52 protein-coding genes (2 of these 52 running past the window's edge) are annotated in these 55,865 nt (G+C 68.7%); 22 read left to right on the top strand and 30 right to left on the bottom strand.

Annotated features, from left to right (window positions below; translation table 11 throughout):
* From FHW78_RS09665 to FHW78_RS09630, 8 genes are all read right to left on the bottom strand, one after another.
* Positions 1 to 1,078, bottom strand: the 5' portion of a protein-coding gene (locus FHW78_RS09665; protein ID WP_183639665.1) for a TolC family protein. The gene continues 194 nt to the left of window position 1, outside the view; 1,078 of the gene's 1,272 nt are visible here — the first part of the coding sequence; the start codon lies at positions 1,076 to 1,078; its stop codon lies off the left edge, out of view.
* Positions 1,079 to 1,133: 55 nt separating this feature from the next.
* Positions 1,134 to 1,526, bottom strand: a complete 393-nt coding sequence (locus FHW78_RS09660) for a DUF2946 family protein (RefSeq protein WP_183639664.1) — start codon at positions 1,524 to 1,526, stop codon at positions 1,134 to 1,136.
* 145 nt (positions 1,527 to 1,671) lie between these two features.
* Entirely contained in the window at positions 1,672 to 2,013 is a 342-nt protein-coding gene (locus FHW78_RS09655; protein ID WP_141455054.1) for a lipid-A-disaccharide synthase N-terminal domain-containing protein, read from the bottom strand.
* 1 nt (position 2,014) lies between these two features.
* Positions 2,015 to 2,740 carry a glycosyltransferase family 2 protein gene (locus FHW78_RS09650; RefSeq protein ID WP_183639663.1) on the bottom strand — a complete coding sequence of 242 codons (726 nt, stop codon included), beginning with the start codon at positions 2,738 to 2,740 and terminating at the stop codon, positions 2,015 to 2,017.
* An 82-nt stretch (positions 2,741 to 2,822) separates the two neighbouring features.
* Positions 2,823 to 3,722, bottom strand: coding sequence for a ParB/RepB/Spo0J family partition protein (locus FHW78_RS09645; protein WP_141455056.1), 900 nt, complete (start codon positions 3,720 to 3,722; stop codon positions 2,823 to 2,825).
* Entirely contained in the window at positions 3,722 to 4,519 is a 798-nt protein-coding gene (locus FHW78_RS09640; protein ID WP_183639662.1) for an AAA family ATPase, read from the bottom strand. The genes FHW78_RS09645 and FHW78_RS09640 overlap by 1 nt, the downstream gene beginning before the upstream one ends.
* A gap of 167 nt (positions 4,520 to 4,686) precedes the next feature.
* Entirely contained in the window at positions 4,687 to 5,334 is a 648-nt protein-coding gene (gene rsmG / locus FHW78_RS09635; protein WP_183639661.1) for a 16S rRNA (guanine(527)-N(7))-methyltransferase RsmG, read from the bottom strand.
* Positions 5,335 to 5,362: 28 nt separating this feature from the next.
* Positions 5,363 to 5,878, bottom strand: a complete 516-nt coding sequence (locus FHW78_RS09630) for a 4'-phosphopantetheinyl transferase superfamily protein (RefSeq protein ID WP_255443278.1) — start codon at positions 5,876 to 5,878, stop codon at positions 5,363 to 5,365.
* 269 nt (positions 5,879 to 6,147) lie between these two features.
* Between FHW78_RS09630 and FHW78_RS09625 the strand changes: the two genes are divergently transcribed.
* Positions 6,148 to 6,405: a GlsB/YeaQ/YmgE family stress response membrane protein gene (locus tag FHW78_RS09625; protein WP_183639660.1), complete on the top strand. Its 258-nt coding sequence runs from the start codon at positions 6,148 to 6,150 to the stop codon at positions 6,403 to 6,405.
* Positions 6,406 to 6,528: 123 nt separating this feature from the next.
* On the opposite strand, the gene xth is transcribed toward FHW78_RS09625, so the two are convergent.
* The 4 genes from xth to FHW78_RS09605 form a co-directional block, all read right to left on the bottom strand.
* Positions 6,529 to 7,299, bottom strand: coding sequence for an exodeoxyribonuclease III (gene xth, locus FHW78_RS09620; protein WP_183639659.1), 771 nt, complete (start codon positions 7,297 to 7,299; stop codon positions 6,529 to 6,531).
* Positions 7,300 to 7,408: 109 nt separating this feature from the next.
* The gene (locus tag FHW78_RS09615; RefSeq protein ID WP_183639658.1) at positions 7,409 to 8,965 is read right to left on the bottom strand and encodes an MFS transporter; all 1,557 of its coding nucleotides are present in this window, start codon (positions 8,963 to 8,965) and stop codon (positions 7,409 to 7,411) included.
* Between the two features lie 213 nt (positions 8,966 to 9,178).
* Entirely contained in the window at positions 9,179 to 10,162 is a 984-nt protein-coding gene (pip, locus tag FHW78_RS09610; RefSeq protein ID WP_183639657.1) for a prolyl aminopeptidase, read from the bottom strand.
* Positions 10,163 to 10,165: 3 nt separating this feature from the next.
* Entirely contained in the window at positions 10,166 to 11,038 is an 873-nt protein-coding gene (locus FHW78_RS09605; protein ID WP_183639656.1) for an EamA family transporter, read from the bottom strand.
* 116 nt (positions 11,039 to 11,154) lie between these two features.
* Between FHW78_RS09605 and FHW78_RS09600 the strand changes: the two genes are divergently transcribed.
* Positions 11,155 to 11,628, top strand: coding sequence for an Lrp/AsnC family transcriptional regulator (locus FHW78_RS09600; protein WP_183639655.1), 474 nt, complete (start codon positions 11,155 to 11,157; stop codon positions 11,626 to 11,628).
* A 268-nt stretch (positions 11,629 to 11,896) separates the two neighbouring features.
* Here FHW78_RS09600 and FHW78_RS09595 read toward each other — a convergent pair whose 3' ends face one another.
* A complete protein-coding gene (locus FHW78_RS09595) occupies positions 11,897 to 13,306 on the bottom strand; it encodes a coniferyl aldehyde dehydrogenase (protein WP_183639654.1) in 1,410 nt (469 codons plus the stop codon).
* A gap of 50 nt (positions 13,307 to 13,356) precedes the next feature.
* On the opposite strand from FHW78_RS09595, the gene FHW78_RS09590 reads away from it, so the two are divergent.
* Entirely contained in the window at positions 13,357 to 13,899 is a 543-nt protein-coding gene (locus FHW78_RS09590) for a gamma carbonic anhydrase family protein (RefSeq protein WP_183639653.1), read from the top strand.
* A 230-nt stretch (positions 13,900 to 14,129) separates the two neighbouring features.
* The gene (locus tag FHW78_RS09585) at positions 14,130 to 14,972 is read left to right on the top strand and encodes a DUF2167 domain-containing protein (RefSeq protein WP_225562394.1); all 843 of its coding nucleotides are present in this window, start codon (positions 14,130 to 14,132) and stop codon (positions 14,970 to 14,972) included.
* A 16-nt stretch (positions 14,973 to 14,988) separates the two neighbouring features.
* Here FHW78_RS09585 and FHW78_RS09580 read toward each other — a convergent pair whose 3' ends face one another.
* Positions 14,989 to 15,255, bottom strand: coding sequence for a YkgJ family cysteine cluster protein (locus tag FHW78_RS09580; protein WP_183641432.1), 267 nt, complete (start codon positions 15,253 to 15,255; stop codon positions 14,989 to 14,991).
* Positions 15,256 to 15,417: 162 nt separating this feature from the next.
* On the opposite strand from FHW78_RS09580, the gene FHW78_RS09575 reads away from it, so the two are divergent.
* The 6 genes from FHW78_RS09575 to FHW78_RS09550 are packed head-to-tail and all read left to right on the top strand — an operon-like array spanning position 15,418 to position 22,122.
* A complete protein-coding gene (locus FHW78_RS09575; protein ID WP_183639651.1) occupies positions 15,418 to 16,101 on the top strand; it encodes an RDD family protein in 684 nt (227 codons plus the stop codon).
* Positions 16,098 to 17,093 carry a stage II sporulation protein M gene (locus FHW78_RS09570; RefSeq protein WP_183639650.1) on the top strand — a complete coding sequence of 332 codons (996 nt, stop codon included), beginning with the start codon at positions 16,098 to 16,100 and terminating at the stop codon, positions 17,091 to 17,093. The genes FHW78_RS09575 and FHW78_RS09570 overlap by 4 nt, the downstream gene beginning before the upstream one ends.
* On the top strand, positions 17,083 to 18,663 hold the full coding sequence (locus FHW78_RS09565; RefSeq protein ID WP_183639649.1) for a DUF4129 domain-containing protein: 1,581 nt from the start codon (positions 17,083 to 17,085) through the stop codon (positions 18,661 to 18,663). The genes FHW78_RS09570 and FHW78_RS09565 overlap by 11 nt, the downstream gene beginning before the upstream one ends.
* A complete protein-coding gene (locus tag FHW78_RS09560) occupies positions 18,660 to 19,838 on the top strand; it encodes a DUF4350 domain-containing protein (protein ID WP_183639648.1) in 1,179 nt (392 codons plus the stop codon). Before FHW78_RS09565 ends, FHW78_RS09560 begins: the two co-directional genes overlap by 4 nt.
* 29 nt (positions 19,839 to 19,867) lie before the next feature.
* Positions 19,868 to 20,827, top strand: coding sequence for a MoxR family ATPase (locus tag FHW78_RS09555; RefSeq protein WP_225562395.1), 960 nt, complete (start codon positions 19,868 to 19,870; stop codon positions 20,825 to 20,827).
* Complete coding sequence (locus FHW78_RS09550; protein WP_183639646.1) at positions 20,824 to 22,122, top strand: DUF58 domain-containing protein; 1,299 nt, start codon at positions 20,824 to 20,826, stop codon at positions 22,120 to 22,122. The genes FHW78_RS09555 and FHW78_RS09550 overlap by 4 nt, the downstream gene beginning before the upstream one ends.
* A gap of 167 nt (positions 22,123 to 22,289) precedes the next feature.
* Here FHW78_RS09550 and FHW78_RS09545 read toward each other — a convergent pair whose 3' ends face one another.
* Positions 22,290 to 22,637, bottom strand: a complete 348-nt coding sequence (locus FHW78_RS09545; protein ID WP_183639645.1) for a hypothetical protein — start codon at positions 22,635 to 22,637, stop codon at positions 22,290 to 22,292.
* A 21-nt stretch (positions 22,638 to 22,658) separates the two neighbouring features.
* Positions 22,659 to 23,507, bottom strand: a complete 849-nt coding sequence (gene aroE, locus FHW78_RS09540) for a shikimate dehydrogenase (RefSeq protein ID WP_183639644.1) — start codon at positions 23,505 to 23,507, stop codon at positions 22,659 to 22,661.
* Between the two features lie 48 nt (positions 23,508 to 23,555).
* Here aroE and FHW78_RS09535 point away from each other — a divergent pair, with 48 nt between their 5' ends.
* Positions 23,556 to 24,452 (top strand): PD40 domain-containing protein, encoded by an 897-nt coding sequence (locus tag FHW78_RS09535; RefSeq protein WP_183639643.1) that lies wholly within the window; start codon positions 23,556 to 23,558, stop codon positions 24,450 to 24,452.
* A gap of 310 nt (positions 24,453 to 24,762) precedes the next feature.
* Here FHW78_RS09535 and hemB read toward each other — a convergent pair whose 3' ends face one another.
* From hemB to FHW78_RS09510, 5 genes are all read right to left on the bottom strand, one after another.
* Positions 24,763 to 25,752, bottom strand: a complete 990-nt coding sequence (hemB, locus tag FHW78_RS09530) for a porphobilinogen synthase (protein WP_183639642.1) — start codon at positions 25,750 to 25,752, stop codon at positions 24,763 to 24,765.
* Positions 25,753 to 25,885: 133 nt separating this feature from the next.
* On the bottom strand, positions 25,886 to 27,502 hold the full coding sequence (locus FHW78_RS09525) for a PA domain-containing protein (RefSeq protein WP_183639641.1): 1,617 nt from the start codon (positions 27,500 to 27,502) through the stop codon (positions 25,886 to 25,888).
* Positions 27,495 to 27,950 (bottom strand): hypothetical protein, encoded by a 456-nt coding sequence (locus FHW78_RS09520; protein ID WP_183639640.1) that lies wholly within the window; start codon positions 27,948 to 27,950, stop codon positions 27,495 to 27,497. The genes FHW78_RS09525 and FHW78_RS09520 overlap by 8 nt, the downstream gene beginning before the upstream one ends.
* A 178-nt stretch (positions 27,951 to 28,128) precedes the next feature.
* Complete coding sequence (locus FHW78_RS09515) at positions 28,129 to 28,377, bottom strand: hypothetical protein (RefSeq protein ID WP_183639639.1); 249 nt, start codon at positions 28,375 to 28,377, stop codon at positions 28,129 to 28,131.
* A 64-nt stretch (positions 28,378 to 28,441) separates the two neighbouring features.
* Positions 28,442 to 29,464 carry a pteridine-dependent deoxygenase gene (locus FHW78_RS09510; RefSeq protein WP_318288003.1) on the bottom strand — a complete coding sequence of 341 codons (1,023 nt, stop codon included), beginning with the start codon at positions 29,462 to 29,464 and terminating at the stop codon, positions 28,442 to 28,444.
* A gap of 131 nt (positions 29,465 to 29,595) precedes the next feature.
* Between FHW78_RS09510 and FHW78_RS09505 the strand changes: the two genes are divergently transcribed.
* The 4 genes from FHW78_RS09505 (at position 29,596) to FHW78_RS09490 (ending at position 33,087) form a co-directional block, all read left to right on the top strand.
* Positions 29,596 to 30,057 carry a hypothetical protein gene (locus tag FHW78_RS09505; protein WP_183639638.1) on the top strand — a complete coding sequence of 154 codons (462 nt, stop codon included), beginning with the start codon at positions 29,596 to 29,598 and terminating at the stop codon, positions 30,055 to 30,057.
* Positions 30,058 to 30,064: 7 nt separating this feature from the next.
* Complete coding sequence (locus tag FHW78_RS09500) at positions 30,065 to 30,628, top strand: penicillin-insensitive murein endopeptidase (RefSeq protein ID WP_218533414.1); 564 nt, start codon at positions 30,065 to 30,067, stop codon at positions 30,626 to 30,628.
* Positions 30,629 to 30,910: 282 nt separating this feature from the next.
* On the top strand, positions 30,911 to 31,333 hold the full coding sequence (locus FHW78_RS09495; RefSeq protein ID WP_183639637.1) for a hypothetical protein: 423 nt from the start codon (positions 30,911 to 30,913) through the stop codon (positions 31,331 to 31,333).
* Positions 31,334 to 31,386: 53 nt separating this feature from the next.
* Positions 31,387 to 33,087 (top strand): hypothetical protein, encoded by a 1,701-nt coding sequence (locus tag FHW78_RS09490; protein ID WP_183639636.1) that lies wholly within the window; start codon positions 31,387 to 31,389, stop codon positions 33,085 to 33,087.
* A gap of 19 nt (positions 33,088 to 33,106) precedes the next feature.
* Here FHW78_RS09490 and FHW78_RS09485 read toward each other — a convergent pair whose 3' ends face one another.
* The 3 genes from FHW78_RS09485 to FHW78_RS09475 form a co-directional block, all read right to left on the bottom strand.
* Positions 33,107 to 33,550: a cytochrome c oxidase assembly factor Coa1 family protein gene (locus FHW78_RS09485; protein ID WP_183639635.1), complete on the bottom strand. Its 444-nt coding sequence runs from the start codon at positions 33,548 to 33,550 to the stop codon at positions 33,107 to 33,109.
* Positions 33,551 to 33,554: 4 nt separating this feature from the next.
* The gene (locus tag FHW78_RS09480; protein ID WP_255443277.1) at positions 33,555 to 35,732 is read right to left on the bottom strand and encodes a S9 family peptidase; all 2,178 of its coding nucleotides are present in this window, start codon (positions 35,730 to 35,732) and stop codon (positions 33,555 to 33,557) included.
* Between the two features lie 74 nt (positions 35,733 to 35,806).
* Complete coding sequence (locus FHW78_RS09475; protein WP_183639633.1) at positions 35,807 to 36,508, bottom strand: glutathione binding-like protein; 702 nt, start codon at positions 36,506 to 36,508, stop codon at positions 35,807 to 35,809.
* Between the two features lie 110 nt (positions 36,509 to 36,618).
* On the opposite strand from FHW78_RS09475, the gene FHW78_RS09470 reads away from it, so the two are divergent.
* From FHW78_RS09470 to FHW78_RS09460, 3 genes are all read left to right on the top strand, one after another.
* On the top strand, positions 36,619 to 37,266 hold the full coding sequence (locus tag FHW78_RS09470; protein WP_183639632.1) for a TIGR00645 family protein: 648 nt from the start codon (positions 36,619 to 36,621) through the stop codon (positions 37,264 to 37,266).
* A 45-nt stretch (positions 37,267 to 37,311) separates the two neighbouring features.
* Positions 37,312 to 39,489, top strand: a complete 2,178-nt coding sequence (gene uvrD, locus FHW78_RS09465; protein ID WP_183639631.1) for a DNA helicase II — start codon at positions 37,312 to 37,314, stop codon at positions 39,487 to 39,489.
* Between the two features lie 83 nt (positions 39,490 to 39,572).
* A complete protein-coding gene (locus tag FHW78_RS09460; protein WP_183639630.1) occupies positions 39,573 to 40,019 on the top strand; it encodes a universal stress protein in 447 nt (148 codons plus the stop codon).
* 460 nt (positions 40,020 to 40,479) lie between these two features.
* Here the strand turns inward: FHW78_RS09460 and FHW78_RS09455 are convergent, their stop codons facing one another.
* On the bottom strand, positions 40,480 to 40,785 hold the full coding sequence (locus FHW78_RS09455; RefSeq protein ID WP_183639629.1) for a DUF2782 domain-containing protein: 306 nt from the start codon (positions 40,783 to 40,785) through the stop codon (positions 40,480 to 40,482).
* Between the two features lie 96 nt (positions 40,786 to 40,881).
* Here FHW78_RS09455 and polA point away from each other — a divergent pair, with 96 nt between their 5' ends.
* Entirely contained in the window at positions 40,882 to 43,644 is a 2,763-nt protein-coding gene (polA, locus tag FHW78_RS09450; RefSeq protein ID WP_183639628.1) for a DNA polymerase I, read from the top strand.
* A 385-nt stretch (positions 43,645 to 44,029) separates the two neighbouring features.
* Complete coding sequence (locus FHW78_RS09445; RefSeq protein WP_183641300.1) at positions 44,030 to 44,506, top strand: YetF domain-containing protein; 477 nt, start codon at positions 44,030 to 44,032, stop codon at positions 44,504 to 44,506.
* Positions 44,507 to 44,951: 445 nt separating this feature from the next.
* Here FHW78_RS09445 and hemF read toward each other — a convergent pair whose 3' ends face one another.
* The 4 genes from hemF to FHW78_RS09425 all read right to left on the bottom strand — a co-directional run bounded on the left by hemF (position 44,952) and on the right by FHW78_RS09425 (position 50,450).
* Entirely contained in the window at positions 44,952 to 45,863 is a 912-nt protein-coding gene (gene hemF / locus FHW78_RS09440) for an oxygen-dependent coproporphyrinogen oxidase (RefSeq protein WP_183639627.1), read from the bottom strand.
* A gap of 73 nt (positions 45,864 to 45,936) precedes the next feature.
* Positions 45,937 to 47,487: a hypothetical protein gene (locus tag FHW78_RS09435; protein ID WP_183639626.1), complete on the bottom strand. Its 1,551-nt coding sequence runs from the start codon at positions 47,485 to 47,487 to the stop codon at positions 45,937 to 45,939.
* Between the two features lie 57 nt (positions 47,488 to 47,544).
* On the bottom strand, positions 47,545 to 48,087 hold the full coding sequence (locus FHW78_RS09430; protein WP_183639625.1) for a hypothetical protein: 543 nt from the start codon (positions 48,085 to 48,087) through the stop codon (positions 47,545 to 47,547).
* A gap of 5 nt (positions 48,088 to 48,092) precedes the next feature.
* The gene (locus FHW78_RS09425; protein ID WP_183641298.1) at positions 48,093 to 50,450 is read right to left on the bottom strand and encodes a S9 family peptidase; all 2,358 of its coding nucleotides are present in this window, start codon (positions 50,448 to 50,450) and stop codon (positions 48,093 to 48,095) included.
* Between the two features lie 182 nt (positions 50,451 to 50,632).
* Between FHW78_RS09425 and FHW78_RS09420 the strand changes: the two genes are divergently transcribed.
* Positions 50,633 to 50,890, top strand: a complete 258-nt coding sequence (locus FHW78_RS09420) for a YcgL domain-containing protein (protein ID WP_183639624.1) — start codon at positions 50,633 to 50,635, stop codon at positions 50,888 to 50,890.
* Positions 50,883 to 54,179 (top strand): ankyrin repeat domain-containing protein, encoded by a 3,297-nt coding sequence (locus tag FHW78_RS09415; protein WP_183639623.1) that lies wholly within the window; start codon positions 50,883 to 50,885, stop codon positions 54,177 to 54,179. Before FHW78_RS09420 ends, FHW78_RS09415 begins: the two co-directional genes overlap by 8 nt.
* 31 nt (positions 54,180 to 54,210) lie before the next feature.
* On the opposite strand, the gene FHW78_RS09410 is transcribed toward FHW78_RS09415, so the two are convergent.
* Positions 54,211 to 55,865 carry the 3' portion of a monovalent cation:proton antiporter-2 (CPA2) family protein gene (locus FHW78_RS09410; RefSeq protein ID WP_183639622.1) on the bottom strand. It continues 157 nt past the right edge of the window, so 1,655 of the gene's 1,812 nt are visible here — the last part of the coding sequence; the start codon falls outside the window, past its right edge; its stop codon occupies positions 54,211 to 54,213.

Raw genomic sequence — 55,865 nt, 5'->3', positions numbered from 1 at the left:
GTTCGGCCTTGGCCAGCTTCGGCAGCACCGCCTCGTCCAGGCGCTTCACTTCGAACTGCGCGGTGCGGTAGCGGCCATGTGCCTCGGCCAGGGTCGAGTACAGCGCGAGCCCCTCGGCTTCGCGTTCGATCTCCACCAGCGCCAGCTCCGCCTCGGCGGCACGGATGCCGGGTTCGGCGCGGCGCGCGCTGCCCAATGGAATCGCGACGCTGGCCATCAGGCCGGTATCGCCGTTCTCCTGCAACCGGCGCACGCCGAACTGCCAGTCGACATTGGCGCTGCGTTCGCTGCGCGCCAGTTGCACGCGTGCTTCGCGGATGCGGCGCTCGTCGGCGAAGCGGGCCAGCTCGGGCGTGCTGTCCAGCAAGGCGGCCAGTTCGCCGAAGTCGGCGACCGCCGGCAGCGCCAGCGGATTGCCGGCCACGGTGTCGAAGCCGGGATCGCGTTCGCCCCACAGCGCGGCCAGATGCTGGCGCGCGGACATCAACAGGCGATCGGCACGATCGCGCTCCAGTTCCGCGCGGGTGAGCGCGGCCTGCGCGGTCAGCAGCACCGATTCCGGCGAAGCGCCCGCGGCCAGCCGCTGGCGCGCGGCCGCGACCGTGCGCGTGCGTTGCTCGATATCGTCCAACGCCACCACGCGCTGGCGCTGGGCGGCGGTGATGGCCAGGTAGCGGCGCGCGACTTCGGCCAGCAGATCCAGCCGGCGGGTCTCGCGCTGCACCGCCAGCGCGTCGATGCGGCTTTGCGCCAGCGTGCGGCGGGCGTCCCACTTGCCGCCGCGTTCGAGCACGCCGGCCAGGGTCAGGCTGATTTCGGCGCCGCCGAAACCGCTGACGTCACCGGTGCCGAGCGCGTTTTCGACCGACGCGCCGGCGGTGAGGCCCGGACGCAGCGCGGCGACTTCGGCTTCCGCGGCGAGGACGCGCTGCTGGCCGTCGACCAGGCGCAGATCGGGATGGGTACGGGCGACGCGCGCGAACGCGTCGTCCAGGGACAGGACAACAGGCGACTGTGCCCGCGCGGGTGCGACGGACACGGCCACGAAGGCGGCCAAAGCCGCCAGACGCAACCACATGGGAATTCTCCGAAAGGATCGAGGACGAACGAAACCCGGCCGGGCCGGGAGTGCCTCAGATCGCTATCGGCGGGCGCAACAGCTTGTCGCTGCGGTGGGTGGGAACCGGCGCGTCGTGCGGGAACGACACGGAATCCAGCGGCGCGAGCGGCTGCCAGATCGTGGCCGCCATCGGCATCGCAGGCGCGTGGCCACAGCAGTGCGTGGCATGCATCAGGGCATGCAGCAGGCCGCGGGTCTTGCCGGATTCGTCGTCCCCGCGCTCGTGCCCTTCGCCGTCCGGGACCGCGTCCGCATCCACGTGCGAATGCAGGCCGCCGCCGTGGCCGAGTTCGTGGACGCCGCCCACCGAGGCCATCACCGGCTGTGCGATCACGCCCAGCAGCAGCACGCACAGCGCCAGCAGGCGCATGAGGGTGGGGCGGCGGAAGCGGCGGAGCAGGGGCATGGCTGCACAGGCTAACGGCGGGGCATGGCGTTACACAATCGCAGGGGCGACGGGGATTTGGGCCGGCGCCAAGAGCGAATCCCCCTCGGTCCCCCTTCTTCGAAGGGGGAGGAACAGCGCGGTAGGGTACGGCGACGCCTCGCCGTCAGTGGCTGGCCTTGTCGCGGTGCCAGCCGCGGTGCCGGATGTCCAGGTACAGGCTGTACAGCGCGGTGAAGGCCGGGAACAGGTTCTGCAGTACGCCGACCGAGTCCTGCTTGGCCGAAAACAGGAAGTAGCTCAGCGTCATCAGGCTGCCCAGCACGCTCATGTACCAGAACAGGCGCGGGATGACCGGCTTGCCGGCGCGCCGGGAGGCGATGAACTGGACCAGCCAGCGGCCGCCGAACATCAGTGCGCCGGTGTAGCCGATCAGCTTCCAGCCGGTGACATGCAGGCCGGTCCAGTAGAGCGCCTCGATCGGCTGGTTGAGCCAGTGCACTTCCACCTCAGAGCTCCCGGACCGCCGTGCGCTTGCCGCGCTTGATCAGCCAGGCCACGCCGCGCAGGTCGCTGATGCCGACCAGCGCGCGGTTGAGGTTGTTGTACTTGGACACGCCGGCGGTGCGATGGCGGTGATTGACCGGCACACTGATCGTCTTCCAGCCGGCGCGCTGCATCAGCGCGGGCAGGTAGCGGTGCATGTGATCGAAGTAGGGCAGGTCGAGGAAGGCTTCGCGTTCGAACAGCTTGATGCCGCAGCCGGTATCCGGCGTCTCGTCGCGCAGCATGCGCGAGCGGATCGCGTTGGCCCACTTGCTGGCCCAGCGCTTGCTGCCGCTGTCCTGGCGGTTGACCCGCCAGCCGGCGTAGAGCCTGGTCTGCGCCTCGCCGCCATCGCGCGCGGCGATCAATTTGGGAATGTCGGCCGGATCGTTCTGGCCGTCGCCGTCCAGGGTGGCGATCCAGGCGCCGCGCGCGGCCTTGACGCCGGTGCGGATGGCGGTGCTCTGGCCGCTCTGCTGGACATGTTGCAGCACCCGCAGTTCCGGCACGCGCGCCTTCAGGGCCTGCAGCACGGCCAGGGTGTCGTCGCGGGAATGGTCATCGACGTAGACGATCTCGAAATCGATCCGGCCGCGCAGCGCGGCGGTGATCTCGTCGATCAGGGGCGTGACGTTGTCGCGCTCGTTGAAGACCGGGACGACGACGGAGAGGGCGGGGCTGGATGTCATGGGCGCCTATTTTGCCGCCACCGGCTGAATCTGGTCTTGTCGATGTGTCGGCGCGCCTCCGCTGGGGGCGCGCCCCGGGGCCTCAGCCGCGCGGGCCGCGCAGTTTTTCCAGCACGCCGTCGAGGGTGTCTAGATCGGTGTACTGGATGATCAGCTTGCCCTTGCCGCCGCGTCCGTGGGCGATGGTGACGCGGGTGCCGAGGCCTTCGGACAGCTCGGTTTCCAGGGCGGCGATGTCCGGCTGCGGCGCGGCCTTGCCGGGCTTGGCCTTGCGGCCGATCACCGGCACCTTGCCGGCGGCGAACTGCTGGGCGCGGTGTTCGACCTCGCGCACCGACCAGCCCTGGTCGGCGGCATCGGAGGCCAGCTTGCTGGCCAGTTCCGGCGACAGCGTCAGCAGCGCGCGGGCGTGGCCCATTTCCAGCCGGCGCGCTTCCAGCAGCGCGCGGATGGCCGGCGGCAGTTCCAGCAGGCGCAGCAGGTTGGACACCGCCGCGCGCGAACGGCCGACCGCTTCGGCGGCCTCGGCGTGGGTCAGCGAGAATTCGTTGATCAGGCGTTGCAGCGACTGCGCTTCTTCCAGCGGATTCAGATCCTCGCGCTGGATGTTCTCGATCAGCGCCATCGCGATGACGGTGCGATCGTCCAGCTCGCGCACCACCACCGGCACTTCGGCCAGGCCGGCTTCCTGCGAGGCGCGCCAGCGACGCTCGCCGGCGACGATCTCGAAGCGTCCGGGCGCCAGTTCGCGCACCACGATCGGCTGGATCACGCCCTGCGCCTTGATCGACTCGGCCAGCTCGCTGAGCTTGGCCGGATCCATCGCCATGCGCGGCTGGTACTTGCCGGGTTGCAGGTGAGCGACCGGCAGGGTGCGCAGGGCCTCGCCCGGCTGGGCTTCCGGCGGTGGGGTCTCGGCCGCCTTGGGGCCGAGCAGGGCTTCCAGCCCGCGGCCCAGGCCGCGTTTCTTCGACGCGCTCATCAGGCGTACTCCATCCTCTTTTCTTGCTTCTTGCGTTCACTCTGGCGGCGGATGATTTCCCCGGCCAGGCCCAGGTAGGCGACGCCGCCGCGCGAAGTGCGGTCGTAGCCGACGATGCTCTGGCCATGGCTGGGCGCCTCGGCCAGGCGGACGTTGCGCGGCACGATGGTGCGGAACACGCGATCGCCGAAATGCTGGGTCAGTTCCGCCGAGACGGCGTTGGCCAGGTTGTTGCGCACGTCGAACATGGTGCGCAGCACGCCCTCGATCTCAAGGCCGGGATTCAGTCGTGTCTTCAGCGCCTCGATGGTTTCCACCAGCGCGCTCAGGCCTTCCAGCGCGTAGTACTCGCACTGCATCGGCACCAGCACCGAGTCGGCCGCGGTCAGCGCGTTGAGGGTGAGCAGCGACAGCGCCGGCGGGCAGTCGATGATGATGAAGTCGTAGTCGGCGCGGATCGGTTCCAGCGCGGCCTTCAGGCGCAGCTCGCGGCCGTCGATCTCCATCAGCTGGATCTCGGCGGCGGTCAGGTCGATGTTGCCGGGAAGCAGGTCGAAGCCTTCCTGGGTGCTCACGATCGCCGTGCGCGCGTCGACTTCCTGCAGCAACACGTCGCAGGTGGAATTCTCGAGTTCGCGCTTGTCCACGCCGCTGCCCATGGTGGCATTGCCCTGGGCGTCCAGATCCACCAGCAGCACGCGCTGCGGGGCACGCGCCAGCGCGGCGGCCAGATTGACGGCAGTGGTGGTCTTGCCGACGCCGCCTTTCTGGTTGGCGATCGCGATGATGCGGGCCATGCGGGTGGTCGCCTCGGGACACGGGGTGGATGGGGGATTATGCGGGGTCCGGACCGGTCCTGCGAATTCGCCTCGCCGATCCGGCCGCGCGGCGGCGCCCGGGAACGGCGCTCATGCCCTCGAGGCGTCCAACGATATCAATCGGTTATGGGGATCGAGGCGCGGGTTCAGGCGCCTGCCTTGCGCACCACGATCAGATGGCGCTCGCCGACCAGGCCGGGCACGCGCAACGGATGGATGGCCTCGACCTGCCAGTCCGGTGGCAGCGCGGCGATTTCCTCGTCCGGCCGCACGCCCTTCATCGCCAGCAGGGTGCCGCCCGGTTTCAGCAGGTGTCCGCCGACGGCGATGATGCCGGCCAGCGTGTCCATGGCCCGCGCGGTCAGGTGGTCGTAGGCGGCGGGTTCGTCCAGCGCCTCGGCGCGCGATTCGGCCACCCGCGCGTTGCCCAGGCCCAACTGGCGCACCGCCTCGCGCATGAAGCGGGCCTTCTTGCCGTTGCTTTCGACCAGCGTCACCCGCAGTCCGGGGTGGGTGATGGCCAGCGGAATCCCCGGCAGCCCCGGTCCGGTGCCCAGATCGGCCAGGCTGCCTTTGGCGACGTGCGCGTGCATGGCCAGCGAATCCAGCAGGTGGCGGGTCACCATCTCGGCCGGGTCGCGGATCGCGGTCAGGTTGTAGGTGCGGTTCCAGCGGTGCAGCAGGGCCAGATAGTCCAGCAGCGGCGGCGCCAGGGCGGCGGCGTCCAGGCCGAGTTCGGTCAGGCCCTGGCGCAGTTGCGCGTCCAGGCCGGCGGGCAGCGTCGAGGCATTCATCGCGCGCATTATCCCCGAACGGCGGGACTCAGGCCCGCCAAGCGAGCGCGCCGCGGTAGCCGGGCAGCGGTTCCCATTCGTGCAATTGCCATTCGGCCGGGGAGCCCAGCGCGGGATCGCAGTCGATCAGCTGCAGGCCGCCTTCGCGTTCGCCGAACACCAGCTTCTCCAGGCCGAAGGAGACGCCATGGCCGTGTGCCTTCAGCAGCGCTTCCTTGGCGCACCACAGGCGCACGAACGCGCCGGTGCGCGCCGGGTCATCCTGCGCGCGCAGCCAGTCCAGCTCACTGGGGTGGAAGAAGCGCTGCGCGATCTCCATCATCCGCGGCCGTTCGCGATGGCGTTCGACATCCACGCCCAGGTCGCGTGCCGGCCCGAGCGCGACCAGCAGCACCTCGCCGCTGTGGCTCCAGCTGATCGCCTGGTCGTCGAAGGGCGCCGCGAAATGGGGCTTGCCGCGTGCGTCGCGCCGGATCGGCAAGGCGTCGGCCGGCTGTGCCAGTGCTTCGGCCAGCACCTGCCGCGCGGTCGGTTCGCCGCGCATGCGGGGGGGATGCGCGCGCAGCCAGACCTGGAACCGCCCGAACCGCCAGGCGGGCGGCGTGGTCGCGGATGGGAAGATGGAGGGAATCTCGGTCATGGTCGGCCGGTGGTGCGGGGCAGCGTGCATCGCGGCGCGATCCGCGTTATCACCGCGCTGCAAGGATGCCATTCCCCCTATCCGGCTTAACAGTGGTTTCACGGCGGCAATCGCTTAATCGCACCGTCCCCGGTCTTCGGGGCCGGAGTCCACAACGGAAGGAGACAGGCAGAATGAATTTTCTCATCTATCTGATCGTCGGTGGTATCGCGGGCTGGCTGGCCAGCCTGGTGATGAGGCGTGATGGTTCGCAGGGCATCATTCTCAACATCGTGGTCGGCATCATCGGTGGTTTCCTGGGCGGATGGCTGCTGCCGGCGCTCGGGCTGGGCCTGGGAGGAGGCTGGATCGGATTCCTGGTCACCGCCTTCATCGGCGCAGTGGTGTTGCTGCTGATCGTCAACCTGTTCACCCGGGGACGCGCACGCTGACGCCACGATGATCCGGTTTCGCTGCGGCCGCGTGCGCTGATTCGAGACGCACCCAAGGTCCGTGGCATCACAAAGGCCCGGCGCACGCCGGGCCTTTGTTTATTTCCTTCAAACGAGTGCGGATCAGCCGGCCAGTTGCACCCAGGCCGGCGCGTGGTCGCTGGGGCGTTCCCAGGTGCGCGGCTCGCGATCGATGCCGGCGGCGGCGGCCTGCGCGCGCAACGCGTCCGAGACCAGGGTGAGATCGATGCGCAGGCCCAGGTTGCGGCGCAGCCCGCCCATCCGGTAGTCCCACCAGCTGTACACGCCGGCTTCGTCGTTGTGCATGCGGAAGGCGTCGTGCAGGCCGAGCGCGTACAGGCGGCGGAGCGCGTCGCGCTCGGCGACCGAGGTCAGGATGTGGGCATCGCCCCAGACTTTGGGGTCGTAGACGTCGCGATCGTCCGGGGCGATGTTGAAATCGCCCAGCACGACCATCTTCGGGTGCCGCTGCAGCTCCTCGGCGAGCCAGCCGTGCACGGCATCCAGCCAGCGCAGCTTGTAGGCGTACTTGTCGGTGCCCACGTCCTGGCCGTTGACCACGTACAGGTTGACGATGCGCAGATCGCCCACGGTCGCGGCGATCACGCGCTTCTGTTCGTCCTCGAAACCGGGGACGCCGATCTGCACCTCGGTGGCCGGCACCCGCGACAGGATCGCCACGCCGTTGTAGGTCTTCTGTCCGGCGAAGATGCTGCGGTAGCCCAGCCCGGCCAGCACGGTGTCGGGGAAACGGTGATCCTCCAGCTTGGTTTCCTGGATGCCCACCACGTCCGGCGAGAACGCACCCAGCCATTGCTCCAGATGCGGCTGGCGGACATTGAGCGAATTGACGTTCCAGCTGGCGATCTTCATCCCGTGCATCCGTGGTCGTGGGCGCCCGCGGGCGCCAGAGAGATAGAGGCGTCAGTGTAAGTGATGTGTCCGCGACGGCGTGCGCGCGGCAGGCGCCACCTTGGATGCCTCATGCGCCGGAAGCCTCGTTGGCCACGCTCGCCACATGGCCTTCGCCCTCGCCATCGCGCATCAGGTGCGAGGCCATCCACGCCGCCAACAGCATCATCGTTCCGCCGAACACCGCCACCAGCCGCATGGCGTCGGTGAACGCGGCGCGCGCGGTCGTTTCGATGGCGATGGCCAGGCCGGCCGGCAGCGTTTCGGCGGTGGCGATCGCGCCGCCCAGCGTGGACAGGGCATGACCGGCGGCGGCGTGGGCCAGATCCGCCGGCAATGCCGGCTCCAGCCAGAAGCGGTACAGCGCCATGCCGGCGCTGCCGAGCAGCGCGATGCCCAGCGCGCCGCTGAGTTCGGCGCTGGTTTCCGCCAATGCCGACGCCGCGCCGGCGCGTTCCGGCGGCGCGGTGGTGATGATCAGTTCATTGCCCACGGTGAACACCGGCGCCATGCCGATGCTCATCGCCAGCATGCCAGCGATCAGGATCCACAGCCCGTGCGGCGGCACCACCAGCGCGGTGATGCCGAAGCCGACCGCCGCCACCAGCAGGCCGCGCACCATCACCCGCCGCGCGCCCCAGTGGCGCGCCAGCTTCGGCGCCAGCAGCGATCCCACGGTGAAGCACAGCGACCACGGGACGGTGGCGAAACCGGCTTCCAGCGGCGACAGCCCCAGCACCAGTTGCAGGTACTGGGTCATGAAGATGTACACGCCCATCATCGACAGGCCGGCCAGCGCGTAGGCGACGATCGCCGCGCTGAAGGCGGGACGGCGGAACAGGGTGACATCCAGGAACGGATAGTCCAGGTGCCGCTGTCGGCGCACGAACAGCACGCCCAGTACCAGGCCGGCGGCCAGCACCAGCAGACCGCGCGTATCGGCGCCGTACTCGGCGATCCGCTTGAGGCCGTACACCACCGCCAGCACCGCGAACAGCGATTGCGCCATGCTCGCCGGATCCAGCCGGCCGGCGTCGGGATCGCGGTATTCGGGCAGCAGCTTCGGTCCCAGCAGCAACAGCAGCACCATCACCGGCACCGCGGCCAGGAACGCCGCGCCCCACCAGAACCATTCCAGCAACAGGCCGCCGACCAGCGGGCCAATCGCGCCGCCGACCGAGAAGCTGGCGATCCAGACGCCGATCGCGAACTGGCGCTCGTGCTCGTCATGGAACATGTTGCGGATCAGCGACATCGTCGACGGCGCCAGGGTGGCGCCGGCCACGCCCAGCAGCGCGCGCATGGCGATCAGCATCTCCGCGCTGCGCGAGAAGGCGGCGATGATCGAGGCCGCGGCGAACGCGGCCGCACCGATCAGCAACAGTCGGCGCCGGCCGATGCGATCACCCAACGTTCCCATCGTGATCAGGAAGCCGGCCACCAGGAACCCGTAGATGTCGACGATCCACAGCAGTTGCGAAGTGGAAGGGTTGAGTTCGGCGCTGATCGCCGGCAACGCCAGGTTGAGCACGGTCAGGTCCATCGCGTAGACCATGCAGGGCAGGGCGATGGCGGCCAGGCCAATCCATTCGCGGCGGGTGGCCTTGGGGGACGTCGGGGAGATCATGGGCGGTCCTGTGCGGGGTGACCTGACTATGACGCGCGAGCGGTGCGGTTTTCGACAGCGGGAAAATGCATGGGGGCCGCTTTCTCCGCCGTCGCCTGAATGACGGCGGGAGGACGATATCGATGAACGGGCCTTGCCGTCATCCCGGCGGTCTCCAATGGCCGGCAGGTCGGTCAAGCCGGGACCTGTATATGGGTGCTGCACGCGGGTGAATCACGGCGGCGCGGCCCCGCTGGGCCGAAGGGATCGCGAGCCACGCTCGCGCTCCCAATGCCGTGGGAAGGCATGCGCCGCCGTCTCGGCCAGCAAGGCCGCTTGGATGCCGGGTTCGAAAGCGGAATGGCCCGCATCGGGCACGATGGTCAGACGCGCTCCGGGCCAGGCTCGGGCGATGGCCAGCGCGCCATCCACCGGGCACAGCATGTCGTAGCGTCCATGCACGATCGCTCCCGGCAGATCACCCAGTCGTTCCGCTGCCGCCATCAGCGCTTCCGGTTCCGTGAAAGCCCGGTTGATCGTGAAATGCGCTTCGATGCGTGCAAGCGCCAGGGTTTCCGGTCCGGGGAGGATTCCCTCCCCGGAAGGCAACAGGCGTTCGCAGGCCGCTTCCCAGCGGCAGAATGAAACGGCCGCCGGCATGTGCACGGCCGGATCGTCGTCGCACAGGCGTCGATGGTAGGCAGCCAGCAGGTCGCCTCGCTCCTCTTCGGGGACGAACTCTTCGAACCCGGCGAATGCCTCCGGCCAGAACCGGCGTAGCCCGCCATAGTCCCAGGCGATATCGTCCTCGCGATTCAGCCAGATGCCGCGCAGGATGAGGGCGACGCAACGATCGCGATGCTTGCCGGCGTAACTGAGCGCCAGCGTGGAGCCCCAGGATCCGCCGAACAGCAACCACCGATCCATGCCCAGCCGCTGGCGTAGCCGCTCCATGTCGGCGACGAGGCTCCAGGTATCGTTGGCGTCCAGGCTGGCGTTCGGCCTGGACTTGCCGCATCCCCTCTGATCGAACTGGATGATGCGGTAGATATCCGGGTCGAAGAACCGCCGATGATAGGGAGAAGAGCCCGCGCCGGGGCCGCCATGCAGGATCAGCGCCGGCTGGCCGTCCGGGTTGCCGGACTGGCAGTAGTGGATTGCATGTCCGTCTCCGACATCAAGCAGGCCCTCCGCGAAGGGATCCAGAGGTGGAAACATGGTTCAGTCCTTCGGTTGTTTGTGGAGGGCGACACCCAGCATCACCAAGGCGATGCCCAGCATGTCTTGACCGTTAGGGATTTGAGCCAGGACCAGCGCGCCAACCAGCGTAGCCACGGCGGGCAGCAGCGCCAGCATGAGGGCGAAGGTGGAACGCTTGAGCTTCGCCATTGCGAGCTGGTCGCAGACATAGGGGATGACCGAGGAGCAGACACCTACGCCGATCCCGGCCATGACTAGCAGAGGGTCGCTGAAGGCGGCGAGGGCTTGTTTGAAACCAATCGGCAGGACGACGATCAGGGCGATCGCCATGGCGGCGCCCAGCTGCTTGATGCCATTGCCGGCACCCGTCCGGGCCATCCGATGACCCAGCAGGATATAGGCGACGAACAGCGCACCGTTTAGAAAAGCCCAGAACAGGCCGACGGGATCACTCGACCAGGTGACATCGATCAGGGCGAAGACGCCAACGACAGCGAGCGCAAGGGCGGCAAGGTTCCGTTTCGTGCGCAAACCATGGACGGCAATGCTGATGGTGCCGACAAACTCGATGGCGGCGACAAGGCTGATCGGCAGGCGGTCGAGAGCAAGATAGAAGGCGCAGTTCATCAGGGCCAGGCAAACGCCCATTGCCGCGATCAACCAGCGGCCGGACCTGTCCGCCCGACCGAGCGTTTGCCACGGTCGGGTGATCGGAGCGAAGACGAAAGCCGCCGTCGCGATCCGCAACCACGCTACCCCCAGCACACCCACGGCCGGAAAGAGAAGCACGGCAAAGGAGGGACCGAGATAGTGGAACACGGCGCTGACGCCGAACCAGAGGTGGGGCGGCAAGGCATCAAGGGCGCGGCGCGCAGGCTGGGGTATCGCTTCCATATGATCATGATAGAAGGCGATATTCTCGTTTTACATGGACAAAATAAGGTCGAAAGCGCATTCTTCTGAGGCTTTGGATTGAAATATGACCGTTTTGCCTAAAAAAAGAAGAAGCCATGAGCCGACGCATTGTTCGACCCCTCGACACGCTTGATCGACGGTTGCTGGAACTGCTGTCGGAGAATGCGCGGCTATCGATGAAGGAACTCGCCGACAAGGTCGGTCTTTCTCCGCCCGCCGCGGCCGAGCGCGTCAGGAGACTCGAGGAGAGCGGCGTCATCGAGGGCTACACGATTCGATTGAATCCTGGCGCCGTGGGGCTGCCGCTGGCGGTGCACATGCGCCTGCGGCCGATGCCCGGCGAACTCTCGCGCGTTGCCACCCTTCTGCAGGAGACGCCGGAGGTCGTGGAAGCAGAGCGTGTGACGGGGGACGACTGCTTCGTCGCACGTGCTTTCGTGCGAGGGGTGGAGGAACTTGAGTCCCTGATCGACCGGTTTCTTCCTTATGCCGCGACCAATACGGCGATCATCCAATCCTCGCCGGTGAAGCGTCGCATGCCCCGGCTGCCGCTCGACGAGGGAGATTGACCAACCAATCTCCGCTCTCGGCAACCGCCTGGTTGCTGATCGGTGTCGCGGCAACCTTGCGCGATCTGCATGGTCGGACCCGGCCACCCTCGTTTCCTGCGGGGGGCCTGCCAATCGCGCCGTCGTCATCCCGGCGGCCTCCAACGACCGGTAGGTCGGTCAAGCTGGGACCCATTCTGCCGTCAATGAATTCCGGCGTTCGCCGGAACGAGAACCGGATTCCGGCCCGCTTCGGCATCGCCGACGCGGGGCCGGGAGCTCGCCGGCGCTATCGGACGATGAAGTCGATGAACCGCGCCACCTTCGCGTAGGGCGGCTTGAGCATGTCGCTGCCGGCGCGGCGGCTTTGCCAGAGGATCGGCAGAGCCTTGCTGAACGCGTCGAAGCCGGCTTTGCCGTGGTAGGCGCCCATGCCGCTGGGACCGATGCCGCCGAACGGCAGATCGTTGATGCCGAAATGCAGCACGGTGTCGTTGACGGTGACGCCGCCGGCCAGGGTGTTCTTCAGGATCTTCTCGATCCGGGAACGGTCGTTGCTGAAGGGATACAGCGCCAATGGGCGATCGTGCGCGTTGACGTAGGCGATGGCCTCGTCGAGCGAATCGACCGAACGGATCGGCAGGATCGGGCCGAAGATCTCATCCTGCATCACCTTGGCGTCATCGCCCGGATCCAGCACCAGGGTCGGTGGGAACAACCGCTCCCGGGCATCCTCGGCGCCGGCCAGCGGAATCACCGTCAGGCCACGTGTCTGCGCGTCGTCCAGATAGCCACGCAGCCGCGCGAACTGGCCGTCGTTGATGATGCGGGTGTAGTCGCCCGGATTCTGCAGATCGCCGTAGCGCGCCTTCACCTGTTTGCGCAGCGCTTCCACCAGCGCATCGCGGCGGTGCGCCGCGACCAGCACGTAGTCCGGGGCGATGCAGGTCTGGCCGCCGTTGAACCATTTGCCGGTCGCCAGCCGCGCCGCGGCCTGCTCCAGCGGATAGTCGTCGCAGACGATGGCCGGCGACTTGCCGCCCAGTTCCAGGGTCAGCGGGGTCAGCTGCGGCGCGGCGGCGGCCATCACCTTGCGGCCCACCGCGGTGGAACCGGTGAACACCAGATGGTCGAAGGGCAGGCCGGCGAAGGCCGAGGCGATCTCGGGACCGCCGCTGGCGACCGCCACCCGATCGGCGGGAAAGACCTCGGCCAGCAGTTCGCGCAGGAACGCGGTGGTGCGCGGGGTGTGTTCGGAGGGTTTCAGGTAGACGTGGTTGCCGGCGGCGATGGCGGTGGCCAGCGGGATCAGGGCCAGGTTGACCGGGTAGTTCCATGGCGCGATGACGCCCACCACGCCGACCGGTTCGGGCCGGATCTCCGCGCTGGCGGGCCAGAACCGCCAGCCCACCCCGACCCGGCGCGGCTGCATCCAGCGGCGCAGGTGCTTGAGCAGGTGATCGATCTCGTTGAGCACGGTCATCCCGTCGGCGATGCGGCTCTCGTGCAGCGAACGGTGGCCGAAATCGGCGGCGATGGTGCGGGCCATCTCGTCCAGCCGGCGCTTGAGCGCGTCGCGCAGGCGCTGCAGATCCGCCTGCCGTTGGGCCAGGTCGGGTCGTCGTGCCTGCCAGGCCACGCGCAGGCGGTCGAGGGTGGAGGGGAGTTCGGTCGCGGGCGTGTCGGCGGGAGTGTCCATGCACCGGAGTGTAGGCCCGGACGCGTGCGTATGGTCGCTACAATGGCGACATGACCGCTATCCGCCCCTATCTTGACCGTTTTCCCGCCCTCGGCCCGCGCGTCTACGTGGACCCGGCGGCGACCGTCATCGGTGACGTCGAACTGGCGGAGGACGTCTCGGTGTGGCCGGGCACGGTGATCCGGGGCGACGTCAACCACATCCGCATCGGTGCCCGCACCAACGTGCAGGACGGCACCATCATCCATGTCAGCCACCACAGCCCGTACAACCGGGCCGGCCATCCGACCCTGATCGGCGCCGATGTCACGGTGGGTCACGGCACCATCATCCACGCCTGCACCATCGAGGATCTGTGCCTGATCGGCATGGGCGCGTGCATCCTGGACGGCGCCACGGTGAAGAAATACGGCTTCGTCGGCGCCGGCGCGGTGGTCGGTCCCGGCAAGGTCATCGGCGAGGCCGAACTGTGGCTGGGCAATCCGGCACGTTTCGCCCGCCGGCTCAGCGACAAGGAAATCGAGAGCCTGCACTACTCGGCCGCCTACTACGTGCGCCTGAAGGACCAGTACCTGCAAGCCGCGAAGGACTGACGTCTTCCGGTTTCCACGGTCCGGCCGGAAACCGCCGGTTGCCGGGATTGCGTTCCGGCTTGCCTGGAACCCGCCGAATCCTTTGCCAATGGCCGGAGGCTTGCCTGCCGCCGGCGCTCCGGCAACACTGGCGCGGGACAGGGATCTGTCCATCAACGGGGAAGAAAATGCTGAAACCATGGTTCGGTGGCCTGCTGGCCGCCGTGGCACTGGCGTGGGGAACGCCGGCAATGGCGCAGGAAGACGGGGAAGACGCCGGCCCGAGCGCTGAACAGTTCGTCGCGGGATTGCAGTTCAAGGAGGGCGGCATCACCGTGCCAAAGGCACACGCGCGCTTCCAGCTGACGCCGGACTTCCGCTACCTGGAGCAGGCCGAGGCCCGCCGCGTGCTGGAGGATCTGTGGGGCAATCCGCCCGATGAATCGGTGCTGGGCCTGATCGTGCCGCGCAAGCCGGATCTGCTGGCCGACGACAGTTGGGCCGTCGTGGTCACCTACTCGGACGAGGGTTATGTCTCCGACGAGGACGCGGCCAAGATCGACTACGCCGAGATGCTGACCGAAATGAAGCAGTCCATGCGCGAGGAGAACGGCGCGCGCAAGGAGGCCGGTTACGGCACCGTGGATCTGGTCGGCTGGGCGGTGCCGCCGCGCTATGACGGTTCGGCCAAGAAGCTCTATTGGGCCAAGGAACTGTCCTTCAACGGCAGCGCCGAACATACGTTGAACTACGACATCCGCGTACTCGGGCGGCATGGCTATCTCAGCCTCAACGCGGTGGCCGACATGACTGAACTGGCGCAGGTACAGAAAGGCATGCAGGAACTGCTGCCGATGACCGAGTTCGACGCTGGCGCCCGCTACGCCGACTTCGACGCATCCACCGACAAGGTCGCCAGTTACGGCCTGGCGGCGCTGGTCGGTGGCGGACTCGCGGCGAAGGCCGGCCTGTTCGCCAAGATCGGCCTGGTGTTCGCCAAGTTCTGGAAGCTGCTGCTGATCGGTTTGGTCGCGGTCGGTGCGGGCATCCGGCGCGTGTTCGCCGGCAAGAAGGAAAAGCCGACTGTCAGTTGATATGCATCGCCAGGCATCAGGGCCGGGTGGCCCGCTCCAGCGCGTCCAGGTAGGCCATGGCCTCCTGGCGGCTGCGCCCGCACATTTCCGGTCCCGGCTTGAGGGTGGCGCAGAACCGGGGGCGTTCGGGCTGGCCGAACAGCCGGCAGCGCAGCGCCTCGTCCAGTTGCACGCAGGCCACGCCCGCCGGTTTGCCGGCGGGCATGCCGGGGATCGGCGAGGCGATGGACGGCGCGGTGCAGCAGGCGGCGCATCCGGCGCGGCAGGGAAACAGCGATGACATGGCGGCAGTGTAGCCTTGCGCGGACTGGGCAAGCGCCGCCGTGGCGGCTAAAGTCGCAACGGATGGAACAGGGGATCGGATCGCGCATGGCGCGCAGCACGCAGATATCGCCAGGACGGCGCACCGCCAGCACCCGCACGCGGGCCGGCATCGGGTGACGCATTGAAACTGGACACCTACCGTGAGGTGATCACGCCCGAGGGCGTCGCCCTGCATCTGCCGGCTTCCGGCCCGGTGCCGCGCGCGGTGGCCTGGTCGATCGATCTGGCGGTGCGGGTGGGCATCCTGTTCGTGGTCGGCACCGTGCTCGGCTTGATGGGCAAGATGGGCCAGGGCCTGTCGATGGTGCTGATGTTCATCGTCTACTGGATCTACCCGATCGCCCTGGAGGCGTTCTGGAACGGGCAGACCGTCGGCAAGCGCGCGATGGGCCTGCGGGTGGTGTCGGCCGACGGCGCGCCGCTGGGTTGGCTCGCGGCGATCACCCGCAACCTGCTGCGCACGGTCGACATGTTGCCGTTCGGCTACATGGCCGGGCTGATCAGCAGCCTGGCCGATCCGCATGGCCGCCGGCTTGGCGACATGGTGGCGAGGACCGTCGTGGTCCACGTGGATCATTCGCGCGACGCCGTGCCGGCACCGGCCGACGTGGTGGTGGCGGTGCCGCCCGGGCTGCAGCCCGACGAACAGGCCGCGATCGTCGCCTTCGGCGAACGCGCGCCATTGCTGACGCCGGCACGCCAGGCCGAGCTGGCCGACATCGTCGCGCCGTTGACCCAGGCGCAGGGACAGGCCGGCGTATTGCGCCTGTACGGCATGGCCAACTGGCTGGTGGGGCGTCGATGAGGCAGGAGCAGTTCGTCGCCCGCTACCAGCGCGAATGGCTGGCCTTCGAACACTGGCTGGATCTGCGTGGCGAGCCGCGCCAGGCGCGCGATGCGCGCAACCGCGCCGAACTGGCCGACGAGGACGTGCCGGCCCGCTATCGCCGCATCTGCGAGCAGCTGGCGCTGGCGCGCAAGCGCGGCTACAGCCCGCAGATCACCGATCGCCTGCAGCAGCTGATGCAGCGTGGTCACAACCTGCTGTACCGCACGCCGCCGCCGCGCTGGCGGCGCGCGCTGGTGTTCGTGCTGGCCGACTTCCCGCGGCTGGTGCGCAGCGAGGCGGCCTGCATGTGGGTTGCCGCGGCGCTGTTCGCGTTGCCGATGATCGTGCTGTTCGTGCTGCTGCAGTACCAGCCGGAGCTGATCCACGGGATCAAGGCGCCGGAGGAAATCGCCTCGATGGAGCGGATGTTCGATCCCAACGACCCGCGCCACCGGCTTGGCCGCGACTCGGGCAGCGACTGGTACATGTTCGGCGTGTACATCATGAACAACACCAGCATCGGCCTGCGCGTGTTCGCCAGCGGGCTGCTGGGCTGCCTGGGACCGATCTACGTGCTGATCTTCAACGGCGTGGACATCGGCGCCTCGTTCGGCCACCTCCAGCAGATCGGTTCGGCCGATCCGCTGTGGCGCTTCGTCGCCGGGCACGCGCCGTTCGAGCTGACCGCGATCGTCATCACCGGCGGCGCCGGCCTGCGGCTGGGCTACAACCTGCTCGCGCCCGGGCGGCGGCGGCGGGTGGACGCGCTGGTCGAGGCCGGCTGGAAGGGTGCGCGGATTTGCCTGGGCGCGGCGTTGATGTTCTTTGTCGCCGCCTTCATCGAAGCGTTCTGGTCCTCGATCCAGTCGATTCCCGCCCCGGTGAAATACGGCGTCTCGGCGACGCTGTGGACGCTGGTGCTGTTGTGGCTGTGGCGCGGCGGCCGGGGAACCCCCGATGAGGCTTGAACAGCTCACCGTCCAGCTGCGCGCGCGTTCGTCCTGGGAGGCGATGGAACTGGGCATGGCGCTGGTGCGCCGGCACGCGGCCGCGATCTGGAAGCCCTGGCTGCTGGTGACGCTGCCGGTGTTCGTGCTGCTCAACGCGGCCGGCTGGGCGCTCGACCTGATCGGCCTGGCCGGATTCCTGATGTGGTGGCTCAAGCCGGTGTTCGACCGCATTCCGATGTACGTCGCCTCGCGCGCGGTGTTCGGCGCGGTGCCCGGCGTACGCGAGACCGTGCGCGCGCAGGCGAACTGGGGCTGGAAGCCGATGCTGCACTACCTGACCTGGCGGCGCCTGAGCCCGGTGCGTTCACTGTACCTGCCGGTGGACCTGCTGGAAGGCGTGCAGGGCCAGCGCCTGCGCGAACGCCGTCGCGTGCTGGGGGGAGCGATCTACGGAAACGCCGCGCTGCTGACCCTGGTCTGCCTGCACTTCGAAGGCGCGCTGTTCCTGGGCGGCATCGCCGGCATCCTGATGTTCACGCCGCTGGAGCTGCTGCCGGAAACCCTGCGCACCACCTGGACGCTGATCGTCGAGCAGTCGCCGGCTTGGGTGAGGATCGGCCTCAACGCGCTGGCCTGGATGGCGATGTCGGTGGTGGAACCGTTCTTCGTCGGCGCCGGCTTCGGCCTGTACCTCAACCGCCGTACCCAGCTCGAGGCGTGGGACGTGGAGATCGTGTTCCGCAAGTTGCGCGGCCGGCTTGCCCGCGGCGCGTCGGCGCTGGTTGTCGCGCTGGTGCTGATGGGGGGCCTGGTGCCGGGAATGGCGCGGGCGCAGAGCGAGGACCCGGAGGTTCCAGCGGCCGAGGATTCCGACGCGCACGTGGTGTCCGATGGTGCCGATGACGCGCCGAAGCCGCCGACCCTGCCGGAAGTCTTCGGCGATCAGCGGGTTGACGATGGCGGTTTCCGCCGCGCCAGCGCGCAGGCCTACCGGGATCCGTCGCTCAACCGCAGCGTGGTGCAGAAGCAGTGGGAGCGGATCGACAAGGCCGAGCCCGAGACGCCCTCCCGGCGTCCGCAGATGGGTTGGCTGCAAGGCGTGGCGGCGTTGTTCGCCTTCCTCGCCGAATGGGGCCTGTGGATCCTGCTCGGCGTGCTGGTGCTGATCCTGCTGGCGACCGCGCGCTACTGGTTGCCGTGGATGCGCGGGGTGGGCGGACGTGCGCCAGTGTTCGATGCCGACGTTGCCAGCGAACCGGTACGGATTCCCGAAGCGCTGCCCGATGACGTGGCGAGCGTCGCCCGTCGCCTGTGGCGCGAAGGGCGCGCGCGCGACGCGTTGGCGCTGCTGTACCGGGCCGGCGTGCAGGCGATGGGCCGCCGCGCGCAGGTGGAATTGCCGCCGGGCGCCACCGAGGCCGAATGCCTGCGGCTGTCGCGGCGGATGGCGCAGGTGGAGGATCGGCAGCTGTTCGCCCGCATCGTCCGGGTCTGGCAGTACGCGGCCTATGCGCAGCGGCTGCCGGAGGAGGCGGAGTTCGAATCCCTGCTGGGACAGATGCAGGCGCGCGGCGGGTGGCTGGCATGAAGCGACCCGGAAAGGTGGCCCTCATCGTCGCCCTGACCCTGCTGGGCGGTTTGCTGATCGCGGCCGGCGTGTACTGGTTCACGCGCAACTACCACCGGGTCGACCAGACCCTGTACCTGCCGCCCAACGGCGAGGCGGCGTACAACCCGCTCTACGCGCTGCGCAAGGCGCTGGAGGTCGATGGAATAAAGGCGCAGTCGCGGCAGCGGCTCGCACTGGACGCGCATCCGCCGGGACCGCGCGATACCGTGCTGCTGTTCAACGAAGCCAGTGGCCTGGACGCGGTGCAGGCCGAACGGCTGCTGGACTGGGTGGAAGGCGGTGGCCACCTGCTGGTGCGCACGCCGCCCCAGCGAATCTGGGACGGCAGCCCGGATCCGCTGCTGTTGCAGTGGCTGGGCGTGGAGAGCACCGACGACAGCAGCTGCGCCGACCTGCAGGTGGAAGGCCAGCGCGCGCATGTCGAATTCTGCCGCGGCCGGCGTTTCCGCCTGCACGACGTGGAACCGGAACTGGCCTGGGGCGACCTGGATGCCGGCTACGTCTACGCCCGCCTGGCCCATGGCGACGGCCACGTCGACGTGCTGGCGGACTTCGATTTCCTGACCAACCAGGGCGGTGCCGGCAATCCGTTCGGGGACCCGCTGAAGGCGCCTCAGGGCGGCTTGCGCGATCCGCCGCACCAGGCGCTGGCGAGACAGGTGCTGGCGCCCAACTACGGCGCCGGCACCATGCACCTGGTCTACGCCGCGGACATGCCGTCGCTGCTGCGCACGATCCTGTTCCGCGGCTGGATGGTCTGGCTGCCGCTGCTGGTCGCGCTGCTGGCGTGGTTGTGGTCGCGGATGCAGCGCTTCGGCCCGCCGCTTCCGGCACCGCCGATGGATCGCCGTTCGCTGCTGGAACACGTGCGCGCCAGCGGCGATCACCTGTTCCGCTACGGACGCGGCGTGCTGCTCTACATCGCCGCCCGCCAGGCCTTCCTGAGCCGTTTGCGCCGCCGGGATCCGGTGGCCGCCGCGCTCGCTGGCGAGGCCCAGATCCAGGCGGTGGCCGAGCGCCTGGACATCCCGGTCGAGACCGTGCGCAACGCCCTGCAGACGCCGTCCACGCAGGACAAGGCCGGCTTCCGAGACCGCATTTCCACCCTGATCCAGCTGAGAAACCGACTATGAACGATTCCACCGCCGCAATCCACGGCGCAATGACCGGCGAAATCCTGGCCGAACGCGCCGCCCAGGTGCGCGAGGAAGTGTCCAAGGCGTTCATCGGCCAGGCCGAAGTGCTGGACCAGATCCTGATCGCGCTGCTGGCCGGCGGCCACGTGCTGATCGAGGGCGTGCCCGGGCTGGGCAAGACCTTGCTGGTGCGTGCGCTGGCACAGGCGCTGGAACTGACCTACGCGCGCGTGCAGTTCACTCCCGACCTGATGCCCAGCGACGTCAGCGGACACGCCGTCTACGACCCCAAGACCGAGAGCTTCAAGATCCGGCGCGGCCCGGTGTTCACCCACCTGCTGCTGGCCGACGAAATCAACCGCGCGCCGGCCAAGACCCAGTCCGCGCTGCTGGAAGTGATGCAGGAAGGGCAGGTGACCATCGAGGGCAAGTCCTTCGAACTGGCGCCGCCGTTCATGACCCTCGCCACCCAGAACCCGGTCGAGCAGGAAGGCACCTATCCGCTGCCGGAAGCGCAGCTGGATCGTTTCCTGCTGAAGATCCTGATCGACTATCCGGCGCTGGACGACGAAAAGCGGATGGTCGACGCGATCACCACCGGCCGCACCGCCGGCGACTTCGATCTGTCGCAGGTGCGACGCGTGCTTGGTGCGGCCGACATCCTCGCCATGCAGCGAGGCACCGCCGCGGTGACGGTGGACGAGCAGGTGATCGATTACGCGGTGCGCATCGTCGCCGCCACCCGCAAATGGCCCGGCATTTCGCTGGGCGCCGGCCCGCGCGGCAGCATCGCGCTGGTGCGCGCCGCTCGCGCGCAGGCGGTGCTGCAGGGACGCGATTTCGTCACGCCCGACGACGTCCGCGACATCGCCACGCCCGCGCTGCGCCATCGCATCGCGCTGGCGCCGGAACTGCAGATCGAGGGCCAGTCGCCGGACGACGTGCTGCGCGCCCTGCTGGCCAAGGTGGAAGCACCGCGCAAATGAGACCCGCTTGGCCACTGATCGCCTGCCTGGTGCTGTGGGGCCTGTCCGGCCTGGCCGCGCTGTTCGCCGGCATGCCTCGGGTGGCCTGGCTGGGCGCGGGCGCGGCGGTGATCCTGCTGGCGGCGATCGACGCGCTGTGGCTGCGGCGCCGGCCATCGCCGGTGGTTGAGCGGGAGATGCCGGATGCGTGGCCACTGGGGATCGCGCGCGAGGTGTCGGTGCGCCTGGAAGCGGCGTCGCGGCAGCGCGTGGACGTGTTCGATCTGCATCCCGGCCACTGGACCATGCAGGGCCTGCCGCAGCGGCTGCGGCTGCGCCGTGGCCAGTCCACGTCCTTCCACTATCGGTTGAGCCCGACCGAACGCGGCGACGCGGTTTTCGAAGGCACGCAGATCCGCCTGCACTCGCCGCTGCGCCTGTGGTGGCAATCGCGCCGGATTGGCGAGTCGCGCACCGTGCGCGTGTATCCGGACTTCGCGCCGCTGACCCGGTTCGCGTTGTTCAGTGCCGAACAGGCTTCGCGGCTGGTCGGCGCGCACCTGAAGCGCCGGCGCGGCGAGGGCACCGACTTCAACCAGATGCGCGAGTACCGGGTGGGCGACAGCCTGCGCCAGATCGACTGGAAGGCGACCGCGCGCGCGCGCAAGTTGATCTCGCGCGAATACCAGGACGAGAAGAACCAGCAACTGGTGATGCTGATGGACACCGGCCGCCGGATGATGGCGCGCGAAGGCGGCCTGTCGCATTTCGACCATGCGCTCAACGCCACCCTGGTGGTGTCCTACCTGGCGCTGCGCCAGGGCGACGCGGTCGGCCTGGGCGCCAGCGGTGGCGAGCGCCGCTGGGTCGCGCCGCAGCGCGGCATGGGCGCGATCGATACCCTGCTGCGGGCCAGCTATGACCTGCAGCCGCAGCCGGTCGCCACCGATTACCTGGCCGCGGCCACCGAGCTGTCGTTGCGCCAGCGGCGTCGTTCGCTGGTGATGCTGGTGACCAACGTGCGCGACGAGGACATCGAGGATCTGCTGGCCGCGGTGCGGCTGCTGCAGAAGCGCCATCTGGTGTGCGTGGCGAGCCTGCGCGAACGCGAACTGGACGAGGCGCTGGCCGCGCCGGTGAAGGATCTGCCCGGCGCCGTCCACGCCGGCGCGATTGCCCGTTACCTGGAGCAGCGCGCGATCGCGCACGACGCCCTGCGGCGACACCACGTGATGGTGCTGGACGTGACCTGCGCGGATCTGCCGGCGGCGCTGGTGGAGCGCTACCTGGCGGTCAAGCGCGACGGATTGCTGTAGCCCGTCGCTCCGCGCCCCATCGAACCACCAAAGCAGCGTCACCACACGACCGAACCAGGTAGGAGCGCCGTCCCCGGCGCGAGCTTTTGCGCGCGGATTACGGGACGTTCAAAAAGCTCGCGGCCGGAGGCCGCTCCTACCGTCGGGTTCCACCGAACCGTGTTCGCTCAGCGCGGAGCGCGCATCGCCTTGGCGGCACCCCAGGCCAGCAGCACCAGGCCGACCGACGATACCAGGCCGAACAGCATGGTCAGCGCCGAAATCACCATGAAGAGGCCCTGCATGCTCTCGTAGCCACCTTCCGGCATGTGGTGGATGTTCCAGGCCTGGAACACGCTCGCCAGCAGCCGCAGCACGGCCGAACCCAGCAGCAGGCCGGTTCCCCACAAGGCCAGCGTCCGGCCGGGCGCTGGCTGCGCCCACATCCACAACAGGGCCAGCGCGGCACCGCAGGCCAGCAGTTCCGGTAACTGGTAGCCGACCACGGTCAGAAGCTGGATCAGGAACGGTTCCATCGGCGTCTCCGTGATTCGGCTTCAGTCGGCGGTGACCAGCAGCGCGTCCTTGCCGCGCAGCGCGGCATACACGGCATCGCTGTCGGGGCGCGCGCCATGCCAGGCTTCGAAGGCCTCGGCAGCCTGTTCGACCAGCATGCCCAGACCACCGACCGCGTCGCGACAGCCGGCCGCCCTGGCCCAGGCCAGGAACGGGATGGCGGCTTCGCCGTAGTTCAGATCCACCGCGAGCGTGCGCGGCGTGGTGAGGGTGAACGGCAAATCGAAATCCTCGCCGCCGCCGCGCGCCGCCGAGGTGGCATTGACGATCAGGCCGAAGTCACCGATATCGCCCAGGTCCTGCCAATAGCGTGACAGCGCGCGCTCCGGCTCCCCCATCGCATCGATCAGGGCATCGGCGCGCTCGGGCGTGCGGTTGACCACGATCAGTTCCGAGACGCCGGCATCCAGCAACGCCGGGGCGACCCCGCGCGCGGCTCCGCCGGCACCCAGCATCAGGGCGCGGCGACCGCGCAGGTCCAGTCCGTTCCGACCGGTCAGGTCGCGCACCAGGCCCGCGCCGTCGGTGTTGTCACCGTGCCACTGGCCGTCGTTCCAGCTCAGCGTGTTCACCGCGCCGGCGCGCCGCGCGCGCTCGCTGGTGCGCGCGCAGATCGCGAACGCGGCTTCCTTCAGCGGCAGGGTGACATTGGCGCCCTTGCCACCCTCGCCGACGAACCGATCCAGCGCGCCGACGAATTCGTGCGGCGCCGCGTCGATGGCGGTGTAGGCCAGCGATACGCCGGTCTGGCGCGCGAACGCGGCATGGATGCGGGGCGAGAGCGAGTGGGAGACCGGATGGCCGAAAACGGCATAACGAACGGTGGACATGACTTGGTATATATCCCGTGGGTGAGGGAACCGGCACGGAGCGACACCATGAAACCAACACGGGCGGCTGCCGTCCTGATCGGCAGTCTACTCTCAGCCGCCGCGGCCGGGCAGTTGGCCGAGTTCGGCATCGAGGGCATGGGCGTGGTGTCCACACCGGCCACCGAAGTGCGTGGCAGCGTGAGTCCGGACGGACAGCGGATCGTCTGGGGCAGCACCGACCGGAGCGGCGGCGCGGGCGGCTGGGACCTGTGGCAGGCGCACCTGCGTGACAAGCGCTGGACCGATCCGGAGCCGCTGCCGATCAATTCCGCCGCCAACGACTTCGACCCGCTGCTGAGCGCCGACGGCCGCTGGCTGTACTTCTTCTCCAACCGTCCCGGTGGCCACGGCGGAGACGATCTCTATCGCGCCGCGGTGAAGGCGGACGGCGGCTTCGGCGAGCCGGAAAACCTGGGCCTGGGCGTCAACAGCGCCGGCAACGAATGGGCGCCCACGCCCAGCGCCGATGGCCGCCGGTTGCTGTTTGCCAGCAACGGGTTCGGTGGCGCCGGGCGCCATGACCTGTTCGTCGCGCGCTGGAACGGCAAGGCCTTCGTCGATCCGCAACCGGTGCCGGGGATCAACAGCGCGGTGGATGAATTCGACGCGGCCTGGCTCGATGGCGGCAAGGCGCTGGTGTTCGCGCGTTCGGACAAGGCCGGCGAGCAGCCGATCCAGTTGTTCGTCGCCGAATGCGATGGCCAGGCCTATTCCGGCATCGCCCCGTGGTCGCTGTCGTTCAACTCGGCCGAAGGCACCACGCTGGGACCGGTGGTGGATCCCTCACGGCCCAGCGAAATGCTGGTGAGCGGCGCTGCGCGCGCGCCGACGGCGGGCAAGCTGGATATCTATCGCACGCTGGCGCCGACGCGGCGCGGCAAGGCGGGGTGTTTGCCGGGGTGAGTCATGAAAGCCCCCTCTGCAGCGGCTTCTCGACAGCCGGATGGCGGATCAAGGGAGAGGCAAAACGCAGTTTCCGAACAGGAAGGTTTTCCACTTAAGCCCCCTTTGAAAAAGGGGGCGGGCATCTGCGAACGCAGATGACGGGGGATTTGCTTTTGGCGCGAAAAGCAAATCCCCCTCAATCCCCCTTTTACAAAGGGGGAGGCAAAGGCGAGCCTTTCCCGAATCCCGAATCCCGAATCCCGAATCCCGAATCCCGAATCCCGAATCCCGAATCCCGAATCCCGAATCCCGAATCCCGAATCCCGAATCAACCCCCACGCAACCAGCGCGCGGCATCCAGCGCGAAATACGTCAGGATGCCGTCGGCACCGGCGCGCTTGAACGCGGTCAGTGCTTCCAGCGTGCAGGCGCGTTCGTCGAGCCAGCCGTTGGCGTAGGCGGCCTTCAGCATCGCGTACTCGCCGCTGACCTGGTAGGCGAAGGTCGGCACGCCGAATTCGTCCTTCACCCGCCGCACCACGTCCAGGTAGGGCATGCCCGGCTTGACCATGACCATGTCCGCGCCTTCCTCCAGATCCAGCGCCACTTCGTGCAGCGCCTCGTTGGTGTTGGCGGGATCCATCTGGTAGGTGAACTTGTTGCCCTTGCCCAGGTTGCCGGCGCTGCCGACCGCGTCGCGGAACGGGCCGTAGAACGCGGAGGCGTACTTGGCCGAGTAGGCCATGATGCGGGTGTGGATGTGGCCTTCCTCTTCCAGTGCGCCGCGGATGGCGCCGATGCGTCCGTCCATCATGTCGCTGGGGGCGACGATGTCCACGCCGGCGCGCGCATGCGACAGCGCCTGCTTGACCAGTGCCTCGACGGTGATGTCGTTCATCACGTAACCACTGTCATCGATGATGCCGTCCTGGCCATGGGTGGTGAACGGATCCAGCGCCACGTCGGTCATCACGCCCAGTTCCGGGAAACGCTGCTTGATCGCGCGCACCGCGCGCTGGGCCAGCCCGTCATCGTCCCAGGCCGCCTCGGCGTCCAGCGACTTGGCTTCCGGCGCGGTCACCGGGAACAGCGCCAGCACGGGGATGCGCAGTTCGGCGGCCTGCTCGGCGACCTTCAGCAGTTCGTCGATCGACAGGCGATCCACGCCCGGCATCGACGGCACCGCCTCGCGGCCCTTCAATTCGTGGACGAAGACCGGGTAGATCAGATCATTGGCGGTGAGCACGTGCTCGCGCATCAACCGGCGGGAGAAATCGTCGCGGCGCATGCGGCGCGGACGCGTATAGGGATAAGCCATCGCTCGCTCCTGGGGGATGCCGCGATCATACGCCCCCGGATTCCAGCCGGCCTGCGACCGATGCGCGCAGGCTGGCGCGGATATCGGAACGGCGCCTCGCGGCGCCGTTCCGGGCCTGTCTATCCGCTTGTTTTTACTTGATGATCTTGGCCGCGCAGGCCATTACCTTGCCGCCCTGGTTGCCGACCAGCAGGCCGCTGGCCAGCGAGCGCGTCTTGTAAGCATCCATGCAGCCCTGGTAGACGTCCTTGCTGCCGCTGGTGCGCAGGCACAGGTTGCTCCAGGCCTGCACGTTCGCGCCCGGGATCAGGCCACCACTGCCGACCACGTCGACATTGGTGGTGCAGTTGCCGATGCGCGCATTGCCGGGATTGAGTTGCCAGCCGATGTCCTGGAACAGCGCCGGGGTCAGATCCAGGTTCACCTCGCCGCGCAGGGTGGAGGTGATGGCCGGTTCCATCAGCGCGTTGGGCACCAGCGCGGTGTCGTAGTGCGAGAACGACGATCCGCTTTCGTACGGATTCGGCGCGTACAGCCGTACCCGCCCGCTGTTGTCGGCGCCCTGCAGCAGTGAGGTATCCACGCCGAAACCGACGCTCGCCGGCAGGTTGGCGCGAATCAGCGCACCATCGGCCTGCGAGACGCCCAGGCTGGGAATGGTGATCGCGGGGTCACTGCCGCCCATCGCCGGCTGCCCGGCCACGTTGTTGGCGACCAGCATGCCTGTGGCACCGGCCGCCTGCACGTTGGCGGCCTTGATCACGAAGTTGCAGTTGCCGCGATCCACCAGTGCGATGTTGCCTGCCACGGCGGCGGCATTGCCGATCGGCTCGCAGCCGTCGGTGGTGCTGACGCCGCCGTCCAGCGCCGCGACCACGGTGCCGGCGAAGTTGGCGGTGGTCGGCACCGGTCCGAAGTTGGCGAAACCGACGTCGTAACTGCCGGCAATCACCGCCGGCGCGGTGACCTTCAGCACGCTGCGGTTGTCCAGCACCAGCGCGGCCTGGCCGTTGACGTTGCCGCCTGTCCACACCAGTCGCCCGGTGTTGCGCAGCGCGGTGGCGCGTTGCGTGGCGGTCAGTTGCGGAAAGGTCGCCGCCAGCGTGTTGTCGTAGGCGAAGGTCGAATAGATGTCCTGCCGCCCGCTGAGGAAGTTGCCGGCCGAGTTGGTGAAGCCCTGGAAGCCCAGGCCATGGCCGATCTCGTGCATGACCACATTGAGGAAATTGATCTTGCCGGCCGGCGTGTTGCCGTCCAGTCCGTAGTACCAGTCCTGGCCGGTCAGGCAGTTGGGATTGACGCCGATGTCGCCGTTGAAGCGCGAGTTGATGTCGATGAAGCCGGGATTGAGATCGCTGCCGGCCAGCGAGTCCGCCAGCGCCGAGGAGTACCAGGTGTTGGGCACCACGCCGGGCGCGAAGTCGGAGAACACGAAGGTGGTGCCGGCCGATCCCAGTGTTGCGCTGGTCGGCGTGCAGGCCAGCGGCTGGAAACTCGCGCCGACATAGATGGTGACATCGCTCTGCAGGACCGAACCCCACAGATCCATCGCGAACTGGTAGGCGAGGGTGCGCTGTGCTCCCAGGGTGGTGCCGGGATTGAGTCCTTCCGGCGCCTTCGGGGTCGGATCGTCCAGGCCCAGTCCGGTGCCGGCGTCGCCGCTGACCAGGACCAGATCGGCGGCGGTGGCCGGCAAGGCGCAGACCAGCGCCGCCAGCAGGGTTGCACGCAACGGGATCATCCTATTCATCGCTGGCCTCCTTCGCCTGCTGCAGCTTCGACGCGTCATCGGCATGGCCCATGCGCAACTGGCCATCCGCGCCGCGGACGATCATCAGGTCGGTCATGCTGCTTTCCGGCACCGGCTGGACCAGGCCGCCGGCGGGCAGCCGGCGCTGGCCGGCCTGGGCCTCGGTCTCGGTGGCGGGCGCCACGAACCCCTTCTTGCCCGCGCCCAGCGGCTCGGCGCGACGCGCCTTGGCGGCGCCGCGGGACTGTTCGCTGAGTTGCCGGCGTTCTTCCTGCGTCAGTGGACGCAGCTTGCCGGTCTTCGGGTCGATGGCGACCTTGCTGTCGGCGGCGGTGGCTTCGGTCTGGGGAGGCGTCGCCGCGGGCGGCGAGGATTGGGGACTGGCCTGGGCGGTCAGGCAGGCGGCGAAACCCGCCAGCAGCCACCAGGACGGATGCGAGTGCTTCATGAGGCGCTCCATTGCAGGACACAGGGACGCCTGCGCCCACCGGATCGCGACGGCCCGGGTGCAAGGACGCAGGGGCGGACGACGCCGGGCAATGCAGCGGGGGGAACCCGGCCGGCGCAGTCTGCGCCGCGCGGCCGGGGGGTTCAATCAACGGCGATTACGTTTTGGACGGCCCGGCTCAGACGATGCCGCCGCCCAGCATCAGGCGGCCGATGGCGACCACGATGACGATGCCGTTGAGGACCAGGCCGGTCTTGGCGCGGCCGCGGTTGCCGGCGGAGGTGAACAGGACGCCGATGGCGGCGATGATCGCGCCCACCGCGGCGAACGGAATCAGGAACCAGTTGCCCCATCCCAGCAGCGGGATCAGGGCGAGCACCATCCAGACCATCGCGACGATGCCCCACAGCAGACTGATCAGACCCATCGATGTCATCTCCGCGCCGGAAAGGGCCGGCGATGCCCCGAGTATGGGTGCGGCGCGGCGGCGATCAAGCCGCCAGGCCGTGCATGCCTTCGATTTCGACCCGCAGCTCGCGTCGGCACACGTCGCCCAGCAGCATCAGGTAGGGCACCTCGCCGCCCAGGCGCGCCGCCAGCTGCGCCGCGACCTCTTCGGCGTCTTCGGCATCGCGCACGTAGACCTTCAGCCGCGCCGAGGCATCCAGGTGGGCGGGCAACTGCGGACGTAGTGCGCGCGCCGCGCCGATCAGGCTGTCAAGGTTGGTCAGGGTTTCGTCCAGTTGCGCCTTCAGCGATTCGGCATGCTGCGAGGCGTGGCCGACGATGGCGGCGGTGCCGGACAGGAACAGCGGCAACGCCGGCGCCGAGGTCGGCAGCAGCGCGCGGGCGAAGCTCGGCGATTGCGGGCCGTACTCGCGCGGATAGCGGTAGGCGCTGACCTGGCGCGGATTCTCCAGCGGCGTGCCGGCCACGCGCGCGCTCAGCCAGTACACCTGCAGCACGCGGCGGCCGTCGCGGCTGCCGACGGCGGTGGCCGCCGGCAGGGTGCCGGTGTCGAACGGACCCAGCCCGCGCACGCGGCCGACGCAGAACTGGCGATAGCGCTCGTGATCGCCTTCGCCCAGGATGATCGCGTCCAGGTAATTCCAGATGCGCAGCAGGTGCGGGTAACCGCTGGCCTGCCAGAACCCGGTCAGGCGGCGATAGACGAGTTCACCGGCCAGCAGGATGCCGCCTTCGGGTTCTTCCATTTCCAGCACGCCGAACTGCAGTTCGCCGTCGCTGGCCCAGCTGATGCCGTCATCGGTGACGCCGGACAAGACCGTCGCCGGGGAGCGCCAGACTTCCAGGCAAGCGGTGCCGTGGAGCGGCTGCAGCGGGACGTGCAGGTAGCGCGGATCGGACACCTGCCCGCGGGTGGGCGCGGTGTCGCCGAAACCGAAGATCGCCAGGGTGTCCGGCCGGTCCAGCTCGCGGGCCAGCGCGGCGACGGGGACATGGTCGACCGCCAGCCGTGCGCTGCTGGGCCGGAAGTCGGGGACGACGCTCATCTTTCGGTACGGATACGCATGAACAGGCCGTCATGATACCGCGCGGCCCGGGGATCCCGGGGCACCGGCGCGGATATGCCATATTCAGTCCCTGCGGCGGATGATCCGGCGCAAACCACGGGAGTCGTGCCATGTCCGTCCGTCTTGCCGCCATGCTGGGGTTGGCCATCCTGCTGACCGGATGCGCCGGAACGTCCAAGGTGATGCTGGGAACGGCGCGCGCGCCGATCGACCCGGCCCAGGTCCAGGTCTACAGCACACCGCCTCCGGGTTCGGTGGAAATCGCCCAGCTGGAATCCACCAGCGCGGTCGGTTTCGGCACCCAGGGCCAGACCGACGCCGCGGTCGCCCGGCTCAAGCGCGAGGCCGCGGCGCTGGGCGCCAACGGCGTCGTGCTGATGGGCGTGGGTTCGAGCGGTTCGCCGGTCGGCATGTCGGTCGGTGCCGGCAGCTACGGACGCCACAGCGGTGGCGGCGTCGGCATCGGCATCCCGACCACCCAGAAGCGCGCCGCCGGCGTGGCGATCTACGTGCCGCCGGGGGCCGCGCCGCCACCGGCGACCGTTCCGCCGACCAGTCCGCCCGCGCGCTAGATCCCGCATGCGCCTGCCAGGAAGGCTGGCGTTGCTGGCCGGACTGGCCACGCTCGTCATCGCATCCGCCGGTTTCGCCACCGACAGCGTCTGTTTCGGCACGCCCGGCCATGGTCGCCTGGAGAAGGCGGCACGGATCCCCGTTTCCGGCGCCAACTTCCAGCCTTACAGCGGACTGGGCGTCCGCCTCGGCCGGACCCATGCGCATTCGCGCGTGGTCCGGGTGATCATCCACGCTTACGGCGCGCTGGAAAAATCGATGCCCGATCGCGTGTTCGTCTACGGCGAATCGGGTTGGGCGCAGGGCGGACCCTTTCGCCCGCACCGCACCCACCAGAACGGACTGGCGGTCGATTTCATGGTGCCGGTGCTCGACGAATCCGGCCGCTCGGTGCCGCTGCCTTCCCGCGTGGACAACAAGTTCGGCTACGGCATCGAGTTCGATCGCCAGGGCCGTCATGGCAATCTACGCATCGACTACGAAGCCATCGCCGAACACCTGCATGCGGTGCACGCCGCCGCCCGCCGCGAAGGCATCGTGATGGAGCGGGTCATCTTCATCCGGCGCTGATCCCGGCCCTGTACCGCACCCGCCGCGGCGACTTCATCCGCCGGCAGGTGCGTTTCATGCCGGGGCAGGCCTGGGTCCGCCATGACGAGCATTACCACATCGATTTCGGGATTCCCTGCCGCCCGTTGGGCGAATGACGCATCACCCCGCATGGACGACGTGGACGCTCGGACGGTTCCGATTCCCGTGCTGTCACCCGAAGGCTACGCTCGCCTCTCCGCACGCTGTCCCGCCATGTCGTCCGGGCTGGCATCCTGCATCGCCCCCGGCCCAAGGATTCCGATGAGAAAACTTCTTCCAGCGCTCGCGTTGTGCATGGCGGGCAGCGCCCAGGGCGCGGTCAGCACCGACATCCGCTGTTTCACCTCCGAAGGCGCGCGTCCCGTCCGCTTCGAGCTCCGTCTCTATCACGACGCCGCGATCGCCTGGTCGGGCGGCGCGGTGCGCTACGCGGGTTCGCGCGACAGCCTGCCGCTGGTGCGCGAAAGCGAGGAAGTGGAGGAAATGGTGCCTGGCCGCCCGTATCAGTTCACCACCACCTGGCAGGAGATGCTGGAGGGCAAGGTCAACGGTCGCTACGAGATGGTCAGCCAGGGAGCGCAGATCCACTCCATGGCCTACACGAACGCACGCACCGGCAAGCGGACGGAATTTTCCTGGGTACCCGGCATCGAGGTTTCCGGAGACGACGGTTGCCGGTGGTGAGGTGGTGGAGGATGCGTGCGAGGACGGAAGGCCAGCATGGCAAGGCACGGACGATGGTTCGCACGATGCCGGGATGGGTGTTCATGGCTTGCGTGTTCGCTGCTTCGGCGGGTGGGCGCGGCATGCAGGGCGCAGGCATGACGCCGGCGCCTGATCGCGGGTCCGGAGCGGGTCCTGTCGCGGAGATCGCGCGGGTGAAGCGCCTGGATGGCGTGCAGGCGGTGGCCGATACGCACGGCAGCCTGACCTTGGCATGGATCGAGGGTGCGACCGTGTACGCCGCTCGCCGCGATGCCGCGCGAGGAGCGTGGAGCGCTGCGGTTCGCATCGGTCCGGAACCCACGGCGCCCGGGCAGCGTTCCTTCAACCTGCAGGCGGCGGCGGACGCGGCGGGAACGGTGTTCGTGGCCTGGATGCAGGACACCTCGACGGGACGGCACGTCTTCGTCGCGCGGCATCTCGCGGGGCAGGCGGAATGGCAAGCGGTCCAGCGCGTGACCCCTGCGGACAAGGCGTTGCAGGCGGATGTGCACGAACTGGTTTTGCTGGTCGCGCCGGACGGAGATGCGACGGCGATCTGGTCGGAGATCGCGGACACGCAGGCGCGCGCGGTGCGGGCCTTGTCCAGCAGCGTCGCGCCCCAGCGGCGGCATGCGCTCCTGGCCGCGCGTTTCGACGCCGCCCGCGAGCGCTGGAGCGAGGCGATCCCGGTGGACCCGCGCCGGACCGGAGGATACGGGTTTGGCGTCAGCACGCCGCCCGCCGCGGCCATGGACGGCGATGGCAACGTGACCGTGGCCTGGAACGATCAAGTGGTCGACCGTCCTTTCCTGCTGGCCGCGCGGATCCGCAACGAACTGAAGACGAGCCGGTTCGATGTGCGCAACGGGCGCTGGGAGACGCCGCGGGTGCTCGCGCGCTGCGCCAACGCGATCGCCTGCACGCCGTGGTTGCGGAGCGGCGCTGACGGCACGATCTGGGCCGCCTGGAGTGAAGTCACCGCACCGCCGATCGGCCGGGATGTCTTCGTCGCCCGCCGCGCTCCGCAGGACCGGCGATGGTCGCAACCGCTGCGGCTGACGGACTGCCGGCAGGACGGCTGCGGCGGTGAACTGAGCGATCTGGAAATCGCGCCGTCGGGCGGCGTCGCGCTCCGCTGGGAGCGAGGCGACCGCACGGCGGGCGCGCTGCTGCCCGAACCCGCGGGCACGTGGCATCCGCTGCCGCTCACGCCGTGGCCGGTACGCATCGGCTGGCTGGAGGACGATGCGCGGTTGTTCGTGATCGGCGGATCCGAATTCGACGCGGCGGGTGGATGGAATCCGGTCGGTGCGCTGGCGCACTACGCGGCGGTCGCCGATACGTCGGAGCCGTGGGAATGGCGTGCCGACGCGCCGCCGCCGTTCACGCTGCCGGAGGGATTCGTCCAACTCGACCGCCGGCGGATGCGCACCTTCCGTGTCGGCGATATCCGGGCGGTGGTGTCGATCGGGCGGTTGGCGCCGCCTCCTGCGCAGCGGCGCGTGCGCGACGACGGGCGCTTCCAGATTGTGCTGGATCGCTATGACCCGGCGGCCGGGCGCTGGCTGGCGCCGACGGTTCTGGACGAGGTCGGAATATCCGGGAATGCGCTGTTTGGAGGCGAGCCGGGCGGTGTGATCCCGCTGGCAACGACGCCGCGGGCCTCCGTCATCCTGTGGTGGCACAAAGAAGTCGACGGCCTGGTGCTGAAAAGCGCGGACTACCGCTTCTGAGGTGCGCGCCGGTGCGGACTCAGCGCCCGAATTCCCCGGCGTCGTCGTCTTTATCCCGCAAATCGATCCGCTGGCCACCGTCCAGGGCCACCACCAGCGTCTCGTACTGCCATTCGCCTGCCCGCTTGTTCGCTTCCACGTACAGCGTGGCCGCGCCGCGACTGCCCTTGAGCGGGATGGCGAGGTTCGCCTCGCCGGACGCGGCGCTGCCGTCAATGTTGCCCTGGACGAAATAGCCCGGCGTGATCGGTTCGCCCAGCGCCGCCACCACGGCGGCGTCGGCGCGGGCGCGTGAAAGTCCGGTCTGGTAAGGCTCGGACGACTTCATCATGCCGAACACGAAACTCATGATCGCCAGGACGAAGGCGGCGATCAGGGCCATCCCCGTCACCACCAGCGTTGGTACGAACCACTTCCAGTTGCGGCTCCACCAGTTCGGCGGTGGGACGGGGATCTGGCTCATGTCGTCACTCCACGGGCTTCAGGCAGCGCTGGAAGAAATCCTCGGTGATCTTCAGCCGGTGCAGGTTGTCCTTGCCGCGCAGGCCGTGCTTGGCGCCCGGATAGGTCATCAGCTCGAACGGCACCGCGCGCTGCTGCAGGGCGCTCATCAGCTTGGTCGAATTGGTGAACAGCACGTTGTCGTCGGCCATGCCGTGGATCAGCAGCAGCCGGGACTTCAGGCCATCCACATGGGTGAACACCGAACCCTCGCGGTAGCCGTCCACGTTCGACTTCGGCAGATCCATGTAGCGCTCGGTGTAGTGGGTGTCGTACAGGCTCCAGTCGGTGACCGGCGCGCCCGCCACGCCGCAGGCATAGGCGTCGGAGGCCTTGGCCAGCAGCATCAGGGTCATGTAGCCGCCGTTGGACCAGCCGTACACGCCGATGCGCGAACCGTCGACCCACGGCTGCGACTTGAGGAAGTCCACGCCCTTGAGCTGATCGACGACCTCCACCGTGCCCTGCTTGCGGAACAGCGCGTTGCCGAACTTCGCGCCGCGCCGTGGCGTGCCGCGGTTGTCCAGCGAGAACACCACGTAGCCATGCTGCGCCATGTACTGGTCGAAGGTCGGCGCCCAGGTGCGGCTGACGGTCTGGCCGGCCGGGCCGCCATAGACGTAGACCACCACCGGATATTTCTTCTTCGGATCGAAGCCGGTCGGCTTGATCAGGCTGTAGTGCAGGGTCTGGCCGTCCTCGGCATCCAGCGTGCCGTATTCGATCGGGCGATGCGCGTCCTTGTACCTGGCGTAGGGATGCTGCGGGTCGGCCAGATCGTTCTTCACCAGCGCGGTCAGCAGGGTGCCGTCGGCGCGGTGCAGTTCCACCTGCGGCGGCGTGGTCGGGTTGGACCAGCTGTCGATGTAGACCTCGGCGTTGTCGCTGAAGGCCACGCCGTGCATGCCCTCGGCGCGGGTGATGCGGACGGGCCTGGCATCACCGGCCAGGCTGACCGAATACAGCTGCCGCTCCAGCGGCGAAGCCTCGGTGGCGGTGAAATAGACCAGGCCCTTGGCCTCGTCCAGCGCCGAGACGTCCTCGACCGTCCAGTCGCCGGAGGTCAGTTGCGCCAGCTGCTTGCCGTCCTTGTCGTGCAGGTACAGGTGCTCGAAACCGCTCTTCTCGGAGGACCACAGGATGCGGCCGTCCTTGAGGAAGCGCAGGTTGTTGTGCAGCGGGATCCAGGTCTTGCTGGTCTCGGTGATCAGGGTGCGCTGCTTGCCGCTGTCCAGATCGGCTTCGATCAGCTCCAGCGTGCGCTGGTCGCGCGACTGCCGCTGGAACGTGGGGTGGCGCGCGTCGCGCCAGTTCACCCGCGCCAGGTAGATGTCCTTCTCCGCGCCCAGATCCAGCCATTTCGGCGCGCCGCCCTTGGGCGAGATCACGCCCAGCTGGATCAGCACGTTCGGATCGCCGGCGGCCGGGTAGCGCTGCTCGACGATGTCGGCGCGATCCGGATACACCTCGAAGCGTTTCTGCACCGGCACCGGGGTTTCATCGATGCGGGCGAAGGCAATCGCCGAATCATCCGGCGCCCACCAGTAGCCGGTATGGCGATCCATTTCCTCGTCGGCGACGAACTCGGCCACGCCGTTGCCGATGGTGTCCGAACCGTCGCGGGTCAGCTGGGTTTCCTTGCCGCTGGCCAGATCGATCACCCACAGGTTGCGTTCACGCACGAAACTGACGAAGCCGCCCTTGGGCGACACCTTGGGATCGGTGGCGAAGCCGCCGCCGCGGGTCAGCTTGCGTACCGCCTCCGCGCCGGTCTTGCCCAGGTCGTACAGGTACAGCTCGCCGCCCAGCGGGAACAGCAGGCGCTGGCCATCCGGGGAGAATTGGTAGTCGACGATGCCCGACATCGCGGCGATGCGCTGGCGTTCGCGCCGCGCCTTTTCCTCGTCGCTCAGGGTCTCGGTGCCGGGCAGCACCACCTTGGAGTCCACCAGCATCCGGGTCTGCCCGCTGGCGATGTCGTATTCCCACAGATCCAGCTGGAAGCGGTTGTCCTGCTTGCCGCGCAGGAAGGTCACCCGCTTGCCGTCCGGCGAGGTCTTGGCCTTCATCAGCGAGGGACCGGACAGCGGAGCATCGCCGGCCAGGGCTTCCAGGGTGAGTTTCTCGGCGTGGGCAACGGGCATGGCGGCGATCTGGCAGGTGGACGCCAGGCAGGCGGCCAGGAAAAGTCCGGTCAACGGGCGGGCGAGCGCTTTCTTCATGACTTCACGGGTCCTTGGTTGAACAGGTGTTTGCGTTCTTCATCGGTGAGCGGCTGGCCGGCATTGGGATTGACCTGCGTGCGCAGCGCGTAGGCGCGCTGGGTGGCGGGGCGTGCGGCGATGCTTTCATGCCAGCGTCTCAGATTCGGGAACGCCTCGAAATCCGGTGGCAGCTTGTCGTAGGCGTGGATCCAGGGATAGCTGGCCATGTCGGCGATGCCGTATTCGTCGCCGGCCAGGTAGGCGCTCTCCGCCAGGCGCTTGTCCATCACGCCGTGCAGGCGCGCCACTTCGCGGCCGTAGCGTTCGATGGCGTACGGAATCGGCTCCGGCGCGTAGACGTTGAAATGGCCCATCTGTCCGGTCATCGGCCCCAGCCCGCCCATCTGCCAGAACAGCCATTCCAGCGCCGCGACGCGGCCGCGCGGCGTCGTCGGCAGGAAACGGCCGGTCTTCTCGGCCAGGTACAGCAGGATCGCGCCGGATTCGAACACGCTCTGCGGCGCGCCGCCGTCGGCCGGGGCGTGATCGACGATCGCCGGCATCTTGTTGTTGGGGGAAATGGCCAGGAATTCGGGCTTGAACTGATCCCCCGCGCCGATGTTGACCGGCTTGATCGTGTAGGGGAGCCCGGCTTCTTCCAGGAACAGGGTGATCTTGTGGCCGTTGGGGGTCGGCCAGTAGTACAGGTCGATCATCGCGGGGGACCCCGGAGCGTGAAAAGGCCGAGTGTAACGCCGCTCGCGGGTTGGCAGCAGGGGATCGGACCGGTAACCTGCGCCCTTTCCCAGCACTGCATCCGACCCCCATGTCGCAACCGACCAATGCGCGCCTTGGTTTCCTGCCGAACCTGATTTTCGCTTCCCGCTGGCTGCAGCTGCCGCTGTACCTGGGCCTGATCGCGGCCCAGGCGGTCTACGTGTTCCTGTTCCTGAAGGAGCTGTGGCACCTGATCCACGGCGCCAACACCCTGACCGAGCAGGGCATCATGCTGCTGGTGCTGGGCCTGATCGACGTGGTGATGATCTCCAACCTGCTGGTGATGGTGATCGTCGGCGGCTACGAGACCTTCGTGTCGCGGCTGCGCCTGCACAACCATCCCGACCAGCCGGAGTGGCTGAGCCACGTCAACGCCAGCGTGCTGAAGGTGAAGCTGGCGATGGCGATCATCGGCATCTCCTCCATCCACCTGCTCAAGACCTTCATCGGCGCCGGCGAGCTTGGCCTGCCGCTGTGCGGGTCGCAGGACCACGTCAGTGCGCTCTCCACTGCCGCGAGCGCGTTGAAGGCCGGCTACGACCTGGGCGCGGTGAAGTGCACCTCGGTCACCTCCATCGGCGTGATGTGGCAGACCATCATCCATGGCGCCTTCATCCTGTCGGCGATCGGCATCGCCTACACCGACAAGTTGATGAGTGCCGCTGCCCCCAAGCGCGAGCACGCCGCCGCCCACTGAGCGGCGCGACGGGGTTTCCACCGTGGCGTCCTGTAAAATGCCGCGGTGGATGTCTCTCACCTACTCGATGATCTGAACCCCGCGCAGCGCGAGGCCGTCTCCGCGCCGCCGGGCCATTACCTGGTCCTGGCCGGCGCCGGCTCCGGCAAGACCCGCGTGCTCACCCACCGCATCGCCTGGCTCAACGAAGTCGAGGGCGTGCCGACCCACGGCATCCTGGCGGTGACCTTCACCAACAAGGCGGCCGGCGAGATGCGCGCGCGCGCCGACCTGCAGCTGCGCAACGGCAGCCGCGGCATGTGGATCGGCACCTTCCACGGCCTGGCCCACCGCCTGCTGCGCCTGCACTGGCAGGAAGCGAAGCTGCCGGAAACCTTCCAGGTGCTGGACAGCGACGATCAGATCCGCCTGGTCAAGCGGGTGGTGCAGCAGCTGGAACTGGACGAGGCGCGCTTCCCGCCGCGCCAGATCGCCTGGTGGATCAACGCGCAGAAGGACGAGGGCCGGCGCGCCGAACACCTGCAACCGGGCGACGACATCTGGGCCGACACCCTGCGCCGGGCCTACATGCTGTACCAGGAACGCTGCGATCGCGCCGGCCTGGTCGATTTCGCCGAACTGCTGCTGCGCGCGCACGAACTGCTGCGCGACAACCCGGCGCTGCTGGCGCATTACCGGCACCGCTTCCGCGAGCTGCTGATCGACGAGTTCCAGGACACCAACGCCATCCAGTACGCGTTCGTGCGGGTGCTGGCCGGCGACACCGGCCACGTGTTCGTGGTCGGCGACGACGACCAGGCCATCTACGGCTGGCGCGGCGCCAAGGTCGAGAACGTGCAGCGCTTCCTCAAGGACTTCCCGCAGGCGCGCACCATCCGGCTCGAGCAGAACTACCGCTCCAGCGCCAACATCCTCAATGCCGCCAACGCGGTGATCGCGCACAACCCCGGCCGCATCGGCAAGCAGCTGTGGACCGACAGCGGCGACGGCGAGCCGATCGATCTGTACGCGGCCTACAACGAAATCGACGAAGCCCGCTTCGTGGTCGAGCGCATCCGCCAGTGGGTACGCGATGGCGGCAGCCTCAACGACGCGGCCATCCTCTACCGCAGCAACGCGCAGTCGCGGGCATTCGAAGAGACCCTGCTGTCGGAACAGGTGCCGTACCGGGTATACGGCGGCATGCGCTTCTTCGAGCGCGCCGAGATCAAGGACACCCTGGCCTACCTGCGGTTGATGGCCAATCGTGACGACGATGCGGCCTTCGAGCGGGCGGTCAACACGCCGGCGCGCGGCATCGGCGATCGCACCATGGACGAAGTGCGCCGGCTGGCGCGCGCGGAATCGCTGTCGCTGTGGCAGGCTGCGCGGCAGCAGGTCGGCGGCACCGCGCTGGCGGCGCGGGCGCGCAACGCCCTGGCCGGTTTCCTGGCGCTGGTCGAAGCCTTGGCGGCGGAAACCGGCGAGTTGCCGTTGCAGGACCGCATCGATCACGCGCTGATGCGCTCGGGCCTGCGCGAACACTATGCCGCCGAGAGCCGCGGCCAACTGGATTCGCGCACCGACAACCTGGACGAACTGGTGTCGGTGGCCTCGCGTTTCGTCCGCGTCGACGACGAGGAGACCCAGGGCATGACCGATCTGGTCGCCTTCCTCGCCTACGCCGCACTGGAAGCCGGCGAGGGCCAGGCCCAGGCCGGCGAGGACGGCGTGCAGCTGATGACCCTGCATTCGGCCAAGGGCCTGGAGTTCCCGCTGGTGTTCCTGGCCGGACTGGAAGAGGGCCTGTTCCCCAGCAACAAGTCGCTGGACGAGAGCGGCCGTCTGGAGGAGGAGCGCCGCCTCGCTTACGTCGGCATCACCCGCGCGCGGCAGAAGCTGGTGCTGAGCTTCGCCGAGGCGCGCCGCCTGCACGGCCAGGACATGTACGGCATTCCCTCGCGGTTCCTGCGCGAAATTCCCACCGCGCTGCTGAACGAGGTGCGTCCGCGCGTGCAGGTGTCCCGCCCGGCGGCCAGCTACGGCCCGCGCCGCGATCTGGGCCACGCCGCGGTGGAGTCGCCCACGCTCAAGCTCGGCCAGAACGTCGTGCACGCGAAATTCGGGCGCGGTGTGGTAACTGACTACGAGGGCAGCGGCGCGCATGCGCGCGTGCAGGTCCACTTCGACGAGGAAGGCAGCAAATGGCTGGTGCTCGCCTATGCCAATTTGCAGGCGGTGTGACGCCCGCGGATTGATTCCGATCAAGGCATGGCGAGGCATTCCGGCGTGTAATGGTTCCACCCCACGACGACGGAGGTATCCCCATGTATCAGCGCATCCTGATAGCGACCGATGGTTCGGAGCTGGCGATGAAGGGCGTGGAGCAGGGGCTGGTGCTGGCCAGCCAGCTCAAGGCGCAGGTCGCCGTGGTGACCGTCAGCGAACCCATCGTCACCGGCTTTGACGATGCCCTTGGCTGGGGCGCGGCCAACCGCTTCTCCACCGACTACCAGAAAGCCCAGGACGAGGCCGCCCAGCGGATCTTCGACGGGGTCACCGAGCACGCGCGGGCGCGGGGCCTGGCAATCACGCCGGTGCACATCCGCGATCGCTACGCGGCCGAAGGCATCATCGAAGCGGCAACCGAACAGAAGGCGGATCTGATCGTGATGGCCTCGCATGGCCGGCGTGGTCTGGGACGCCTGCTGATCGGCAGCCAGACCCACGAAGTGCTGACCCACAGCCACGTGCCGGTGCTGGTGGTGCGCTGATCCGCAGCGCGCGCGGCCTGTGGCCGCGGGCTTTCCGCTGCCTCGCGAGGGATGGGCCTTCTCTCCCCGGTCCCTGCGAAATGGAAGGCTCGCGGCCACAGGCCGCGCACATGGATTCCTCCCCCCGCTTGCGGGGGAAGGTGCCCGAAGGGCGGAAGGGGGCACGCGTCCGGGAGCCAAGCGGCGTTTTCCCGTCGCAGCAAGAGCATCACGAACCGGTAAACCACCATCCGCGACCGAAACCGCGACTCACCAGCCGTAGATCTTCCAGTACACCGGCGACACCGGGCCTTCGCCCTTGCTCTTGTCCAGCCGGCCGTCGCCAATTCCTTCCCCCGCTTGCGGGGGAAGGTGCCCGAAGGGCGGAAGGGGGCACGCGCCCGGGAGCCAAGCGGCGTTTTCCCGTCGCAGCAAGAGCATCACGAACCGGTAAACCACCATCCGCGACCGAAACCGCGACTCACCAGCCGTAGATCTTCCAGTACACCGGCGATACCGGGCCTTCGCCCTTGCTCTTGTCCAGCCGGCCGTCGCCGTTTTCGTCGATCAGGTAATAGGCCGGACCCCGCGCCGGAGTGACCTTGACCATGCGCAGCTGGCCGGCCACGCGGTATTCCTCGATCACGTCGCCATTGGTTTCGGTGCGGACCGCGACCTGGGCGTCGGCCAGATCCACGCCGGGATCGTCCTGGGCGCCGCCCATCGACGCGCAACCTGCCAGCAGCAACACGGCAAGCGCGGCGGGTGCCAACGTCATGCGGGACATCGCGGACTCCTCGGGAATGACCGGTTCGGGGATTATGCGCCAATCGACGCCAATGCGCCGTGACGCCGCGCCCGCGGCGGGGCGTAGAATCGCCGCATGAAACGACTAGTCCTGATCGACGGATCCAGCTACCTGTTCCGCGCGTTCCATGCGCTGCCGCCCCTGACCAACGCCGCCGGCGAACCGACCGGCGCGCTGTTCGGCGTGGTCAACATGCTGCGCGCCACGCTCAAGGAAATGCCCGACTACGTGGCCTTCGTGCTGGATGCCAGCGGACCGACCTTCCGCGACGCCCTGTATCCCGAGTACAAGGCCAACCGTCCGCCGATGCCCGAGGATCTGCGCGCGCAGGTGGAACCGATGCGCCGGATCGTCGAGGCGCTGGGCTTTCCGCTGCTGTGCGTGGAAGGCGTGGAGGCCGACGACGTGATCGGCACGCTGGCGCTGCAGGGCGCGGCGCAGGGCATCGACGTCACCATTTCCACCAGCGACAAGGATTTCGCCCAGTTGGTGCGACCGGGCGTGGCGCTGGTCAACACCATGAGCGGCAGCCGGATGGATTCGGCCGAGGCGGTGATGGAGAAGTTCGGCGTGCGGCCGGAGCAGATCGTCGACTTCCTCGCCCTGATGGGCGATACCGTGGACAACGTGCCCGGCGTGGAGAAGTGCGGTCCCAAGACCGCCGCCAAGTGGCTGGGCGAATACGGCACGCTCGATGCGATCGTCGCCGGCGCCGACGGCATCAAGGGCAAGATCGGCGAGAACCTGCGCGCGGCGCTGCCGCGGCTACCGCTGAACCGTGAACTGGTCACCATCAAGACCGATGTGGCGCTGCCCGGCGGGCCGGAGACGCTGGCGCTGCGCAATCGCGATGTCGGCGAACTGCGCGAGCTGTATTCGCGCTACGGTTTCAACCAGGCCTTGAAGGAACTGGACGGCGGCGCCGCCGCCGGCGCGGTCGCGGAGAAGGAACCCGGCCGCGCGCGCGGCACCGGTTTCGTGTCCGGGCCGGCGCCGGATGCCGCGCCGATCGATGCGGCGTGGTCCGCGCCCGGCGAATACGAAACGGTCCTGACCGAGGCCCAGCTCGAGGCCTGGATCGCCCGGCTGGCGGCGGCCGACGAGTTCGCCTTCGACACCGAGACCGACAGCCTGGACGCGATGCAGGCCAACCTGGTCGGAATGAGTTTCGCGGTGGAACCCGGCAAGGCGGCCTACCTGCCGCTGGGGCACGTCTATCCGGGCGCGCCCGCGCAACTGGACCAGGCCGCCACCCTGGCGCGGCTGGCGCCGCTGTTCGCCGATCCCGGCAAGCGCAAGCTCGGCCAGCACGGCAAGTACGATCTGCACGTGCTGCGCCGCCATGGCGTGGAGGTCGGCGGCTATGCCGACGACACCATGCTGGAGAGCTTCGTATACAACTCCGGCAGCAACCGCCACGACATGGACAGCCTGGCCAAGCGCTTCCTCGGCTACGACACCATCAAGTACGAACAGGTCGCGGGCAAGGGCGCCAAGCAGATCCTGTTTTCGCAAGTGGCGCTGGACGACGCCACCCGCTACGCCGCCGAGGACGCCGACGTGACCCTGCGCCTGCACCGGGTGATGGCGCCGAAACTCGCCGCCGAGCCGGGTCTGGAACGCGTATATCGCGACATCGAGATGCCACTGGTGCCGGTGCTGGCGCGCATCGAGGCCAATGGCGTGCGCATCGACGGCGACGAACTGCGCCGGCAGAGCGCGGACCTGGCCAAGCGCATGCTGGCCGCCCAGCAGAAGGCCACCGAACTGGCCGGGCGCAGCTTCAACCTGGATTCGCCCAAGCAGCTGCAGGCGCTGCTGTTCGACGAACTCAAGCTGCCGGCGGTGCTGAAGACCCCGACCGGGCAGCCCAGCACCAACGAGGAGGCGCTGGAGGCAATCGCCGACCAGCACGAACTGCCGCGCGTGATCCTCGAGTACCGCGGGCTGGCCAAGCTGCGCAGCACCTACACCGACAAGTTGCCGGAAATGGTCAATCCGGTCACCGGCCGCGTGCACACCAGCTATCACCAGGCCGGTGCGGCCACCGGCCGGCTGTCGTCCACCGATCCCAACCTGCAGAACATCCCGATCCGCACCGAGGACGGCCGCCGCATCCGCAAGGCGTTCGTGGCGCCGCCGGGGCGCAAGCTGATCGCCTGCGATTATTCGCAGATCGAGCTGCGGATCATGGCGCACCTGTCCGAGGATCCGGGCCTGGTGCGCGCGTTCGAATCGGGCGCCGACATCCACAAGGCGACCGCGGCGGAAGTGTTCGGCCGGCAACTGGAGGACGTGACCTCCAACGAGCGCCGCGCGGCCAAGGCGATCAACTTCGGCCTGATGTACGGCATGAGCGCATTCGGCCTGGCCCGCCAGCTCGGCATCGGCCGCGGCGAGGCGCAGGATTACATCGCGCTGTACTTCAGCCGCTATCCGGGCGTGCGCGACTTCATGGAGCGCACCCGCCAGCAGGCGCGCGAGCATGGCTACGTGGAGACCGTGTTCGGCCGCCGGCTGTACCTGGAGTACATCAACAAGGGTACCCAGGGACAGCGTGCAGGCGCCGAGCGCGCGGCGATCAACGCGCCGATGCAGGGCACGGCCGCGGACATCATCAAGCGCGCGATGATCGCGGTGGACGCGTGGCTGGCCGAGCATCGCGAACGCGCGCTGATGATCCTGCAGGTGCACGACGAACTGGTGTTCGAGGCCGATGCCGACTTCGTGCCCACGCTGGTGGCCGAGGCCGGCGCGCGGATGTCGGCGGCGGCGCAACTCATCGTTCCGCTGGTGGTCGACAGCGGGGTCGGCGACGACTGGGATCAGGCCCACTGAGACCGATTTGAACGTCTAAATCCGGAAACCCGTTGACAACCAGAAACTTGCGCGCGGGATGTAGAAACAGGGTGCGATTCAATTTTTGAACTGGGCAGTTCAATAAAATGAATGCGGCCTTAATTCCACGGATTCTTAACGGGAATCTTCACGAACCATCCATGTGGGAAATGGTCAGATAACTCGCGACAGATGCAACGTCTGTCGCGGATCTCTCCCATCCCCTGGAGCGATCTCCCCGGAACGGCGACCCCTCCCCAGGTCCCCGTTCCCCTGGCCCCGATGACCTCCCCCTGGTCTTCGGGGCTTTTTATTTGTGCGTCCTTCGAGACCGGGCACGCTAACGTGTCGGCAACCCGAACGGAGCCTGGACATGGATTCCTTCCTGCATCAGACGTTCAACCTCTCGATGCCCTGGTGGGGCTTCATCGCCCGCGCGGTCATCGTCTACTTCGCGCTGCTGGTGATGATCCGGGTATCCGGCAAGCGCACGATGGGACAGTTCACCTCGTTCGACATGCTGCTGGTGGTGCTGCTGGGCAACGCGGTCCAGAACGCGCTGCTGGGCGAGGACGCTTCGGTGGGTGGCGGTCTGCTGCTGGCGGGCACGCTGATGGCGATCAACTGGCTGGTGGGCCTGGCGTCGGCGCGCAACCGCCGGTTCGAGGCGCTGGTGGAAGGTTCGCCGGTGCTGCTGGCACGCGAGGGCAAGGTTTACAAGGATGTCCTGCGGCGCGAGCTGATCAGCCGCGAGGATTTCGACAAGGCGATGCGCGAGGCGGGCATCGACGCGATCGACGAGATCCATCTGGCGGTGCTGGAAACCAATGGACACATCACGCTGGTGGCGCGACGCGCGTGAGGGGTGACCGGTCATCCGGTTGGCGGAAGCGCCAGTCTTCATGCTGAAAGCAAATCCCCTTTAACCGCTTCGCGGGGGACCGCCCCTTTTTTCAAAGGACAAGCCCCCCGGTAGGAGCGGCCTCCGGCCGCGAGCTTTTGAAGCTTCGCAATCCGCGCAAAGGCTCGCGCCGGGGACGGCGCTCCTACCGGATTCGTGCGTCCTTGACGTTCGCTTCGGCGATTCGAGGATGTGCGACCGCGCATCGCGCTGAGCGATTGTGGCGCCGAGTGACAAAAGGGAGGTTTCCGGGGATTTCATCCCACCACCACGGCATATCCGTCGCGTTGGCCACACCCGCCGTTCCTCCCCCTTGGACCTGCCATGCGGCTGTTGAAAGGCGCTTGCAGAAGGGGGACCGAAAGCGATTCGCCTGGGGGTATGGCAGAGCGACCGCCCCACCGGCTCACCCCAGTTCGTTCAACCAGTCACGCGGGCGCAGGTAGTCGCGCAGGCGCTGCTCGGCGCTGCCGGCTTCGGGTTGGTAGCCGTATTCCCAGCGCACGTAGGGCGGCAGGCTCATCAGGATGGATTCGGCGCGGCCGCCGCTCTGCAGGCCGAACAGGGTGCCGCGGTCGTAGACCAGGTTGAACTCCACGTAGCGGCCGCGGCGGTACAACTGGAACTCGCGCTCGCGTTCGCCGTGCGGCGTGTCCTTGCGGCGCTCGACAATCGGCAGGTAGGCATCGAGGAAACCGTCGCCGACCGCGCGCAGGTAGGCGAAGTCGCGTTCGAAATCCTGCCCCAGGTCGTCGAAGAACAGGCCGCCGACACCACGGGTCTCGCCGCGGTGCTTCAGGAAGAAATACTCGTCGCACCAGTGCTTGTGCGCGGCATAGCGCTCGGCGCCGCCGAACGGTTCGCACAGCTCGCGCGCGGTGCGGTGCCAGTGGAGGACGTCCTCGTCGAACGGGTAGAACGGGGTCAGGTCGAAACCGCCGCCGAACCACCACGCCACCGCCTGCCCGTCGCGCTCGGCGCGGAAGTGGCGAACGTTGGCGTGGGTGGTGGGCAGGAAGGGATTGCGCGGATGGAACACCAGCGAGACGCCGACCGCGCGCCAGGAGGCGCCGGCCAGCTCGGGACGATGCGCGGACGCCGAGGGCGGCAACTTGCTGCCGGAGACGTCGGAAAAGCCGATGCCGGCCTGCTCGAACACGCCGCCGCCGCGCAGCACGCGGGTGCGGCCGCCGCCGCCTTCGGGCCGGTTCCACAGATCTTCCTGGAAGCGGGCCTGGCCGTCGGCCGCCTCGATGGCGGCGCAGATGCGGTCCTGCAGGTCGGTGAGATAGTCGCGGACGGGCATGATGTCGTTCATGCCCGTCATTCTAGCGGCGGGCCGCCACTGCCGTCCTTTTCCGGCGGACGGTGCGGCGGCACCGGGGCGATCGTCAGGGCGTCGCTTCGCTTTCTTCCGGGGCGTCGTCGCCGGCTTCCTGTTCCAGTTCGCGCAAGGCGTCCTGGAGCGCGCGGCCGACGCCCATCTGTTCCCAGTTGGACGTTTCCAGCACATCGCAGGCGACGTGGCGTTCGTCCTTGGCGCACACGGCGCGCATCGACTCGATGACGGCGTCATCGCCGGTTTCCGCATAGGCCCGGATCAGGTTCTCGCAGCCCACGCGCACGCCGGCCGCGCAGATCCGCAGATAGTGCGGCTGGGCGGCGGCCCAATTGCCTTCCAGCGCGCGCTGGTGACCCAGCGCGTTGCAGCCCTGCAGCTTGCCGGCCTTGCAGCAGGCTTCGGCGCCGCCGGCCTGGCTGATGGCGGGGCAATCCTCGACCAGCGGGTGCTCGACGAACTGGCGCGGCGGCGCGCAGCGATCCGCGCCGCCTTCGCCACGCCGGTAGACCGCGTAGCGGTTCCAGCTGTCCAGGCCGAGCAGGCGATCGCCGCCAATCGCCTTGAATACGAAATCGCCGCCCTTGTCGTGGCGGATGCGGATCAGGCCGTTCTCCAGGCGCGCACGCATGACGCTGCCGAAGCCGCCTTCGACCCGACCGGCATCGCCGAAGCCGAGTTCGGACATCAGTCCGCTCTCCGCCGCGTAGGCACCGCAGGGCAGGGCGGTGGCCGGCGCGGCGCGCAGGTCCGCCGCGGTCAGCGCCGCCAGCGGTGCCGTCTTGCCGCAGGCGTCCTTGTCGCCGCCGCGCTCGCAGGCGAGGGTGAGCGCTGCGCGCGCATCCAGGTAGCGCCCGGCGTTCCACAGTTTCTCCGCCGCTGCGCCGCAGACCTTGGCCGAACCGCTGCGCTGGCACAACGCCAGGCTGCGATCCAGGTGCGGCCCGGAAAGGGGAAGATCGTCGGCGTACATGCCCTTGAAGGCATCGGCGAAGGCGCGCGTCATCGCCTCCTTGACCTTGACCTCGCAGGCGGCTTCGGAGAAGGCCGGATGGCCTTCCACACACTCCGGCGGCGCCTCTTCCGTCCCGGCGTCGCCGCGCGATGCCTGATCGGCGGCTTCCTGGAAGCCTTCAATCAGCGCCACGCAGGCGAACGGCAGGGCTTCCTGTTCGCACCAGCGCGCCAGGGTCGGCTCATCGGCCTCGGTCCGGGCGTCGAAGCAGCCGGCCAGATCCGCGCGGCAGCCGTCGTTGGGCGCTGGCGGAGGCGTCGCGCACTGCGCGGATTGCGCCAGCGTGTAGACCTCGTCCATTTCCGTGCGCAGCGCGCGGCCGCCGTTTTCCGGCGTCCAGGTTTCGGAGTAGGCGCTTTCCAGATCGTAGGCGGTGATGTTGTCGCCGGCCGGGGCGTAGGCCAGCGGACGCGGCGCCTGGTACGAGGTGTGCTCGGTCGCGGTGGCCGTCGTCTCGATGCGCAGCTCGCGGCTGCCATCGGCGTTGCGGTAGACGCCGCAGGCGGGCGACGCGGCCAGCGCCAGGGTGGGGAGGCCAATCAGGAGGGCACCGGCGATCCGCGCGGTCAGCATCCATGCTCGTGACATGAACAAACGCTCGTTGTGGGGGGCGCCAGTATATCGACGCCGCGCGGACTCCGAGCGTCAGTGGAATTCCGCGCGCACGGCGGGCGTGCACAGTTTCCACACGATGGCGCCGTGCAGGATCCCGATCAGCAACGCGGCGGCGTAGATCGCCATCCGCATGGCCGCCTGCAGGTTGGCCAGCAATGGATCCACGTTGGCGGGATCGAACCCGGCCCGTGCGTTCAGATCGCCCATCAGCCCGTCGAAAGCGAAAGCCCCCGCCAGTGTCAGCAGGGCGCCGCCGGCGAGCAGGACGATGAAGCCGAAGCGGCCCCATTCACGGCGCTGCAACAGGCCCCACGAGGCCACCGCCAGCAGCACCGATGACAGCAGCGACGCCAGCAGCAACAGGCCAAGGTGATCGAACACCCACAGCAGCGATGGCGGCAGCGGGAGGCCGGACCCGCCGCCGGCGGTCAGCGCGTCCAGCAGGCCCTGATCCGCCGGGCTGGCGGCGAACATCGCCCACTGCAGGAGTCCGGTCAGCACGCCCACCAGCGCCAGCGCGAGCGAAAGCCACGCGGTGATGGTGACGAACTGGGAACGTGGCGCGGCCGGCATGACGCTTACTTCAGGTTGTTCTCGAACAGCTTCAGCACGCGCTTGTATTCGTCCAGCCAGGAATCGGCGCGGGTGAAGCCGTGGCGCTCCAGCGGATATGGCGCGAGTTCCCAGTTGTCCTTGTGCAGTTCGATCAGTTTCTGGGTCAGCACCACCGAATCGCGGAAGAACACGTTGTCGTCGATCATGCCGTGCGCGATCAACAGGTGATCCTGCAGCCCGGCGGCGTATTCGATCGGCGAGGAGGTGCGGTAGGCCTGCGGATCCAGCTCCGGGGTGTTGAGGATGCCGGAGGTGTATTCGTGGTTGTACTGGGTCCAGTCGACCACCGGACGCAGCGCGGCGCCAGCCTTGAACACGCCCGGCTTGCGGAACAGCGCCATGAAGGTCATGAAGCCGCCGTAGGAACCGCCGTAGATGCCGGCGCGGTCGCGATCGCCCTGGCGGGTCTCGACCAGCCAGTCCAGGCCGTCCAGGTAGTCCTCCAGCTCCGGATGGCCCATGTTGCGATAGATCGCGGTGCGCCAGTCGCGGCCATAACCCTCGCTGGCGCGGTAGTCCAGATCCAGCACGATGTAGCCGCGCTGCACCAGCAGGTTGTGGAACATCTGCTCGCGGAAGTAGGTGGGGTAGCGATGGTGCACGTTCTGCAGGTAGCCGGCACCGTGCACGAACATCACGATCGGATAGCGCTTGCCCGGCTCCAGCGTCTTCGGCCCGTAGTACTTGCCCCATACCTGGCCCGCGCCATGCTTCGACGGCACCTGCACGATTTCCGGCTGGATCCATTCGCGCGCCTTGAAGGCCGGCGTGCGGGTGTCGGTGAGCGCGGTCGGCGTGCCGCCGGCCGCGTCGACCACCGACAGCTGGGTCGGCACGTAGGCGCTGGAATGGCTGACCAGCACGCGCCGATCATCGGGCGACAGCGCGAAGCGCTCCACGCCGTCCAGCGCGGTGACCTCGCTGACCTGGTCGCCGGCCAGATCCAGCCGGCAGATTTCGTAGTCGGCGGGATTGGCGCGATTGCACAGGAAGAAGAAGGCGCTGCCGTCAGTGGTCGGCACCGGCGAGGTCACTTCCCAGCGGCCGCTGGTGCGCTGGCGCGGCTTGCCGTTGCCCTGGACGGTGTACAGGTGCGAATAACCGGACTGCTCGGACAGCAGCCACAGGCTGCCGTCGGGCAACCAGCCGAATTCGTTGTTGTTCCAGTTGATCCAGGCCGGATCGCTGAGCCGGTGGCGCGGTTGCAGGCGCGCGCCGGCCAGGTCCACGGTGGCGATCCAGCGGTCCTTGTTGTCGATCGCGTGCAACTGCACCGCGACCTGGCGGCCGTCGTCGCTCCAGGCGATCGCGGCAGTGGCTTCGCTCTCGACGCGCAGCGGACGGTTGCCCTTGAGCGGATCCTTGCCCGCCGCCTTGCGCATCGCGGCCAGCGGATCCTCGGCGATGCCGGGCAACGCGTCGTAGGCCAGCGGCCGGACGCTGCCCGCGGCCACGTCGACCAGCCACAGCGACTGCGGCACCGGATCGTTGCGGCCCACGCGGGTGCGCACGCTCTGGAATTCCTCGTAACCGGACTCGGTGACGTACATCGGCATCTTGCCTTCCTGGCCTTCGTCGGCGCCCTTGGCCTGGGTCACCACCAGCGCCCAGCGGCCATCCGGCGACATCGCGCTGTCGGCGATGGCGACGTCGGCACCGAGGTAGACCGGCGCCGGCGCGCGGCTGCCGTCGGCCTTGCGCCAGGCGTCGTCCTGCTGGCGCGCGGCATCGCGCAACGCGCGATCCCGGGCCAGGGTCTCCAGCGTGCGCAGCTGCTGTTCGCGCAGCGCGTCGGCCTTGGGCGCGCCATTGGGATCCTTTTCCGCGCGCAGCACCAGCGCCTGGGTGGTGCCGCCCTGCGCGGTCCAGCGATACCAGTCGTTGCCGCTGCGCCAGATCACGCCGCCGTCGCGGGCGAAGCGCGCCTGCGCCTCGGTGTCGTTGCTGCGGGTGAGCTGGGTCAGCGCGCCGCTGCGCAGATCGCGCAGGAACACATCGCCGTTGCGTACGAACAGCATGCGCTGCCCGCGCGCGTCGATCTGCGGGTTCGGTGCGTCCAGGCCACCGCGCTCGGCATCGCCGACGCGTTCGGCGGCGCGGCCGCCGGCGACGGCCTGCACGTAGGTGTCGCGGCTCAGGCTGCCCGGCCGCTTGAGGTCGTACTGCACGCGCTGGCCATCCCACGACCACCAGGCGCGTTCGACCGGCGGACCGATCCAGTCCGGATCCGCCATCACCTGTTCGATGGTGAGTGGCGTGGCTTCCTGCGCGGAAAGGGGGCCGGCGAGGGCCAGCGACAGTGGCAGGAGCAGGGCGGGCAGAACGTGGCGCATGGAGTTTCCGTTAGGCCGGTGTGAAAGGGTGCAAGCGTAGCAGCCGCGGATGCCGGCATCGCCCGCCGATGGTCATGCGAGGCCTGAACGTGCAGGGTTTCCCCGCATTCGGGTTTCCTCCACAATCTCCGCCATTCCCTACTTTTCCACGGCAGGACGCGTACGCGCGGATGCAAGCCTTCGTTTACAAAAGCCTGCGCAAGGCGGACACCTATGTGTACCTGGCCGCGCGCGACGACTTCACCCGCCTGCCCGAACCGCTGCGCACCCAACTGGGCGACCTGAGCTTCGTGCTGGAAGTGGCGCTCACCCCCGAACGCAAGTTGGCCCGGGAAGACGCCGGGGTGGTGCGCGGCAACCTCGCCGCGCGCGGATTCCATATCCAGTTCCCGCCGCAGCCGGACAGCGACGAATCCACCGATGCCTGAGTCCGCAAGCCAACAACGCCGGCTGGCCGCGATCGCCGGTCTCCTGGGCGTGGCCCTGGCCGCGCTGGGCTGGGTCGGTGGCCCGCTGGCGGCGTTCGGCGCCTGGCTGGCGCAGCCGGCGCTGGCGCTGGCCTGGTCGTGGCAGCGCGGCAGCCGGCCGCTGCCGGTGGCGCGCGACTGGCGCGAATCGCTGCCGGCCCTGCTGATCGCCTGGGGCGGCGCGTTCGTGACCGTGGCGGTGCTGATCGCCTGGCCGCTGTCGGCGCTGGGTGACAGCGGCAGCCTGCAGGCGGCGCTGGGCCTGAGCGCGGTGGTGGGCGTGCTGTTGATCGGCCTGTGGCGGACCTGGCCGCTGTGGCAGGGCATCGAGCGCGAACCGGGCAGCCTGGGCTGGCATTGGCGCGCGCTGGCCGAGCGGGATTTCCATGCCTGGCGCGGGCTGGGCGTGGCCGCGCTGGTGGCGCTGGCGATCGCCGGCGGCCTGGTGCTGGCGTGGCCGGATCTGCTTCCGGCGCAAACGCGGCTGATCGTCGCCCCGATCTATGTGCTGGCGCTGCCGGCGCTGCATTGGGGCATCCAGTCCATCGCCGCCGCGCGCGGCCTGCCGGTGGTGGAAATGAGTGCCGGCCTGCCGCCAATGCAGGAAAGCGCAACGGCGCCCGCACCGGTCCACGAAGCGGATCTGGAACAGGCCCTGTTCGACGCCGCCCGCGGCGGCCGGGTCGATCGCGCGCTCGAACTGCTGGAAGCCGGCGCCGATCCGCATGCGCTGCCGGCGCCGTCCTCGCGCGATCAGCGCAGCCTGCCGGTGCTGGCCGCGGTGCTGCCGGATCTGCGCCTGCTGCGCACCCTGATCGGCCATGGCGTGGATCTCAACCACGCCCACGCCGGCATGACCCCGCTGCTGGCCGCCACCCGCGACAGCTGGCATGGCCGTCCCGACGCGGTGACCACCCTGCTGGCCAACGGCGCCGATCCGCGGGTCGCCGATGGCGAAGGCAACACCCCGCTGCATCATGCCGCGCGCAGTTCCGATCCCGGCGTGGTCGCCCTGTTGCGCGATGCCGCCGCCGAGATCGATGCCATCAACCAGGATGGCCTGAGTCCGCTGGGCGTGGCCTGCGTGGCCGGCAACTGGCGCCTGGCCAAGTTCCTGCTCGAGCGTGGCGCGCGTCCCGAACCGGCCGGCGGGCAACCGGTGCTGCTGGCCGCCGCCGCCACCGAGGAAGACGACCCCGCCGGCGTGCAGTTGCTGCTCAAGCACCGCGCCAAGGTCGACACCCGCGACGGTGAGCGCCGCAGCGCGCTGCACGAAGCCGCGCTCGCCGGCCATATCGACATCGTCAACACGCTGCTGGCCGCGGGCGCCGATGTGCATGCCCACGATGCACAGGGGCGCACGCCGTGGCTGGAAGCCGCGCGTGGCGGCCGCATCGCGGTGCTGGAGCGACTGGCCGAAGCGGGCGTGGACGTGACCGTGAGCGACACCGAACAGCGCAACGCGGTTCGCGTGGCCTGCGCCTCCGAGAATGCCTCGCCGGCGTTGATCCGGCGCCTGCTGGACCTGGGCGTGGCGGCGGATCAGCCCGATGCGCAGGGCCGGCGCGCGGTGGATCTCGCCGCCGAGGCGGGCCGCTGGGCGATCGTGTCCGCGCTGGATGCCGCCTATCCGCTGCCGTCGGCGGTAAGTGCCGGCGACGACGACCAGCCGCCGCCGGATCGCGCGCCGATCGCGCTGCTGCGCGATGGGCTGCACGCGGATCGCCCGCGCGGCGAACTGGCGCCGCTGGCGCGGCTGGCATCGCGCCAGGAGCTGGGTGCGCTGCTGCACGACCCCGAGATCGCGCTTTCGCCGCAACGCCTGGAATGGCTGCTGGCGCAGGGCGCGGACGCCGATGCGTTGGATCCGGCCGGCGACACGCCGCTGTTCGCGCTGCTGTCGCGTGGCGGCGAGGCCATGGCCTCGGTGCAGGTCCTGCTGCGCCGCGCCGCGTCCCCGGCGGGGGCCGGCGGACTGGCGCGCTTCCTCGACGCCTGCGCGCGTGGCGAACAGATCGGGCGCGGGCTGGAGCAGTTCGCCTGCGACCTGCTGGAACGCGGCGCCGATCCCTTCGCGGCCTCGCCGCTGGGAGATCCGCCGCTGGCGCTGGCGGTGCGACTGGGCTGGTCGCGACTGCTGGACCGGCTGCTGGATATCGGCGTGGATCGCGAAGCCCGCGACAGCCACGGCATGACCGCGTTGCACCTGGCCGCGGCGCTGGGCCGCGAACTCGCGTTGCGCCAACTGATCGCCAAGGGCGCATGCCCGGATTCGCGCGCCGCCGATGGCCAGACCCCGCTGGGCGTGGCCCTGGCCAGCGGCCGCCGCGATCTGGCCGACTGGCTGGACTGGCGTGGTTGGGCGTTGCCGCGCCGCGCGCTGCGGCCCGCCGATCTGCCGGCGGCGGCGATGGTCGGCGACGCCGACGCGGTGCGCCGCTTGCTGGATCTGGGATTCGCGGTGGATTCTCCGGACGCGCAGGGCTGCACCGCGCTGCTGCGCGCGGCCGGCGGCGGTCATCGCGCTGCTGTGGAACTGCTGCTGGCGCGCGGCGCGGATCCGCAGAACGCGGCGAACACCGGCGCCACCCCGTTGTCGGCGGCGGTGAGCATGCGCCAGGCCGAGATCGTGGCGCTGCTGCTGCAGGCCGGCGCCGCACTGGAACACCGCCTGCCGGGCGGCGTCACCGTGCTGATGCTGGCGGCCGCGCTGGGACTGCCGGACATCGTCGCGCGCCTGCTGACCGCGGGCGCGAACGTGCATGCCGGCGATGCGCAGGGCCTGACGCCGCTGCATTGCGCCGCCCTGTACGGTTTCACCTCGCGCGACAAGCCACGGCTGGTCGCGCTGTTCGACACCCTGCTGCTGTCCGGCGCCGAACCCGATCAGGTCGCCGCCGGTTCGGTCACACCGCTGCTGCTGTTGCTGGGGGCGCGCGCCGAACCGGGCACCGCCTGCGACGAGGAGGTCGTGCTGGCCGGGGTCGAGCGCCTGCTCGATGAGGAGGTTTCCCTGGAAACCCAGGATCCGCGCGGTTTCGGTCCGCTGCACCTGGCCGCGCTGCATGGCCTGTTGCGGGTGGTGCAGCGCTTGCTGCGCGCGGGTGCGGATCCGGATTTGCGCGATGCCCTGAACCGCACCCCGCGCGAGATCGCGGTGATGCGCGGTTTCGTCGACGTGGCCGGCGAGTTCGTGCCGGTGGCGCCCGGTGCCTCGATGGCGCGTTTCCTGCGCGAACCCGGCGGCTGAAGCCCGTCGCCCCGCCGCTCCCGCGTGTCCCTCAGGTCGCGCGCGGCGCGGCATCCGTGGCGCCGGTATCCTCGTCGCTGGCATCGGCCTCGAACAGTTTCTCCAGATCGCCGACGGCGTCGCGCGCGGTCTGCACGACCGCCGCGTCATCGTCGTAGACCAGGTACTGCGCGCGCAGCAGCTTCTCGTCGTGCTCGCGGAAACGCCGGGCCTGCTGGGCCGCCGCCTCGGGCGAACGCCCCAGCGCCACCAGCGTCTGCTCGGCCATTTCCAGGCTCGTGCCCAGCGTCTCGCGGAATGGTTCGGTGCTCAGATCCATCAGCCGCCACGCGTGCTGGCGGTTGCGCGCGCGCGCCAGCACCTTGGCGTTCGGATACATGCGGCGGATCAGCCGAACCGCCTTGATGTTGGTGTCCGGATCGTCCATCGCGATCACGAACACCTTGACGTGCTGCGCGCCGGCCGAACGCAACAGATCGGGGCGAGTGGGATCGCCGTAGTAGATGCGCGCGCCGCCGAACCGGCGCAGCGTGTCCACCGTCTCCGGGCTGTGTTCGAGGGCGACGAACGGGATCCGCTGCGAAGTGAGCACGCGCGCCACGATCTGGCCAAACCGGCCCATGCCGGCAATCAGAACCTGCGGGGTCTGATCCGGGATGTCGTCGAAGGCGCGCGTGTCCTGCACGGGCCGGGCGATGCCCGAAACCCAGCGCGAGATGCCCATCATCAGCAGCGGGGTCAGCGCCATCGATACACCCACGATGGCGACCAGGCGATCCCGCACGTCGGCGTCCAGCAGCTTCACGCGCGCGGCTTCGTTGAACACCACGAACGCGAACTCGCCGCCCAGCCACAGCGCGCCGCCCAGCATCAGCGCGCCGCGCACGCCCAGCCGGCCAGGCCACAGGCCGAGCAGGAAGAGGATGCCGAACTTCACCAGCAACAGCACCAGCACGCCGGCGCTGATGATCTGCGGTTCGGCGACCACCCGATCCAGATCGATGTCCATGCCCACGGCGATGAAGAACAGGCCCAGCAGCAGGCCCTTGAAGGGTTCGATCTGCGATTCCAGCTCGTGCCGGAATTCCGAATCCGACAGCAGCACGCCGGCCAGGAATGCGCCCAGGCCCGCGCTCAGCCCGGCCAGCTGCATGAACCAGGCCGTGCCCAGCACCACCAGCAGCGCGCTGGCGGTGAACACTTCCGGCATCCGCGTGCGTGCCACCACCCGGAACATGTGCCGCAGGAGCAGTCGCCCGCCGAAAATGACGATCGCCATCGCACCGATGGCCTGGAACACCATGGTCCAGGTCAGGGTCTCGTTCTTGGCTCCGCCCAGCAGCGGAATCGCCGCCAGCAACGGAATCGCCACCAGATCCTGGAACAGCAGGATGGCGAAGCCGAGCCGGCCGTGCTCGCTGGTCAGTTCCTTGCGCTCGGACAGCAACTGCAGGCTGACCGCGGTCGAGGACAGCGCCAGTCCCAGGCCGATCACCAGCGAGGTTTTCCAGTGGTGCTCGGCCAGCAGGGCGATGCCGCCCAGCGCCAGCGCGGTGAGCAGGACCTGCAGGCCACCGGCGCCGAACACAGGCTTGCGCATCACCCGCAGGCGCGACGGCGACAATTCCAGGCCGATGACGAACAGCATCATCACCACGCCGATTTCCGCCGCGTCCAGGACCCGGT

The organism is Pseudoxanthomonas sp. OG2 (assembly GCF_014192765.1).
Taxonomy (GTDB): Bacteria; Pseudomonadota; Gammaproteobacteria; order Xanthomonadales; family Xanthomonadaceae; genus Pseudoxanthomonas_A; species Pseudoxanthomonas_A beigongshangi.
The sequence above is the reverse complement of the archived record's forward strand: the minus strand, read 5'-3'. Positions and strand labels throughout refer to the sequence as shown.

Excerpts from the sequence above, each read along its gene's own strand:
- FHW78_RS09605 (WP_183639656.1), bottom strand. The coding sequence starts at position 11,038 with ATGGAAGCGATACCCCAGCCTGCGCGCCGCGCCCTTGATGCCTTGCCG.
- FHW78_RS09470 (WP_183639632.1), top strand. The coding sequence starts at position 36,619 with ATGTCGCAACCGACCAATGCGCGCCTTGGTTTCCTGCCGAACCTGATT.
- FHW78_RS09510 (WP_318288003.1), bottom strand. The coding sequence starts at position 29,464 with ATGAGCGTCGTCCCCGACTTCCGGCCCAGCAGCGCACGGCTGGCGGTC.
- pip (WP_183639657.1), bottom strand. The coding sequence starts at position 10,162 with ATGTTTCCACCTCTGGATCCCTTCGCGGAGGGCCTGCTTGATGTCGGA.
- FHW78_RS09565 (WP_183639649.1), top strand. The coding sequence starts at position 17,083 with ATGAGGCTTGAACAGCTCACCGTCCAGCTGCGCGCGCGTTCGTCCTGG.
- FHW78_RS09560 (WP_183639648.1), top strand. The coding sequence starts at position 18,660 with ATGAAGCGACCCGGAAAGGTGGCCCTCATCGTCGCCCTGACCCTGCTG.
- FHW78_RS09570 (WP_183639650.1), top strand. The coding sequence starts at position 16,098 with ATGAGGCAGGAGCAGTTCGTCGCCCGCTACCAGCGCGAATGGCTGGCC.
- FHW78_RS09460 (WP_183639630.1), top strand. The coding sequence starts at position 39,573 with ATGTATCAGCGCATCCTGATAGCGACCGATGGTTCGGAGCTGGCGATG.
- FHW78_RS09480 (WP_255443277.1), bottom strand. The coding sequence starts at position 35,732 with ATGCCCGTTGCCCACGCCGAGAAACTCACCCTGGAAGCCCTGGCCGGC.
- FHW78_RS09595 (WP_183639654.1), bottom strand. The coding sequence starts at position 13,306 with ATGGACACTCCCGCCGACACGCCCGCGACCGAACTCCCCTCCACCCTC.
- FHW78_RS09630 (WP_255443278.1), bottom strand. The coding sequence starts at position 5,878 with ATGCGCGGCGAACCGACCGCGCGGCAGGTGCTGGCCGAAGCACTGGCA.
- rsmG (WP_183639661.1), bottom strand. The coding sequence starts at position 5,334 with ATGAATGCCTCGACGCTGCCCGCCGGCCTGGACGCGCAACTGCGCCAG.
- hemB (WP_183639642.1), bottom strand. The coding sequence starts at position 25,752 with ATGGCTTATCCCTATACGCGTCCGCGCCGCATGCGCCGCGACGATTTC.
- aroE (WP_183639644.1), bottom strand. The coding sequence starts at position 23,507 with ATGTCCACCGTTCGTTATGCCGTTTTCGGCCATCCGGTCTCCCACTCG.
- FHW78_RS09615 (WP_183639658.1), bottom strand. The coding sequence starts at position 8,965 with ATGATCTCCCCGACGTCCCCCAAGGCCACCCGCCGCGAATGGATTGGC.
- FHW78_RS09500 (WP_218533414.1), top strand. The coding sequence starts at position 30,065 with ATGCGCCTGCCAGGAAGGCTGGCGTTGCTGGCCGGACTGGCCACGCTC.
- FHW78_RS09545 (WP_183639645.1), bottom strand. The coding sequence starts at position 22,637 with ATGGAACCGTTCCTGATCCAGCTTCTGACCGTGGTCGGCTACCAGTTA.
- FHW78_RS09515 (WP_183639639.1), bottom strand. The coding sequence starts at position 28,377 with ATGGGTCTGATCAGTCTGCTGTGGGGCATCGTCGCGATGGTCTGGATG.
- polA (WP_183639628.1), top strand. The coding sequence starts at position 40,882 with ATGAAACGACTAGTCCTGATCGACGGATCCAGCTACCTGTTCCGCGCG.
- FHW78_RS09555 (WP_225562395.1), top strand. The coding sequence starts at position 19,868 with ATGACCGGCGAAATCCTGGCCGAACGCGCCGCCCAGGTGCGCGAGGAA.
- FHW78_RS09435 (WP_183639626.1), bottom strand. The coding sequence starts at position 47,487 with ATGTCACGAGCATGGATGCTGACCGCGCGGATCGCCGGTGCCCTCCTG.
- FHW78_RS09430 (WP_183639625.1), bottom strand. The coding sequence starts at position 48,087 with ATGCCGGCCGCGCCACGTTCCCAGTTCGTCACCATCACCGCGTGGCTT.
- FHW78_RS09585 (WP_225562394.1), top strand. The coding sequence starts at position 14,130 with ATGGCGCAGGAAGACGGGGAAGACGCCGGCCCGAGCGCTGAACAGTTC.
- FHW78_RS09415 (WP_183639623.1), top strand. The coding sequence starts at position 50,883 with ATGCCTGAGTCCGCAAGCCAACAACGCCGGCTGGCCGCGATCGCCGGT.
- FHW78_RS09495 (WP_183639637.1), top strand. The coding sequence starts at position 30,911 with ATGAGAAAACTTCTTCCAGCGCTCGCGTTGTGCATGGCGGGCAGCGCC.
- FHW78_RS09525 (WP_183639641.1), bottom strand. The coding sequence starts at position 27,502 with ATGAATAGGATGATCCCGTTGCGTGCAACCCTGCTGGCGGCGCTGGTC.
- FHW78_RS09485 (WP_183639635.1), bottom strand. The coding sequence starts at position 33,550 with ATGAGCCAGATCCCCGTCCCACCGCCGAACTGGTGGAGCCGCAACTGG.
- FHW78_RS09660 (WP_183639664.1), bottom strand. The coding sequence starts at position 1,526 with ATGCCCCTGCTCCGCCGCTTCCGCCGCCCCACCCTCATGCGCCTGCTG.
- FHW78_RS09645 (WP_141455056.1), bottom strand. The coding sequence starts at position 3,722 with ATGAGCGCGTCGAAGAAACGCGGCCTGGGCCGCGGGCTGGAAGCCCTG.
- FHW78_RS09490 (WP_183639636.1), top strand. The coding sequence starts at position 31,387 with ATGGTTCGCACGATGCCGGGATGGGTGTTCATGGCTTGCGTGTTCGCT.
- hemF (WP_183639627.1), bottom strand. The coding sequence starts at position 45,863 with ATGAACGACATCATGCCCGTCCGCGACTATCTCACCGACCTGCAGGAC.
- FHW78_RS09505 (WP_183639638.1), top strand. The coding sequence starts at position 29,596 with ATGTCCGTCCGTCTTGCCGCCATGCTGGGGTTGGCCATCCTGCTGACC.
- FHW78_RS09580 (WP_183641432.1), bottom strand. The coding sequence starts at position 15,255 with ATGTCATCGCTGTTTCCCTGCCGCGCCGGATGCGCCGCCTGCTGCACC.
- FHW78_RS09590 (WP_183639653.1), top strand. The coding sequence starts at position 13,357 with ATGACCGCTATCCGCCCCTATCTTGACCGTTTTCCCGCCCTCGGCCCG.
- FHW78_RS09625 (WP_183639660.1), top strand. The coding sequence starts at position 6,148 with ATGAATTTTCTCATCTATCTGATCGTCGGTGGTATCGCGGGCTGGCTG.
- FHW78_RS09455 (WP_183639629.1), bottom strand. The coding sequence starts at position 40,785 with ATGTCCCGCATGACGTTGGCACCCGCCGCGCTTGCCGTGTTGCTGCTG.
- FHW78_RS09650 (WP_183639663.1), bottom strand. The coding sequence starts at position 2,740 with ATGACATCCAGCCCCGCCCTCTCCGTCGTCGTCCCGGTCTTCAACGAG.
- FHW78_RS09640 (WP_183639662.1), bottom strand. The coding sequence starts at position 4,519 with ATGGCCCGCATCATCGCGATCGCCAACCAGAAAGGCGGCGTCGGCAAG.
- xth (WP_183639659.1), bottom strand. The coding sequence starts at position 7,299 with ATGAAGATCGCCAGCTGGAACGTCAATTCGCTCAATGTCCGCCAGCCG.
- FHW78_RS09520 (WP_183639640.1), bottom strand. The coding sequence starts at position 27,950 with ATGAAGCACTCGCATCCGTCCTGGTGGCTGCTGGCGGGTTTCGCCGCC.
- FHW78_RS09420 (WP_183639624.1), top strand. The coding sequence starts at position 50,633 with ATGCAAGCCTTCGTTTACAAAAGCCTGCGCAAGGCGGACACCTATGTG.
- FHW78_RS09475 (WP_183639633.1), bottom strand. The coding sequence starts at position 36,508 with ATGATCGACCTGTACTACTGGCCGACCCCCAACGGCCACAAGATCACC.
- FHW78_RS09535 (WP_183639643.1), top strand. The coding sequence starts at position 23,556 with ATGAAACCAACACGGGCGGCTGCCGTCCTGATCGGCAGTCTACTCTCA.
- FHW78_RS09600 (WP_183639655.1), top strand. The coding sequence starts at position 11,155 with ATGAGCCGACGCATTGTTCGACCCCTCGACACGCTTGATCGACGGTTG.
- FHW78_RS09550 (WP_183639646.1), top strand. The coding sequence starts at position 20,824 with ATGAGACCCGCTTGGCCACTGATCGCCTGCCTGGTGCTGTGGGGCCTG.